This is a genomic window from Candidatus Sororendozoicomonas aggregata (assembly GCF_031528575.1).
Lineage (GTDB): Bacteria > Pseudomonadota > Gammaproteobacteria > Pseudomonadales > Endozoicomonadaceae > Endonucleibacter > Endonucleibacter aggregata.
This window is the reverse complement of the sequence record NZ_JAVLSP010000010.1, coordinates 1-57671: the sequence shown is the minus strand read 5'-3', so window position 1 is coordinate 57671 and position 57671 is coordinate 1. Positions and strand designations below refer to the sequence as shown.

Sequence of the window (57671 nt, the reverse complement as noted above, 5' to 3'; positions counted from 1 at the left end):
AGCTGTCCAATTATTTTCTTTGACTTTTCTGGTGATTCTATGATTACCATAAAAATCAATCATTAAACTATAGCCCCTGATACTGCCTGTTTGAAAGTATGGAATCCCCAAATCGTGACATAGGTCAGTTTCATTCTTCTCAGTAAAAGCTGGACAACTTCGAGTTTGATCCTTTAGATGCAGGTGGGCGATGCATAACCACAGATAGCGCACTGCATTCGATGTGGTAATAAGAAACCCCGGCTTTCCTTCACTGAACAGAGGACAGACTTCACTGATAGTGAAGTCTGTTGGAATAGTCGACGTGCCTGCCTCAATAGCATAAATACAATGACCAAGAATGGCTTTTTCCTCCAGATTAAACCGGCTATTGGTAAGGCGAATATAATCATTGGCAATAGCATCTGAGGCACTTCGCAAATCAGACAGGAAATTTTCCGGATTGGTCATTTTAGTAATGTTTATCTCAAGGCAATTGTTTTCATTGTTTTTTTCATTCTCACCATTTTTTTCGTTTTCTTCTTTTTCGGGGCTATAGCTAAAGCTGTTCCTTCCTTTGATATCGATATACCCGCCTACAGCAGGGCGTACACATAAAAAAATCAGCAGAAAAAAAGCCATTAATTGAATGTTTTTATGTCTGAACATAAATAATACCCAGATTAGTTCCAATTATCAGAGAAATAAAAAGTAGTCGCTGACGGGCACTGTGGCAAATTTTATTGATGGGGTCTGATATGTCTATTCATATTCAACGGCCACTGGGTTCATTCAATCAATAGAACCGCTTTCAATAGCGCCACTCCCAATAGCACCGCTTTCAGTAACACCAATTTACTCCCTGAACAAGCATTATTCATCGTCAAACCTGTAAGTAAATGCATCCCTTAAAGCGTTAGCCACAAAGCTGTGGCAACAGTAGTGTATGCCGTAGCTGTAGGGCATACTGACAAACCTCAGGACCTCGCGATAAGTAGAAGCAATTAGCTGTTCCGTGAATTTTTTGTGAACGAGATAAAAATACCCTTTCGTGGCTTTGTGCATGACTGCACTGCAAAAGTCCTTGTCATTATAATCAGCCTCTTCATCCTCGTCGGGTATTTTTATATGTGAGTAGACCCCTTTAGCGTTTCCGCAATCTACCAATGGATATTGGCTTCTCATATTAACCAAACAACCTAATGGATCGTTCGGAGCTAACTCACCAGCACTAACATCTATCTGCATCAGGTGCACTTGCAGCCCATTAATGAAAAGTGCCGAGTGACCCTTAAGGGGTTGTCCGATGATCCCTTTTGTGTAGACAACAACCTGACCTCCTTGCATGGCCTGCATCACCTTGGCGCCATTGGTTTCCTTTTCTCCCAACGCTTGGCAGGCAGCGAGAATATAAGCGTAATCATCTTTTCGATAAGCAATAAATTGTCGCCATTGCTTTTGAAGGATGAGTGCTGCTGATTCCTCATTCATTTCACCAACCTCTCGCACCCAACAAAAAAGTGGACTGATCACATTTTGGGGGCGTTATAGAATGGGGTAAAAACAGGGTTCCAAAACACTATAGTTCAAGTCAGTTGGCTTGCACAAAGATTATAAGCCTGCTCGTCAGTGGAACAAACCCTGCTTGAACTCTGGTTGCTATTAATGGTTAACGTGCTTCTTGAAAAACTGAACACACTCAGCTTTTCCCACGGGTTTCGCTTTTCACAAAACAATGAGCAGCCCCTTGAACAGTACGATGGGTATCAGTCCGACAGGCTCCAAGGTCACTGGGAAGCTGTTGTGACGTTTGTTTTTCGAATTATTTACGCAGGCTTTAAACAGTTTTACAAGACTGAGGCTAGTCTGGATGAAATACTTTCTTTTGGTACGAAATGATCATCTGCATCGGGGTTTGTCAGGTGGGTTTATACAAATACTACGGCAGTTAAATCGGTGTCAATACATTGAGATCGTTCATTGAGATCGTCTATCAATAGTGTTGAGCGGTATAAAAGTGGGTCTGTATCAAGATAACCTTGGGATCACTTTATGAAATAGTAGTTACTGTGTCGTCGGTGTAACTGCTTTTTTATTGGTTTGTCGTGGGCTTTTTATAGTCAGATTTTCCACGACTGTAACGACGGCATTAGAAGGGTTTATGGGTATTAAATTAAGCTTTAAGAAGGGTATAAAACATGTCAATTGAGTCAAATTTTTTTGTGTTTATGCCCTGAGATAAGCCACTGGCAATAAATCCAGTGTATCTGATTGAGGTTGATTAAATGAACACCTTGACTAAAGCCGTTGTGGGCGTCTCCATTGCGTTGTTGACTACCATGAGTTTCGCGGCAGATACAGGTAAAGAAACTTCGACTTATAAGGTTGATGCTGGTAAGAAGGGCAGTGGCGAAGGAAGTGGTGAAGGTCGCTGGGGGATCATTATACTCGGTGGCGTAGGTAAAACCGATCTTGAAATCTATGATACAAACACCCAGAAAACAAACCTTACCCATACCAAGTCATCAGTGGTAACGCATTTACATCATGATATGACCACAAAACTATGGAGTGGCACGACTTCTGTCGCTCATTGTAAAGACCTTCCCGGCGCTCCAATGAAAGGCTGTCAATTTGTTAAGTATGCCAAACCCATCCCATTATACGACATCAAAGTCAATCTGGATTCAGAAAACCTTGGCACTGTTTCATTCAAAGACAGGTACAATGTGCAAGGCACAGAGGTGATTACCACAGTGTCTTATACGTTGACTCAATAACTAACGCTACCGTCGATCATAACAGATAGTAACTGGTTCAATGGGACAGATGCTCAGTGGTAGTACTGCGAAACTTGAGTAAATAAAGTTTAATCAGGGTAAACATTTTACTGGTTGGTTTTTCCCTGTATCAAATACATAACGATCATTGAGTCGATGATGTTAAGCGGTATCACAGTAAATCGGGATCAAAATAGCCTTGGTACCCGTTTACACGGCAGACAGTTATCCTGTGGAAGTGTAACTGCTTTTCTGATGGTTTTTTACAAGCATTTTAAACGTAGGGTTTTTAATGCTTTGAGTAGGGTATAAAACACGGCAATTTAGTCAAAATCAGTAAAAATTGTTCGTGTTTATGCCCTGAGGCAAGCCGCTGGCAATAAATCCAGCGTATCTGATTGAGGTTAGTTAAATGAATACCTTCACTAAAGTTTTCGTGGGTGTGTCTGTTTCATTGTTGACTACCATGAGTTTCGCGGCAAATAAAGGTAATGAAACGTCCACCTATAAAATTCAAGCCGGTCAGAAGTGCAGTGGTGATGGGAGTGGTAAAGGTCATTGGACTTTCATGGCAAAAAGTGATGGAACCGGTAATAAAATCATGATCCATGATCAAAGCACCATGAAAACAACGGACTCCCATTTCAATTTAACAACCAAAACGAAATTATCCTATAACGCGTCAACAAAGGCATGGACTGGAACCACCACTGTATTGAAATGTAAAGATCTTGATGACGCTAAAACGAAGGCTTGTCAATATCTTAAACTAAAGCAACCCATGAAACTATCTAAAATCAACTCCACTCTGAACGCAGAACACCTTGGTAACGTTTCATACGAGGAAAAACTCACCGTCCAGGGTGTACAGGTTACTTCAGACGCGACTTTTACGTTTACTAAATAACTGAAACTAACGTTACGCACCTCGCTACCATCGACAACAACAGGCAGTAACATTCCCAATGGGACAGACACTGCGTGGTGGTAGTAGTGCGTAATTCGAGTCAATAAAGCGTTAAGAACAGGATTCAGGCACTTAGGGTACAACGCTTGTGAGTACCCAATCAGAAACCACAGCGTATATTCTCCAACATACCTGGAGTGACAGGCTTTCTGTGCTCAATGGTAAAAGTTTTTCTGGTTGTTTTTTTACTCCGCATCAAACGTAAAGACCACCCAACCTATCGCGTTAAGCGGTATCAAAGCACACGTGGGGCAAGACAAAGTTGTGACCTTTTTATCGGTAAACAATCACCCTGTCGTAGGGCAACACCTTTTCTAACAGCTTTTGGTAAGCTTTTAAACGCTAACGCTTTAAGAAGGGCATAAAACGTACCGGTTTGATCAAAATTATTTATGCTCTGAGACAAACCGCTGGCAATAAATCCAGTGTATCTGATTGAGGCTGATTCAATGAATACCTTAACTAAAGTTCTCGTGGGCGCGTCTGTTTCTTTGTTGACTTCCATGGGTTTCGCGGCCGATACAGGTAAAGAAACGTCCACCTTTGCGTTTAAGGCTGGCCAGACCAGTGGAGAAGGTTCTGGCGCGGGTCATTGGGGTATGACTTCACACAAAGATGGATCAGGCAAACATATCGTGATCTTTGACAGACACACTGAAAAAACAGAGAGTACCCAAGCCAAGTTATCAACCTCAACACATTTGAATTATGATGCGACAAAAAATCAATGGACGGGTACGACCGCTATATTGTGTTGTAAAGATCTTACTGGCGCTAAAACGAAAGTTTGCTCTCATCTTAAGTATCCCAGGCCCATCGAATTATCCGACATTCAGGTCAATCTGGATTCAGAAAATCAAGGCACCGTCTCATACATGGACGAATTCACCGTTGAAGGTATGAAGGTGACTACAGCGGCTTTCTATAAGTTTTCTAAGTAAAGCGTTAAGAAGCTGTTCATGATCTTTTGTGAAAAGTAAAACCGATGATAAAGACTGCCTGTTTTGAATTTTCTCAAACGCCTAGTGATGCTACGTAACGGAGAAAATGTAACGAAAAAACGACAACAGTCGGGTTTTATTGGTGTGCAACCCACAAAAGATGGTGAACAGCCGCTAAAGTTTGACAAATAGGTATGAGCTTTGATTAAAGCCAGCCTGTTCGGTTAATGGATCACAGGCGTTGTGCCCATAGCTTGACGGATTTCGTGTACCTGAGGCAAATTTTGCCCAGGAGCACGGCCTGTAAAGACTAATAGCAATGGCGAGACAATTAGCCGGACAGCCGTGATATTGACAGGCGAACACCGCGCTAGTTAATACCAATAAAGCCACTCTTTAGAAGCTTTTATTGCACACTGCGGTAAACAGCACGACGGTTAAGACAACTTCTCATTATTTTGCCCCTCTTGATAAACCAGCTTGAAGCTTTATCACCAAGACAACGCCAGACTCTGCTCAGAAGTACGACCAGCTTGTAGTAACAAGGTGTCGTTTAATGTGAACTCAAGACAATTACAGATATGGCTGACACTTATAGCTCAATAAAAATAATTATCTGGAAACAGCCACTGTTTGTTGGCAAGATGAGTAAAATTTCTGTGCGGACAGTAAACCCTCAGGGAAGGTTTCTGAGATAATCTTACCAGTAAAATACCACCAATCAGCTATGTGATACAGGGAGGGTGCAACAATGACAACCCAGGCATTAACAATTAACAATCTGCGAAAAACTTATGGGGATGGTATGGAAGCCCTGAAAGGGGTCAACTTGTCAGTGACTGAAGGTGACTTTTTTGCACTGCTTGGCCCAAATGGAGCAGGTAAGTCAACGACAATAGGTGTTATTTCATCATTGGTGACAAAAACATCCGGCGACGTTTGTATCTTCGGACACAACATTGATAAAGACCTGGTCAGTGCTAAGCGGGAACTCGGTGTAGTACCCCAGGAGTTTAACTTTAATCAGTTTGAAAAAGTAGAAGATATTCTCGTCACCCAGGCGGGTTATTACGGTATCACCGCAGCACGAGCCCGCCCTCAAGTTCATCATTATCTGAAAAAACTGGGCTTATGGGATAAGCGTGACGTCATTGCGCGGATGCTATCAGGCGGAATGAAACGCCGTTTGATGATTGCCCGGGCACTCATTCATGAACCGCGCCTGCTGATTCTGGATGAACCAACAGCCGGTGTTGATATCGAGCTTAGACGGAGTTTGTGGGAGTTTCTTGAAGAAATTAACGCTAAGGGCACCAGCATTATTCTGACGACGCATTACCTGGAAGAAGCCGAGCAACTGTGCCGTAATATCGCCATTATTGATAAGGGAAATATTGTGCAAAACTGCTCCATGAAGGAGCTGATCAGCAGCTTGAAAAAAGAAAGCTTTATTCTGGACTTAAAGCGACCCATGGAGACAACGCCGACATTTTCCGGGTACCGGGTTAAAAAAGTGGATACCCGCAGCCTGGAAGTGGAGGTGGATAAATCCGCTGGCGTCAATAATCTGTTCAGGCAGCTAAACGACTATGATATCGAAGTAGCCAGTATGCGAAATAAGGCTAATCGTCTGGAAGAATTGTTTGTCAAACTAACTCGGGGAGAGCAAAACTGATGGCATCGCAATGGGTGGCATTCCAGACGATTTTATTTCGTGAAATCCGGCGCTTTATGCGTATCTGGCCTCAGACACTGTTGCCACCGGTTATAACCATATCACTGTACTTTCTGATATTTGGCAGCGTCATTGGTTCGCGTATTGGCACTATGGGCGGCTTTGATTATATGACCTTTGTCGTGCCAGGGCTGGTGATGATGGCGGTCATTAACAGCAGCTTTACCAATGTCGCCTTTAGTTTTTTCAGCACAAAGTTTCAAAAAAGCATTGAAGAGCTGCTGGTTTCTCCGGTGGCGAGCTGGGTGATCCTGGCAGGTTATGTCATGGGCGGGACTGTCCGCGGCCTGATTACAGGGGCCATTGTGATGGCATTGAGCCTGTTTTTTGTCGAGTTCAAGATTCACAATGTCCTGATCATGATGATGGCCGTGTTCATGACAGCCCTCTTGTTTGCTCTGGCTGGCTTTATCAATGGCGTGTTTGCGAAAAAGTTTGATGATGTGTCGATTATCCCCACGTTTGTTTTGACGCCATTAACCTATTTAGGCGGTGTATTTTATTCAGTGGATATACTGCCAACACTGTGGCGGGAACTGTCGTTTTTAAACCCGATATTGTATCAGGTCAATGCGTTTCGCTACGGCATTATTGGCGAAGCCAGTGGCATTAACGTGACCATGGCCTTTTTGGTGATGGCATTCGCTATCGTGGCATTAGCGGCCTATAGTATACACCTTTTGAAAACGGGCAAAGGGCTGAGAACGTAACCTGGCTATTTCATAAGCGTGGGCCTGGTCTCCTTGATCTTTATACCCCTTGTGATCCTTGTGGTTCTGGGAAAGTTCTGCTCAGTCCACCTTCACACTGGCAATATGGCTATCTAGGAGCCTGACCGAGAATAGCGCCCGTAGCGAGGATTACGAGAAATTGAGGATAAAAATTTCTACTTCTGAGGATAATAGTGGGGCTATTTGATGAAGAAGCAGGAATTTTTAGACCCATTTATCGCAACCGCAGTAGGGCAGTCTATTCTCGGACGGGCTCTTGCCCTTAGTCTGAAAGGAGTGTTTGAATGACTGAACCCCTCGATCAATCCCCCCTGGGTAAAAAAAGCGCCTACGAAAGCCAGTATAACCCAAACCTTCTGTTTCCTGTGGCGCGTGCCGACAAGCGGGATGAGCTGGGAGTTGATGAAAATAATCTCCCCTTTTACGGGCGCGACCTGTGGTATGGCTATGAAGTGTCCTGGCTTAATCTCCAGGGTAGGCCGGTGGTGCGGGTTGCGGCGTTTACCCTGCCTTGTGAATCCCCCAACCTGATTGAGTCCAAATCTTTCAAGCTGTACCTGAACTCACTGAATCAGTCCCGTTTTGAGCACGATGATGCCGTTCATACCCTATTAACGCGAGATCTCAGCGAGCGCGCGGGCGCGCGGGTCATCGTTCACCTGATGACCATTGCTGATTTTGAGGCACAGGGTATCCAGCCTGCTCCGGGACTGTGCCTGGACGCGTTGCCTATTACCATTGACCAGTACCACTACAACCCGGCACTGCTTCAGTCAGATCATGACTACCGCCGTGAATTGCTATGCACACACTTGCTAAAGTCTAACTGCCTGGTGACCGGCCAACCTGATTGGGGAACGTTGGTGGTTGATTATGCTGGTGAGGGCATCAACCATGCTTCCTTACTGCGTTACGTCTGCTCGTTTCGTGAACACCATGAGTTTCATGAGCAGTGTGTCGAGCGAGTTTTTATGGATCTCAGTCGTTGTTTTGATCTTGAGCGTCTGACCGTGTACGCCCAGTACCTGCGCCGTGGCGGGCTGGATATTAATCCCTGGCGCAGCACGGAAGATCACCTGCCTGCTCCCCTGCGCTTTATCAGACAATAACAAGCATAAAGGGATTTGCCAGGAGCCTGTCGGACTTAAGACCATTTCGGCCTAAAATTCTGACTCGCCCTACTGAATTTTATGCTCGAAAGCATAAGTCCGACAGGCTCCTGGGTCTGACAAGCCGGTTAGCCCTTCTGACCAGGGAGGAACCATCATCAATACCAGGGACTCTTATAGGGTATATATGAACATACGATTCGACCCATAAATTCATCAGGGCGAGCTCATTTAGTGCCTGCGAATGCTTATGAGAAGCCTTCCTGAGGGTAATGACAGGGCAACAGAACACCCCCTGAAGCTCACTACCCAACGGGGTTCCCCTGATAACTAACCAAGAGGAATGAATGATGGAACCAGTAAGAGGCAGCAATGGAGCCCCCGTTAGCAAAACCCCGGAAAACAGCCCCCCTGCAGAAGGGAAAAAAAACGCGTTTTCTCACTCTGTAAAGTCTGCGCCTCCCGCTGCGCCAATGCTTTATCAAATCCCTCCTGCAGGGGCATCATGGCGCAAATTGGATACGATGACTGTTCACCAAATGCCAACGCTGCCAGAAGAAGGGCAACCAACCTCTTTGTCTGATGTGCCGTCACGGCCAAAGCCTTCCCAAATTGCCGGGCGCTTACCTGAGCGTGCCAGTACTGAGCAAATCATGGAGTATATAGCTAATCTGTCAAATAAGCTAAGAGATCCCAAGTGGCAAGACTTTTTCGTTAATAATGCAGTGAGAGCGGTAGCCTCTTATATTGGCTCCCATCAACAAGATCATTCAAAGATGGCAGAGGTATGCCGTGAGGCCAAACAAGCGGCAACCGTTTTTTTTAATGAACTGATTAAGAGAGGGTTAGAAAACCTTCCATTAATCTCTTTTCCAGAGTCATTTATGGAATCATTGGCCTGGACAAGCCAGGAAGATGCCGATGGTTTGGGCCCTTACGCGCTTGAGGAACTTGCGTCTAAGCTGGCGTCATCGGGTGAAGATAAGCAAAGCCTTGAACAGGTGAAAACGTTTATTTTTGAAGAAATAGAGGCAAATGCAAAGGAATATGCAGAGCAGGAGGCAAAATACAACGAAGAAGTTAGGCAACATCAAGAAAAATTAAAAAAGATGAGCGACCAGTTAAAAACGCTTCTGGATGAGAATCACGCTGTGTCTCAGGAGCTTTCATCGATGCGGGTGAAAACTGAACAATCCGAGGAAAAACTTAAATTCATGGACACAGCGATGGCATACCGTTCAGCAATGGGAGACGCTCACTCAACCGCTGGCTATGCAGCGCCAGTGTCTGGGAAAACGTCTGTCAGTGGATACGCTCCAGCATCATCAGCTACTCCCCGTGAGACTGCGAAACCGTTAACGCTCGATGTAAGATCGGTTCAAAGGCCGTCAAAGGCTGAAGTAAAAAAGGTTGAAGTGAAAAAGGCCGAAGTGAAAAAAGTCGATGACTATGGCACAGCAAGGCTAAATGCTTCAACCAAAGTGTTGGATGGGTTTTTGGCAGAAATAAAGACTAAAGATGACCTCTCAGCCTCTTTCCGTGCAGCAGAGTCATCAAAGAAGAAAAAGGACACCATCCTTTACCCCCCAACATTTGGGGAAGTGAAGTCGTTCTTTCAATTTGAAAGTAAGACCCCAACAGCTGACGTTAAAAAGCCAGAGTCTGTGACAACTGCGGGATACGGCGGCCCAGTACCCGCGCCCTTGCCATATCCAATGGCTTCCAGCAGCGCTGATCAAAGGCGATTGGGCGCCAGTGCTATTGATGGTTTGCCTGATCAAGCTACGGGCCGTCAAATCACCCTCTATCTGGAGCGACTATTGCGGAAACTGAAAGATAATCCAACGTGGCAAGGCGATGTTGTGGACCATCTCTCACACGAGCTAGCTTGGGGTAAAGCTATCTCAGGAGAGTTCGATGAACAACCACAGACCGTCTATTATCGATTATTAGGGCCTGCGAAGGAGGATTGCAGGGATGTACTTGTGACTCTGTTTCAGGCCAATAGCCTCGATGAAATCATCAACGACACAGGGGTCTCGATGATGGATATACAGTTGATAGAAAAGACAATGTCCCAGTTTGGCGCAAATCCATCAAGCATTGACCAGGTCAAAGCTTTTCTCGCTCAAAAGGTAGACCCTAACCCTGTCATAAACCCCCATGTTTCTCCAGCGGTGTTGGCAAATGGGTTTGTTCCAATACCTCCGGCACCTGTGCCACAGGCTCGTCCTGTTGCCGCACCGGCGGCTACGGCTGCACCGGTTGCGCCCAAGGCTGCTGCACCTGCTGCGGCTGCCGCGCCAAAGAAAGCGCCCACCAATCCAAATGGTGCTGCGAAAGGTAGAGCTCACAGAAGACCAGGACCAAAACGCTAATAGTGGAGAAAGTCGAGAAAGTGGAGAAAAGGCCATGGGTATAAACACCCTGTCGCCTGGTTGGCGGGCTTTTGCATACCGGTTATCCTGAATTCAGGATCGGGAGCAAAAGCCCTGATCGGGTTGGCCGAGCATGATCACGTTATTGGCCAGGAGACAGCACCCTTAAGACAGTGTTTGAACGCCGTCTTTCTTAAGGGTGCTTTTTTATGGGTGTACGGTTTTGGCCAACCGTTATTTACAAGACACGCATTCCCGGTTCAGCGCCATCATGGGGTTCCAGAATCCAGAGGTTATTATCACCCGGTCCTGCGGCCAATACCATGCCTTCACTGATGCCGAATGGCATTTTTCGGGGCTGGAGATTGGCCACCACAACCGTTAATTTGCCCATTAATGCTTCCGGGCTATAAGCGGCTTTAATCCCTGAGAAGACCTGACGGGTTTCTCCGCCAATGTCCAGTGTCAGTTTCAGCAGTTTTTTAGCGCCTTCTACGTGCTGGGCCTTCACTATTTTGGCAATGCGCAGATCCACTTTGGCAAAATCCTCAAAGGTAATGTCGTCGGCGATGGGGTCTTTCGTCAACCAGTTGTCCGCAGCAGGTGCTTTGGCCGGAGTCGCGGTCACTTGTTTTTCTTTACTGGCTTCTCCTTCTTTACTGGCTTCGATCATGGCGGTGACTTTATCGGCATCCACACGGGTCATTAGTGGCTTGAACGGGTTAACCTTGTGACTTAACAGCAGGGTGTGATTGTCTTGCCAGGTCAGTGGCGGCACATTGAGAAATGCCTCAGCACGTCCGGCCATCTCGGGAAGCACTGGCTTGAGGTAAATCATCAGCAAGCGGAACAGGTTAATGCCAGCAGTACAAATGGCGTGCAGTTGTTCATCCTTACCGGCTTCTTTGGCAATCACCCACGGCTTGCTTTCATCAATCCAGGCATTGGCCTGATCAGCCAATGCCATCACCTCACGCATGGCCTTGCTGAACTCACGGTTTTCATACAACCCGGCAATGGTATGGCTGGCTTGTTGGAACCTTGTCGTCAGCTCAGGCGCGCCATCAGAAGCGGACAGTTGCCCGTTAAAACGCTTTTTAATAAAGCCAGCACAGCGACTGGCAATATTGACCAGTTTACCCACCAGATCGGAATTAACGCGCTGGGTAAAATCGTCAGTATTAAAGTCTATATCATCAACCCGGTTAGACAGCTTGGCGGCGTAGTAATAACGCAGATACTCCGGGTCGAGGTGGTCAAGATACGTTCGGGCCTTGATAAACGTGCCGCGGGACTTGGACATTTTTTCGCCGTTTACGCCCACGTAACCGTGTACATTAACCCGGGTGGGGGCGCGGTAGTTTGAACCACGGAGCATCGCCGGCCAGAACAGGCAGTGGAAGTTAATAATGTCTTTGCCGATAAAATGGTGGACTTCACAGTGACTGTCTTTTTTCCAGTACTCGTCAAAGTCCAGATCATCCCGACGCTCACACAGGTGCTTGAAGCTGGCCATGTAGCCAATAGGCGCGTCGAGCCAGACATAAAAATATTTGTCAGACTCTCCGGGAATTTCAAAACCAAAGTAAGGGGCGTCGCGGGAAATATCCCAGTCCCGCAAACCGGCGTCGAGCCACTCGGCCAGTTTGTTGGCAATTTCATCCTCAATGGTGCCCGAGCGGGTCCACTGTTTGAGAAACGCGTCAAAATCAGACAACTTGAAAAAGAGGTGTTCACTGTCTTTTTCAACAGGTGTCGCTCCTGAGAGGGTTGAGCGGGCATTTTTCAACTCAGCCGGAGAGTAGGTGGCGCCGCACTGTTCACAGTTGTCACCGTATTGGTCGTCAGCGCCACACTTTGGGCAGGTGCCTTTTATATAGCGGTCTGCCAGAAATATCTGCCTTACAGGGTCAAAGGCCTGAGCGATAGAACGACTGGCGATATGTTCTTTTTCTTTTAATAACAGATAAATACTTTCAGAAAGTGTCCGATTTTCTTCAGAATGAGTAGAATGGTAGTTATCGAAGTCAATGTGAAAGTCACCAAAATCCCTCAGGCGCTCCTGATGGATCTTTGCCACATAAGCCTCCGGGGTCATGCCCTCTTTTTCGGCGTACAGGCTGATGGCCGTGCCATGGGCATCGTCAGCGCAGATATAAGTACAGGTGTGACCGGACAGCTTCTGGAAGCGTGACCAGATATCGGTTTGTATGGATTCCAGCAGGTGGCCCAGATGCAGTGGCCCGTTGGCGTAGGGCAGGGCGCTGGTCACCAGTATCTTGCGTTGGCTCATGGGCTGTGTTTCGACTCCAGTGAAAAGTCCGTCATTATACTGAAAATAGTGGATTTACACAGGGGGGCTTTACCGTCGCCGATACCCTTTGCGGGCCTGTTCGCAAAAAGCGTGAGCGATTAGCGCTGGTATGTTGTAGTGATCAGTGCGTACAATGGTAGGTTCACAAGCGTGTCCTGTACGCATTGTATCGCGCGCGGCTGAGCCGCACACTTTCTTGCCCATTTTGACGCGCTTCGTCGGCGCGTCACAGTATATAGACCAGAACCGGGAAGGCAGGTATTGTTGACTCTATGACAGACAATGATCACAAAAGACACAAGTTTATCCGCCAGTTAAATGCAGGGATTCCTACCTGGCAGGCCGATCGCATGGACGACTTGCCTGAAGAGTCCCCTCTGTTTATCCAAGGCAAACCGGTTGATAAATTCGTTCAAAAAAATGATGGGGCGCGTGTACAGCCTCTACCAAAAGATTTTGCGCCAAAGCCTGAGTTTTTAGAGTACCTTCAAGAATATGAGGGCATTCCACCTGAGTTTACCCTGAGTCAAGTGCCAGAGTTCAAGCTGTACTGGATGGAAAGAGGGGAGGCCAGACCTGTGTGGCAAAATGTCTTTAAAAACCATGTGATCTATCGCTGGAAGCAGAAACAAAGTGAAAAAAGCCAACGATCTGAACGCTCAACTGTTGAACAACTTACAGACACCAGCTGGCAGAACGATGACTGGTTCGAGCAGTTTGAAGACTAATGCTGAAGAAAAGTCAACAGGTAGCCCGTTATCTGATCAGCAAAGGGAAGCCTTAGGGCATGCGATCAACGCGCTTTTCAGGATGCTGGAGGACGCTTATCCCCATAGATTTCGTAGTGCTTTTCCTAAAGATGAAGACTACGTCAGAGCGAAACGCGTTTGGGAAAATGTCCTGAAGGAATTTAGCCCTCGTCGTATAATGCTGGCGGGTAAAAAAGCCATTTCATCTTCGTCAAAGTACATGCCTGACCTGGCGGGAATCAGAGCTTTATGTCAGCCCAGCTTCGATGAAATGGGGCTGAAGGAGCCTTTACAGGCATACTATGAAGCCTGCCGGGCACCGGTGCGCACGCGGGAATATTCCTGGTCACATCTGGCGGTGTATCTGGCCGCCCGGGAAACGGGCTGGCTGACACTGTCCGCTCAGGAGCAGCGTATTGCTTATCCGGTCTTTGAGCGCAATTACAGCATTATCTGCAATCGCGTGCTTGATGGTGAAGACCTGGAAGCCACCATTGCCCTGGGGATTGAAGACAGCAGAACCAAAGCCCTGTTTCGTCAGGCTGATGAAGCAGCCGATCAGTCACAACGGCAGCTCATGGCCGAGCAGGGTATTGACCCTGATAATGGCAAGGCCGCGCGTGAGAAACTCAAACTCGCCTTGAAAACCTGATAGCCACCCGTACAATGCCCTCCCTGACACGTTGAATTGATGCGCCCCTCACCGGGCGCTGCTGCGCAGGAGTTCCATAAATGAATCAGCCTAACCGTCCGGCCATTGAAGCAGCTATTCGATCGTACCAGGACCCTTATCTGCGACAGGACTTACTGGCGGCTGAGTGTGTTCAGCGGCTCCGGGTAGAGGGCAGCAAGGTCAATTTGTCTGTCAGGTTGGGCTATCCGGCAGACGGACTCTGTTCAGGGATTGCTGAGCTACTGCGTTATAAGCTGGAAGCGGTAGAAGGCGTAGAGCACGCTAGCGTAGCGGTTGACTGGCAGGTGGCTTCAGGCCCCGTTCAGGGTAACCTCGAAGCCATGGCATCGGTGAAAAACGTGATTGCCGTGGCCTCTGGCAAAGGGGGCGTGGGTAAGTCCACCACAGCAGCAAACCTGGCACTGGCCCTGGCAGCAGAAGGGGCTAGAGTGGGTGTATTGGATGCGGATATTTATGGCCCGAGCATGGGACAAATGTTTGGCATTGCTGAAGGTAAACGACCAGCGGTCAACAATGAGACGTTTTTTGTCCCTCTGGCAGCCCATGGTATCGAGCTGATGTCCATGGCATTTCTTTTAACAAAAGACACGCCCGCTGTCTGGCGAGGCCCTATGGTCAGTGGTGCCTTATTGCAGCTACTGACGCGGACCCTTTGGGATGAGCTTGACTATCTGGTGATTGACTTACCACCGGGTACAGGGGATATCCAGTTAACATTGGCGCAAAAAGTACCGGTGACCGGCAGCGTCGTTGTCACCACACCACAGGACCTGGCGTTGATTGACGCGAAAAAAGGCATCGAGATGTTTCACAAGGTGGGCATTCCCGTTTTGGGAATCATTGAAAATATGGCTATGCATGTGTGTTCACAGTGCGGTCACAGGGAACCTGTTTTCGGTGAAGGCGGTGGCACAACGATGGCGCGGGAATATGGTGTTGAGCTGCTGGGGTCACTGCCGCTTTCGTTGATGATTCGTGAGCAGGCTGATGGGGGAAAACCGACGGTTGTCGCCGAGCCTGAATCACAAATCACCCTGATCTATCGTGATATGGCCCGTCACCTGTCGGCGGCTTTGTCCCTGCGCAATCAGCGCGCTCAGGCTGCACCGACCATTTCTGTCAGTGACGATTAACAATCGTCGCACCGCCATTTCATGGTCTTCAGGAGACGTTTGAAAGTTGTCCGGCAATAACGGTTTGGTCACGTAACTGATAACTGCCCTGTGTATTGTTCAAGCAGCAAAACGTGGGATAAGTCAGGACTACGGATTGTAGCCGCGAACCTTTCAATACTATAATGACGCGACTTTTCTCACTGGTGTTATACCATGACGCGACAGATTGATACGGATGTAATCATCATTGGTGGCGGTATTGCCGGCCTGTGGTTGCTTCGTACGTTAAGCCTGAAAGGCTATAAGGCTGTTCTGTTGGAAAATAATGTTCTCGGTGGCGAGCAAACCAGCAAGTCTCAGGGGATTATCCATGGCGGCACCAAATATACGCTATCAGGCACGTTGACCGGGGCGGCACAGTGCATAGCGGGTATGCCCGATCGCTGGCGTAAAGCCCTGGCCGGTGAAGGCGAGATTGACCTCACTCAAGCCACTGTATTATCTCCATACCATTATCTTTGGTCGCCCGGTGGACTGGGGTCAAGACTGACGTCTTTTTTTGCCAGCAAGGCACTGCGGGGTCGTGTTGTTCCTTTAAAGCCTGAGCAATTTCCAGCCATTTTCCGGCAGAAGGACTTCAACGGTAAAGTCTATCAACTGAATGAATTGGTTCTGAATATTCCATCCGTAGTAAAAACCCTGGTCAGCTCTCTGGAAAACCGGTGCATCAAGGTTGACTGGCAGAAAGACACCCGGCTGCTGGCAGAAAACGGGCAAATCCAGCATATTGCTGTTGAGCAGGGGGGATCGACCTTGCGACTGACAGCAAAACGCTTTGTTACCACTGCCGGTGAAGGAACAGCGGCACTGATGAAACTCTGGGGGATCAGCCACCCTGAAATGCAACTAAGGCCCCTGCATATGCCCATGGTGAAGCACCGTCATCCTGATCCGGTATTTGCCCACTGCATTGGCACAAAGCCTGAACCCCGGCTGACCATTACCAGTCATCCGGCAAATAACGGCGAAACGGTGTGGTACCTCGGTGGTAAAATAGCAGAAGAAGGCGTTAATCAGTCAGAAGCGGATTTAATTGCCAGCGCAAAAAAAGAACTCTCCGCGTTATTTCCCTGGGTGAGTTTTGAGCAGGCACAGTGGGGTACCCTCAAGGTTAACCGGGCTGAGCCAAAACAAGGTGGGCTGTCACGTCCTGATTCTGCCTTTTGTCAAGGGGTCGGTAATGGCATCGTCACCTGGCCCACCAAGCTGGCACTGGCACCAGATCTGTCTGATGAGGTGGTCAAGCTGTTGAACGACGGTGGTATTTCACCCTCCGGCAACGATGATTTTACCCTGCCTGCCACCGTGTCGCGGCCCTCCTTTGCCCCCCCTTTCTGGAGTGAGTGTTTTGACTGAATCTCTGGTACTTGAACAACGGGTTATTCCTGGCACGACTATCAGCGTGTCCCCTTTAGGTCTCGGTACGGTAAAGATAGGCCGGGATCAGCAGGTGAAATACCCCGAAGGCTTTACCATTCCTGATGACAATACTGTGCTCAGGCTACTGGATTTGTGCCAGTCACGGGGTATCAATCTACTCGATACCGCACCGGCCTACGGCAGCAGTGAGCAGCGGTTAGGCAAACTATTGGGGCATCGTCGAAAAGACTGGGTTATTTGCGCGAAGGTGGGTGAAGAATTTGAACGAGGACAATCCCGGTTTGATTTTTCTCCTAAGCATATCCGCCTCAGTGTTGAGCGAAGTCTGAAACGCTTGAAGACAGATTACCTCGATATAATGCTGGTACACTCATCCGGTGATGATGTGGCGATCATTCATCACTCCGGCTGCCTTGAGACACTGGCAGCATTAAAAAAAGAAGGGCTGGTTCGTGCCACTGGCATGTCCACTAAAACCGTTGAGGGAGGTATCCTGGCACTGCAATCATCAGACATTGGGATGGTCACTTATAACCTCAATGATCAAGGCGAAAAACCAGTGCTTGACTATGCCAGGCAACATCAAAAAGGGATACTGGTGAAAAAAGCCCTGGCCAGCGGCCATGTGTGTTTGACAGGACAAGATCCGGTGTTTGAAAGTATGAGGCTGGTTTTTTCGCACCCGGCGGTATCATCTGCTGTGATTGGGACAATTAACCCAATGCATCTTGAAAGTAACATTAATGCTTATTTGACGGCTTGTGCCTCGAACCCGTAGCGTTGTTTGCCCAGTCACTTCAGAGCTGTTGCCAATAAATACTGAGACCGTTACCCCGGCTGGCGAAGCCCATTAAATTCATGGGAACTGACATCAGTCGGCTTGATTGAGAGGGTTTCAAGCCACAGGTTCTGTCAACGTGATGCCTGGACAAAACCTGACCGTTTGCGGAAGGTGCCAGGGAGAAAGGCACCAACAGCATCACTTACCTGAACGTTAGCTGACTATTGCACACCCCTTCATCAAAAACTTGAGAGTCAAGTAATAACTTCTATCCTATAGACAGGTGATTTCGAGAAAATAACGAGTGTATTGCGATGGCTTGCTTTTGACGTTTTATGGGAGGGTTGATCATGGTATTCAATAAAAAAAGCGCTAAGCTATGGGCCCAATTCATTTCTGTTTCTTTGATAGCTTTTTCTGGTTTGCTGTATGCTGACCCGGCAACATGGGTCATCATCGGTGGAGATAATGATAAAACTATTAAAGCGAATACGCGGAAGGTTATTCGTGCTTTAGGCTTTAAACAGGCAGAATCAATAAAGCTACTGACAGACTCAGTGCCACGTTCAGAAAAAGAAAAACAACATGCGGCAATTAATCAGTTTATCGCCATGATTGACTTAGCCAAACCTGTTGTGCTAACCAGAAAGGGAGAAATAGGACAATTAACGTTTAATAAAAACAATGATGGTTCCATTTCCGCAGGTTTCGTTTTAGATAATGGGCAAAACACTGGCACAGTGGAAACAGAAAAAGCCATTGTACTGGCAGGAAGCGATATTTCAACATGGGATACAAATGCATTAGTTAAAAGTCTTGGTCTTTCCGGGGATGAAATACAGAAAAACCCCATAAAAAAAGAAATAACCGTGAAAACCTTTTTTGCCGCTTTCGCGGGATTTAATGAAAAACTGGCAGATTTTTTTGGTAGCGGCCTTGACAATCGAGGGGGTAGCGAATGGGAAAACACAGTGACTATAGCGATTGTACCAACGAGTAAAAAAATAAACTATTACGATAGTGGGCGTTATTTTTACAGAAAAAAAAGACCCGGAAAATTCTATAAAGCCTTAGGGATCAGCATTACTGAAAAAGCGGAAGATACGCCAGGGGTTATTGCTGGAATCTGGCTGTGTCCTCAAGGCCAGACGACATTTACCCATACCTCACAATTTGTGCTTATGCCAGGGGTTACGCGCAAAATAACGAAAGGTGGATGGGCTTATACCCATGTAAGTCTAGGTGGAAATAGCCAAGCGTTTAATGATTATTTTAACCTTAAAAAACCAACAGAATCCAAATTTGATATTGATAAGGTCTTTGCCCCAAAAGAGCGACCAGAGTTTTTTTTCTATGAGCTGATGAAAGCGCTTGGCTTGAAGTATGCCGCCCTGACCGGGGAAGTCGTCACATCCATTGATCAAAATCTCACGGGGTTTATCGGTGAAAACGTGGATTTGTCAGATCATGGTGACAGTATCTATATAACCGATAGCGAACAAGCCTCAGGTAATGTAACGATACTGTTTTTGCCTGAGGGGGTAACGGAAAAAATGCTGGACATTCCTGAAGGCGATAAGGCATCAGTAAAAGCTCAGCTGAAAAATGAAGAACGAACGCTCCCAGGCGACGATGCTATCTATGAAGACCCTACCCATAAATATCATGCTGGTAATGGCAAAGATTTTTTTCATTCCAAGAGGTATAGCGACGCGTTTTTAACATACAGTGGAGAATAATAAAGCAATAACAACCGTCGATACGAAAATCACACAGTTAAAGAAACCTGCAAACTGAAACGCACGCCCTGGCCTGCTTATGCCACTGATGCCACTGATGCCACTGAGGTTAATGGCCTCGCCATTTTCCCGGACGGGTCAACGCCGTATACAGCGCTTCATTCCCATATCACCATCAGAACCCTGGGTTCACAATGGGTCAAACTTGTCGCCGTTTCCACCGGGAAGTAAACGCCCTGACTGATGTGGTTCACCTCATCAGTTTTACAATTAACCTTTCTATAATACGTCATATGACGTATTATAGAAAAATCACCTGTTTAACCAACCACCCGTACTTTTGTATATTATTCTAGGAGCCTGACCGAGAATAGCGCCCGTAGCGAGGATTACGAGAAATTGAGGATAAAAATTTCTGCTTCTGAGGATAATAGTGGGGCTATTTGACGAAGAAGCAGGAATTTTTAGACCAATTTATCGCAACCGCAGTAGGGTAGTCTATTTTCGGACAGGCTCCCAGATACCATAAAACAAATAAGAAGGAAGAGGGAAAGGTTATGTCTATAAAATTTGACGGATCGACTGTTAGGCTTTCTGGTCTCGACGCTGCCAGGTTCCTTTATAAAGAAGGGCACGGATTAAAAAAAGCCTTTATGGGCCTATTTAATGGAATGAAAGTCACACGCGCCCACTACGACACTTTCTACCACAAACACAAGAACACCAGTATTACAAAAGAGCGCGATGCGGTAAAAATGATTCATGATCGAAACATAGAACGTTCAGGCGTTACTTTTGCTGAAGAGGATACTTACCACGGGGCTGGCAAAAAAGATCGGGATTACGACGAAAATAGCGAAAGAGCGCTGAATTTCTCACGATACAACCTACAATTTTCTGATAAAAAATTGGCTAAACGCTTTGCTCAGGATGAGTTATTTCTATTAATAAAAGACAGGTTCGAACGTGAAGGTTTACCCTTGTCTACGTTAGATGAAAAAAACGCTGAAGAGATAATGAAAATCCTTGTTGCGTCAACTATTTTTACGCCTGCTGAATTAGCCGATATTAGAGAGAACCTGGGTGATGAATTAGACACATCACCCTACTGGAAATAGAGTTCATTCACTGGATTTAGGCGGTGGTGGCGCATCTTCAGGCTTAGCGGGCGCGGCTGGCTCGTGGGCCACTTTGCTGTTGGAACTGCCCAGTAATCCGAAAGTCAGTGTACTGAGAATTGATGGATCTACATCAGAAAACACCTTGTATCCGATAAAGTTGCCGTCTTTATCCAGGGCTGGGCTATTGGGGTAGTTCAGGCGCAGGGTCTCCAGCGCTTCATTGGCAGGATCAACCAGTCCCAGATGCTGGTAGCCTTCAACCATAATCGCCAGTGCTTCCGGTACAGAAGGAGTTTCCTGCATATTCTCAACAACATATTTACCGCGGTTTACAGCAGCGACAAACCCTTTGCGTTTGAGATAATAATTAGCCACATGCACTTCATAAGCCGCCAGACGATTACGAAGCGCAACCATTCGTTGACGGGCATCAGGTACGTATTGGCTGTCAGGGTAACGGCGCAGTAATTCAGCGAATTCATTAAAGGACTGGGTTGCCTGACCAGGGTCTCGGCGGGTCATATCCAGGGGCAGGTATCGCTCTAAAATGCTCACTGACGCGGTATTGAGAGCCAGCCCTTTCAAGTAATACGCATAATCCGCATTAGGATTTTGTGGATGCAACCGGATAAAACGATCAGCGGCGGCCCGGGATGCCTCAGGCTCAGCATTCATGTAATAGGCATAGATAATATCGAGCTGCGCTTGCTCGGCAAAAGCACCAAAGGGATAGCGCGACTCCAGCGTGCGTAGCAATTTAATGGCTTGCGAATAGTGGCTTTTGCCAAGTGCCGTGTTAGCCATTTGATAGATGTCGGCCTCAGAGAGGTTTTCCGGCAGTTTGTCTTTATCCGGATTTGAGGCGCAGCCAACCATTACCATTGCCAGAAACAGCAATGGCAGGACACGGGAGAGGGGGTTTTTCAGTGTTGTCATGGCGTTGTAAAGTTTCCGTACTCCGGCACTGGTTAGTGGAAATAGGGCATAACGTTTGTCATTCGGGAATTTTCTGCTGCTATGGTAAACTGTCAGCCGCTTATTTCATAGGGCGTACTCAGCGTTTAAGAGTACAGACCTTAATTTAACCACAGTCAACCGCAAAACCAAAATGAGTTCCTTACCCAATGGGTGAAATGATTCAACAGACTGCCCTTGTGCCAGAGAGGCAAGGAGGTCGCCGCCTTGACCAGGTCGCCACAGGCTGCTTTCCAGACTACTCCCGCTCCAGAGTGCAAAGCTGGATCAAATCGGGGGCTTTACGGGTAGACGGCAAACAGGGCAGAGCCAAAGATAAAGTGCGCGCCAGACAAGTGCTGACACTGATAGCTGAACTCGAGAGTGACAAGCGCTGGGAACCTGAAGCCATTCCCCTGAACATTGTCTTTGAAGATGCCCACGTTCTGGTTATTAATAAACCGGCTGGATTGGTGGTTCACCCTGGTGCTGGCAATTATTCAGGGACATTGCTTAATGGGCTGTTACATCATGAGCCGGCGCTATCAAAGATCCCTCGCGCGGGTATTGTGCATCGGCTGGATAAAGACACCACAGGCTTGATGGTGGTGGCAAAAAACCTACAGGCCCAGGCGAATCTGGTGAACCAATTGCAGGCCCGCACGGTCAAGCGGGAGTATGAAGCTGTTGTGCAGGGTCTGATGACACGTGGCGGAAACGTCGAAAAGCCCATTGGTCGTCACCCCTCTAACCGGTTGAAAATGGGTGTTATCGCCAGCGGTAAATATGCCGCCACGCAATACCGCCTGATAGAGCGGTACCGGGCGCATACCCATATCAAGCTACAATTGGAAACAGGGCGAACCCATCAAATCCGCGTCCATATGGCACACCTGCGCTTCCCTTTGATTGGCGATCCACTGTATGGGCGGAGCTTGCGTTTACCGAAAAAATGCGGCGACACGTTAAAAGAGCAATTACAAGGGTTTCGTCGCCAGGCGCTGCATGCCAGGCAACTGGGTTTGATTCACCCCGATACCCAAAAACACATGCAATGGGAGGTACCACTGCCCGATGATATGGTAGCTCTACTGGTTGCGTTACAACAAGACAGGGAGACCATCCATGAACAGACACCTGGCGAATGAGCAGTACCTGATGGCAGACTGGCCCGCGCCAGCATCTGTGCAGGCATTTACCACGCTGCGCTCTGGCGGCGTCAGCAGCGGTGCTTACGCACGCTTTAACCTCGGGCTCCGCTCAGGGGATGCCTTGGCTTCCGTAACAACAAACCGGCAGCGGCTGATGGATGACTGGGGCTGGTCACACCCTCCTCAATGGCTTGAACAAGTCCATGGCGCTGAGGTGGTGACAGCTCAACCTGACGGGCAGGAACGCCAGGGTGATGCCGTAGTATCAACGGAAGTAGAACAACCTTGTGTGGTGTTAACGGCGGACTGTTTGCCGGTGTTGTTCTGTCATACGGCAGGAACAGTCGTAGCTGCTGCCCATGCTGGCTGGAAGGGGCTGGCAGCCGGTGTACTGGAGAACACGGTAAAGGCCATGCGGTGCTCACCCGCACAGATAATGGCCTGGTTAGGTCCAGCCATCAGCCAGCCATGTTTTGAGCTAGGGCCAGAGGTAAGGGAGGCGTTTGTACAAAAAAATCCAAAGATGGCCGACGCGTTTGTGGCGGGAAAGGCTGACCGCTGGCATGGCGATCTTTACCAGTTGGCACGGCTGGCACTGAACACGGCAGGCGTCACGCAGGTATACGGCGGTGGTTTTTGTACGGTGACTGACGACCAGCGATTTTTTTCCTATCGTCGCGATGGTCAGGCCAGTGGACGAATGGCGGCTGTTATCAGTCTTCGGAAGTCAACAGACCAGTGATCACAGAGGACAACCAGAAGATTCTTTGCCGTGTAGCTTGTTCATCACGCGTTGTTTATATCGTAAGAAGTTGTTGATGATCTTTTGTGAACAGTAAAACCAATAGAGATTATGAACAGCTTCCAAGGAGCCTGTCGGACTTATGCTTTCGAGCATAACATTCAGTAGGGCGAGTGAGAATTTTCGATCAATTTGTGCGAATAGTTGACCTGTTTAAGCAAATTGATCGGAAATTCTGGCCGCGCTTTCTCGCACTTTCTCGCACTTTCTCGCACTTCCTGGATTTCAGGCCGAAATTGTCTTAAGTCCGACAGGCTCCAAGGGGGGGGGTAAATGATGAAAAACGCTAAGCCATCGCTCAGCTTACTGGTTAGCCTGTTAATGTTTCCACAAATTATTGAAACCATATACAGTCCGGCATTGACAGACATTACGCGCCACTTTTCGGTGAGTGCCGCTGACGGCGGTCAGACATTATCCATCTACTTTATCGCGTTTGCCCTGGGGGTGGTTTTCTGGGGCCGTTTGTGTGATGTGCTGAGCCGACGCGCGGCTATGCTGGGCGGCCTGCTTTGTTATGCGGCAGGGGTTTTTCTGGCTGTTTATGCTGAAGACTTTGCCCTGTTTATGGTGGCAAGGGCATTGGCCGCTTTCGGGGCATCGGTGGGGTCTATTGTAACGCAGACGGTATTACGTGACAGTTTTACCGGATCAGCCCTGGGAAAAGTCTATGCCCACATGGGGATAGCCATTGCCATCAGTCCGGTCATTGGTTTTTTGGCCGGTGGTCTTCTAACGGCCTGGAGTGGCTACCAGGCGGTGCTTTGGCTTTTATGTATGTTAGCGCTAGCGCTGTTATGCTGGAGTGGCATTAGCCTGCCTGAAACCCGCCCTGCAACCCGTCATCGGGAATCCTTGTGGCAATCCCTTGCCAAACTGGCCACTGACGGCCAGCTTTGGGGGCATGCCGCGCTTGTTGCCCTGTTTAATATCATCCTCTTCAGCTACTACAGCCTGGCACCTTTTCTATTTCAACAACTGGGCCTGAGCACTCAAGTCTTTGGTTATTCCGGCTTGCTGCTAGGAGGAGCCGCATTTATCGGGGGCCTTATCAACAAGCGCATAGTGGCTAAAGGGACAGCCCATCGGAAAGTCGTTTGGCTGGGTATTTTATCTTCAGCGATGGGCGCGGTGGGGGTTATAGCGCTGCAGGGAACTCTGGCGTTTCTTATCCCTGTCGTTCTGGTGGTGGCCGGCTTTGGTCTGGTGATCCCTAACGTCTTAAGTGTCGCACTGAAAAACTATCAACCTATCGTTGGTACGGCCGGTGCCTGGTTAGGGCTGCAATACTACCTGATGATTGGTGTTGGCTTATGGCTGGCCAGTATCAGCCAGAACTATGGGCTGACACTGATTGTTTGTGTGGTGCTGGCTATTTTGGTGCAGTCACGTTTGAAAACAGACGATAACATCTAACCGTGTTTTTCCTTTCGCCCTGAACAGGGTTGCACAATAGCATTAACCTGTTTTGCTGCTCAAACTGGCAATAAAAACCCCCTGGCCAGGTCAGGTCAGGGGGTTTTTAAACACGCTCAAGGGTTAACCACCAAAGTCGTCCAGTAGAATGTTATCTTTCTCAACACCCAGATCCGTCAGCATGTTAATTACTGCCTGGTTCATCATCGGTGGGCCACACATATAGAACTCACAGTCTTCAGGCGCGGCATGATCTTTCAGGTAATTTTCCAGTAATACCTGGTGGATAAAGCCGGTCTTGCCTTCCCAGTTATCCTCTGGCTGCGGGTCAGACAGCGCCAGATGCCAGGAAAAGTTCGGGTTTTCTTCGGCCAGCTTGTTGAACTCATCCACGTAGAACGCTTCGCGCAAAGAGCGTGCTCCGTACCAAAAGGAGATCTTACGTTTGGAGGACAAACGCTTAAGCTGGTCAAAAATATGGGAACGCATCGGCGCCATACCAGCGCCTCCGCCCACAAAGACCATTTCGTTATCAGTCTCCTTGGCGAAGAACTCACCAAAAGGACCATAGACTGTCATCTTGTCGCCTGGCTTGAGGTTAAAGACGAAAGAAGACATCTGCCCTGGCGGGATTTCAGGGCCAGCACCCGGAGGCGGTGACGCCACACGAATGTTAAACTTCAAAAGGCCTTTTTCTTCAGGATAGTTAGCCATGGAGTAAGCGCGGATCACCGGCTCCGTCACCTTTGACTTGAACTGCCACAGGTTAAACTTGTCCCAGTCACCGCGATACTCTTCCTGAATATCGAAATCTTTGTAGTCTACTTCGTGAGCAGGGGCTTCCAGCTGCACGTAGCCACCCGCACGAAAATCAACGTTCTCACCTTCAGGCAACCTCAGCGTCAGCTCTTTAATGAAAGTCGCGACATTGTCGTTAGAGACAACGTCACATTCCCACTTCTTAACACCAAAGAGTTCTTCTTCCACCTCGATTTTCATGTCCTGCTTAACGGCCACCTGGCAGGACAAACGCCACCCTTCTTTTTCTTCGCGCTTGGTGAAGTGAGAGCGTTCTGTGGGCAGCATTTCGCCCCCGCCATCGAGCACTTTACACTTACACTGGGCACAGGTACCGCCACCACCGCAGGCAGAGGGCAGGAAAACACCACTGCCTGCCAGCGTCGTCAGCAACTTACCTCCGGCAGCTGTAGTGACACGTTTTTCAGGGTCATCATTAATGTTAATGGCCACGTCCCCCATACTCACCAGTCGTGAGCGCGCGGCAAGGATCACGGCTACCAGCGTCAGCACGATAACCGAGAACATGACCACACCCATGAGGATGATTTGCGAATCAGTCATAAATCTATCTCGTCCTATTGGGTATTCGGGCAACCATCAGGCTATACCCGACCCGGTTACTGGTTACAGCTGTACGCCGGAAAATGACATAAAGCCCAGAGACATCAGGCCAACCGTAATAAAGGTAATGCCCAACCCGCGCAGCCCCTGAGGTACATCACTGTATTTGAGTTTTTCACGAATCCCCGCCAGCGCGGCAATCGCCAGTGCCCAGCCAGTACCCGCACCTACGCCATAGACGACACTTTCACTAAAGTTATAGTCGCGCTGAACCATAAACAACGCCGCTCCCATGATGGCGCAGTTCACGGTAATCAGTGGCAGAAAGACGCCCAGGGCGTTGTACAGCGACGGCACATATTTATCCAGAAACATTTCCAGAATCTGTACCAGCGCGGCGATAACACCGATGTAAGTGATCAGACCAAGAAAGCTCAGATCAACACCTGGCATCAGGGTACCGTCTTTAAGGATGTGTTGATAAATCAGATTGTTAATAGGCGTCGTTACCGCCAATACAACGACAACGGCCACACCCAGACCCAGGGCCGTTTTAACCTGTTTGGACACCGCCAGGAAGGTGCACATACCCAGAAAGAAAGCCAGTGCCATGTTTTCCACGAACACGGCTTTCACGAACAGTGAGATTAAATGTTCCATGGATTAATGGGCCTCGCTAAACTGGGTATTGGGCGCAATGTTGAATTCTGGCGCTTCAACCTGCTCGGTCTTCCAGCTGCGCACGGCCCAAATCAGCAAGCCTATCAGGAAGAACGCACTCGGTGCCAGCAGCATCAGGCCATTAGGCTGATACCAGCCACCGTTGTTAACGGTGGGCAGAATTTCCACACCAAACAACTTACCGGCACCGAGCAACTCGCGGAAGAAAGCCACGGTCAACAAAACACAACCGTAGCCCAGGCCATTACCCAGCCCGTCCAGTGCCGATCGCAGGGGTGGGTTTTTCATGGCGAAGGCTTCAGCGCGCCCCATAACGATACAGTTGGTAATAATCAAACCCACAAACACCGACAGTTGTTTACTGATGTCGTAAGCATACGCTTTCAACAACTGGTCAACCACGATGACCAGCGAGGCAATAACCGTCATCTGACAGATAATACGAATACTGCCCGGAATCTGGTTACGGATCAGCGATACAGCAAAGTTAGAACAGGCCGTTACGCCCATTACCGCCAGTGCCATCACCAGCGATACCTGCATACTGGTCGTCACCGCCAGCGCTGAACAGATACCAAGAATCTGTAGCGTGATGGGGTTGTTGTTGACCACTGGCTGTAGCAGGATGTCTTTCGTTTTCTCGGACATTATGCGCTCCCCGCTTTCAGGTTATTAATGAACGAGGCAAATCCATTTTTACCCATCCAGAAGTGAATAAGGTTGGAAACACCGTTACTGGTCAGTGTGGCACCCGCCAGGCCATCTACCTGATACTTGGCAGAGGGGCTGCTGTTGTCTGCGATCCCTTTGATGACGCTGAGCTTGACATCACCATTAGCGTCGTACACTTCCTTGCCAGGCCACTTGGCCTTCCAGACAGGATTATCTACTTCGCCACCGAGTCCGGGTGTTTCAGCATGCTCATAGAAACCCAGGCCGGCAACCGTTTCCAGATCGCCGTCAAGCGCTAAAAAGCCATACAGCGTAGACCATAGTCCATAACCGTGTACCGGAAGAATCAGGGTTTGCAGCTGGTCCTGCTTCTCAATCAGATATACCTTGGCGATATTGGCCTGACGCTTGATTGATGCAATATCTTCAGCGCTGCTCAGGGCATGGGAGGCTTTCGGGTCTTTCGCGGCCAGACGCTGGTCGTACGCATCAACGGCAGCTGGCGTAGCATCAACAAACCTGCCGGTTTCAAGATCCACCAGTTTCGGCGTGATCTGGCTGAACAACCTGCTGACATCGTCCACACTCAAACTCTTGGCATCCGGTGCCAGACCAGAGATCGCCAGAATGCTACGCTGCAGGTTGACTGATTCATTCAGCTTCTGCTTGGGTTTCAGAAAAACCGCCGCAGAGGAAACCATGATGGAACATACCAGCGACAACAGAATAGTAACAAATAACGTTCTGCCAATCGTGTCATTCGACTTATTCGACTTAGCCATTAGAACGCGCCTCCCGACGTTTCACATTTGCTTCCACCACAAAGTGGTCAATCAGCGGGGCAAACAGGTTTGCAAACAAAATAGCCAGCATCATACCTTCCGGGAACGCGGGGTTAACCACACGAATCAATATGACCATGACACCAATCAAAATACCGTAGAACCAGCGACCTGTATTGGTCATGGCAGCGGATACCGGGTCTGTGGTCATAAAGATCAGGCCAAAGGCAAAACTACCCAGCACCAGATGCCAGTACCAGGGCATATTGAACATGGGATTAGTGTCAGAGCCAATCATATTAAAGAGGGTTGACAGGGCAATCATACCTAGCAAGGTGCCGGCAACAATGCGCCAGGATGCCACCCGACTGAGCAGCAGGACTGCCCCTCCGATAAAGATAGCCAGGGTAGAGGTTTCACCAATGGAGCCTTGCATGGTGCCGAGGAAGGCCTGCCACCAGGTAATGTTATGGTTGACCAGGCTATCAATACCCCCCTGCTGCGCCAGGCTCAGCGCGGTGGCACCGGAGAAACCATCGGCGGCTGTCCATACCAGGTCACCGGAGAGTTGAGCCGGGTAGGCAAAGAACAGGAAGGCCCGGCCAGCCAGGGCAGGGTTCAGGAAGTTCTTACCCGTACCACCGAACACTTCTTTACCAATCACCACCCCGAAGGAAATACCGAGAGCAACCTGCCATAATGGAATACTTGGCGGCAAAATCAGGGCAAAAAGCACCGACGTCACAAAGAAACCTTCGTTGACCTCGTGGCGACGGATCACCGCAAACAGCACTTCCCAGAAACCACCCACAATAAATGTGGTCGCATAGATGGGAATAAAATACACCGCGCCATAGATCAGGTTATCAATGACGCTCGACGGATCATTGCTTGTCAGCATGGCAATCAGGGCACCATGCCAGTCGTCTGCCACAGACATACCCGCGGCAATGGCGGTGTTTGCCTGATAACCCACATTCCACATACCAAAGAACATGGCCGGAAAAGTACAGAGCCACACCAGCCCCATCACCCGCTTCATGTCAATCGCGTCACGCACATGACTGGTGTTGTTGGTCACATTCGGTGGGCTATAGAATAATGTATCTACCGCCTCATACAAGGCATAATATTTGTCGTACTTGCCACCTTTGATAAAGTGGGGTTCCATTGAATCCAGTAATTTTCGCAGCGCCATGCCTTACCCCTCGACCTCAATGCGTGTCAGATTCTCGCGCAGGACAGGACCATATTCGTACTTACCTGCACAGACGTAACTGCACAGAGCAAGATCCTCCTCTTCCAGCTCCAGTACGCCCAGTCGCTGGGCTGTCTCCGTATCACCTACCAAGATGGCACGCAACAACTGGGTAGGCAGGATATCCAACGGCATCACGCGCTCGTAGTTCCCTACAGGAACCATGGCCCGTTCACTGCCGTTTGTGGTCGTGGTGAAATCAAACAAACGACGCGGGTTAAAACGGGAGAACAGCAAATTCAGTGTTGAATGGCGATCCATGGTCGGGTTCAGCCAGTGTATAAATGAACGCTCAGTGCCTTCTTTCAACACAGACACCTGTCCATGGTAACGACCAAGAAACGCAAAAGGCCCCTCCGCTTTGCGACCACCAAGAACAGATCCGCTAATAATACGGTTTTTACCGCTTTCCAGTTCACCTGCGGTCAACTCTTCAAGGTTGGCACCCACACGGGTTCGCACCAGCCGCGGTTTTTCAACCTGTGGGCCTGCCAACGAAACAACACGATCAGTAAACAACGTGCCAGTGGTAAACAACTTACCCACGGCAATCACATCCTGATAACCCATCTGCCACACGGTTTTAGTGGCAGAAACCGGATCAAGGTGATGAATATGAGTGCTTGGCAGCCCCGCCGGGTGAGGGCCGGCAAACTCTTCCGCATTGGCAATACCGGCAGGAATGCAGGCACCGGGCGCTTTACACAAAAATATTTTCCCGCCACACAGCTTGCCCAGTAAATTAACCCCCCGCTCAAACGCTTCAGTATGCTCAGCAATGATAACTTCAGGATTCGCCGCCAGCGGGTGAGTATCAATGGCGGTCACAAAGATGGAATTAGGTCGAGAGCCTAAAGCAGGCACCTTGCTGAAAGGCCGGGTCCGCAGGGCCGTCCACAACCCTGCGTTATTCAGGTTTTCCTCTACCTGTTCCGCCGTCAGGTCAGACAACGCTTCAGCCGGGAAGGAAGCAAAAGTTTCTTCCTCATGACCATCAACATCTATAACAATAGACTGCAGTACACGCTTTTCACCACGATGAATGGCTGAAACGACACCAGCAGCGGGCGCCGTGAAGCGAACTCCAGGTGTTTTTTTGTCCGTGAAAAGCAACTGCCCTTTTTTAACTCGATCACCCACAGCCACGGCCATTGTGGGTTTCATGCCCACATAGTCAGACCCGATTACAGCGACAGAACGCAAGGTTCTGCCGTCCGTAATGGTCTGATCCGGCGATCCTGAGATCGGGAGATCCAGACCCTGTTTGATTTTTATCATACCTTTCGCCTAATCAATCAATTGGAGGCCAAAAAAGAAAAGAGAATGTCGCCCGGCGATCTTCGCAGTTATAAGACAGTGATTGAGAGTCTTGCGGGAAGGCCATAAATACGCCAGACACAGAGATGGGCCGCCCTTGTTTGAATCGCGGCCTACAACCTTCTTTCAGACAACTATCAGACAACTATCAGACAACTATGTAACCGCTTCAATGCTTACCACATTATTCTAGACGATGCATCGCAGCGGCTGTCCTGTCATTGGAAAATCGCCGATGAAAAATTGTTGGGGCATTATATCGGTTGTGACGCGCAGTTGCTATAGTGTTGACCGGCACCAAAGTGAACGACTCTCCTTTAAAGGCGTGAGCTTCCAATACCAGTGCGAACAAGCGTTAATAGACATACAACCATCACTTTGGTCACTCCCGCGAAGGCGGGAGTCCATTTTCTGGTAGATGGGAATGACGACTGTGTGGGTATTAGCGCTTAACAGCACCAGGGACTGCCGCTTATCGGCAGGCGGCGCGACATTGGAAGTGGTAAAGCAGTCCATTGAGAATCAGAGAACACTAACATAGCCTTGAAGTGGCTAGGAGCCTGTCGGACTTAAGACAATTTCGGCCTGAAATCCAGAAAGCGCGGCCATATTTTCCGATGAATGTGCTTAAATAGGTTAACTATTCGCGCAAATCCATCGGAAAATCTGACTCGCTCTACTGAATTTCATGCTCGAAAGCTTAAGCCCGGCAGGCTCCTGGACTCGCCCCTGCAGGAGCGAGCTTGCACCACAATGTAGATCAAGAGGGCAGCACCCCACCTGTCAACATTGATAAATCTATCAGAAAGTGGCGCCTTCGCTTTCGCTTTCATCTCCCTCTAAAATAGTATCTTCTTTAGGGGCAGCACTGTCGGTTTGTCTTAATCTTTTTATATCTGCAATAAGAGATTCGGAAACCCCTCCTCCCTTATAAACATCTTCCTCAACCGTATTCAAAACTTGAGGATCTACCACTTTTGAAGGATCTGCCATTGTTGAATAATCTTCTGGGTTTTGTTTAGTAGGCTCCCTTAAAGGACGAAAAGAAGCACGATTACCTGTTGAAGAACCACGAACATTGCCGGTTACAGCACCGCCGGTTACAGCACCGCGAGAGAAAGAACCTGGATGTTGATAGGCGTAGGGATAATTAACGGGTCCTGCAGCATAGGCATCGAGTCCAGGGCCTTCCATATGGTAGTACCGCTCCATACGGTAGCGAAGCTGCTCTCCTGTATCGGCGGGTGGGTAGTAGTAGATACCTGTACGTCCGTCTATACCGGGAGGATGGCGAAACGGCTCTCGTCCCACGGGTATGAACTGACCTGACTTATGGTCTAGTACTGACGGGGTTCTGCGATGTTTAGACCCTCCAGGCGTCACGTTTTTGCTTTTTGGTGAGAAAGTCTTTGATTTTTTGTTGTTCGTTACAAAACCTTCAAGGAATGCATTGTATTCCTCATCGTCTATCTTTGTAAAAGTAAGAATCCCAGGTGCTCCCAATGGAATAGTCAGGGTTCTCTCCTTACCATCGTCATAATAGTTAAAACTATCACACCAGACTTCCGTCAAACCCTCAAAATCACATACCTTAACCTCAGCAAAGTGATCAACGCCGTCAACACTTTTACCGTCCTCTTTGTTACTGAGCCATTGATTGATTGTCAAAAACGGAGAAAATACTTTCAACGTTGTGTCGGCCACTTCAGCTTCACTTTGCGCAAGACTCAAGCCCTCAAGAAGATTCACGCTGACACTGATTGCTCCATCATCCCCCAAGATAGCGCTGCTTTTTTTACGGAAAACAGTTGCTTTTTCATGCAATAAGTAAAAAAAATCCTCCGAAAAAATAAGTGGGTTTTTAGCGTTAGAAATCTCACTGGAAAACAACTCTATTTTACCCTTATTTTCCGGATCTTTTAGTTTGACTGAATAATTTTTTTCTTTTAATTCAAATTCTGACTCTGATTTTGACCCAGATTCAGATATCAATTCGGAAACTCTCATGTTTGTATAGCCCCCGGCAGAATCCATACCACTGAGCTGTGCCAGAAAGCTTATGATACCCAGTTTATCGTTTATACCTTCTTCATTCAGCGACATTAATAATAAACTTGAAAACGTTTCATTCTTAGGCATGTAAAAACTAAGCCCGTTTTTCCTCCCGCCTTTATTTTTACCTTGAATGTCAATGTCATCAATTTTGAGAGCGGCATATACAGTAGTTTCAGGACTAATAGTCACTTTCCAAAACACTTGCGAATAACCAAGCTGACAAAGAAATAATAAAAAAAAGCAGGCATATTTTGTACGACTAGTCATAACAACTCCAAGGTAAAAAGAACGTTAATCCTGTAAAAAACTGGTAGAAAGCAGTTTTTGCATCAGGTATTGATCCATCCCTGACTCTCTTATTGAAACAATTTGAGCCATAAAGTCCAACTCCTTACTATTTACTTTCATATCTAAGGTACTACAGAGGTTTTCTATTCTATTTTGTATACCATCAAGCTCTAACGAAAACACACCATTATTACTTAGAATCCATTTCCCCAATAAAATCTGCTTAAGAAGCAAAAGAGTATTTTTATTTTTAGTATATGGGTGTAACTCCATTTTCCAATTCACAAAAAAACGATCTTCCCTTGCTTTCTTACAACTAATCTCAGACGGATACCTCCCGGTTCCAAGTTTAACTAAAAGACCCCAGAGCGCATGAGCATCATCTCGGTATGAAAAACCATTCACAATTTTTTTCTCCAGAATACTCATAAGATCCTTATTATAACACTCCTCAACAATATCAGGCTCAACTGGAAAAGCAGCAGGCGTTCCCCTGTAAAAACCATCCAGCTCCTTGTGATCATAAACATCACTTAATCGATGAGAGAAGCCAAAATCAGTAATAACGTACTGCCCATCATTAGACATCATAATATTTTCTTCTTTAATATCCCTGTGTATTATTTGGCGTTCATGCAAAAAATTCAGACCTTTACAGACGTCTCTAATAATGTTTTTCCGCACCTCGCATGAGAACTTACCTCCCTTCTCTTTCCTGTATTCGGCCAACCCCTTGTTATAAAAATCCATAACAATACACAGTTTTAAAGTAGAGGTATCCAGTTCAACATGATGAAACTTCACAACATTTTCATGACCACCACTTTCTATTAGCTTTTCTATAACCAAAGATTCTCGGCGCAGGAGTGTCAAATGGTCTCCCACCTTGCCCATGACATCCTCTGGATTCGCTGTGGTTTTTACTCTTATCGCGAATTGTTTGCTGTCGTCTCCCCGGAGACGAGCACTGTATATTTTTGCTTCTGACCCCTTACCAATTTCTTTCACCAACGTGTATTTTTCTTCGAGGCTTTTGGTGAGGACACCTTTAAATGGATCCTCTTTCAACACCTCTTTGTCTTTAACGTCTTCAACAAACGCAGGCGGTTCAGGGGTTATGTTAATGTCAATATTTTTTTTCACGGAAGCCTCCTGCGTTATCTCACCCTCTTCCTTGAAAACAAAATGTCTGCTTCGGAAGTCGGCGCTTCCTGAACCTTGCAAAAAATAACTTTCACCGGTTTTAACAATCCCTGAAAATTTACCACAGGTTAAAATACGTGTTGTTATCTCAGGATCGTACCCTGTTGTACCGGCCCCATTCCAGGTACCAAAACCGAATAGAGAAAACACAGACCCTTCATTAACGGCGACCTTGTCTGAATCATACAAAAAAACCGTACTGTCCTCGGGGCTCTGGTCTCCCAAGGGTAAAACCCAGTCGTATTTAAAATCACTGCCCAGGGAGTACTCAGGCTTGACATCGATAACAGGTTTAAACAGTTGATGGCTGTTTTCTGCCACTAATTTATCCAGACCCGGTATAGGAGCCAGTGAACCATCCACATTCCACCTTTGCCTGAAGTCCACCTGCCTCTCTTTATTGGCTGGTATCACATGAACGACATCAACGCGTTTCTGATCACCCCATTTTTTTTTAACTTTTCTAACATCAATAGCCCCTGTGACGATACACCGGTCAGTGAACATGACCATTCCGTACAGGCTTTTATTAAATAAAAGTCCAAAAACGTGATAGGGTGCTTTAGCCCCCTTCTCATTATGCCGATCATACCGCAAGAAGGATTGATTGCCTTCAGAGAACTTCGGGGGGAGCACAACACACTTCCCCCGCCACTCAAATGCATAATAATGTTTGTAACCACAACCTAAATCAGCAAGAAAAATTTTAATTACATTGATTTTTTCAAATTCCTCAATGTGAGTAATCGCTGAGTTTTCTACAAAAACTAATTGAAAGTCAATATCACTTTGAAACGAAGCCGCATCAACACAAGGATACCTGACGGAAAAAGGCATGGCTTGAATGGGCTTTTTTAAAGGGGTTTTCGCATTTTTTGATAAGGCTATAACATTGCTGCAATCCCCGTCCTTGCAATAAGCAAATCCATCATCCGTTATAAAACAAGTGACTTTTTTACCCGCCGCATAACTATTATAAGAAAAGAGACATGCACCGATTCCCCCAAACAATATCACTAAAGAAAAAAGTGATTTGTACCAACACCCACCATCAAGCCATTTCAAAATCAAAACATTACCTACAACAAAAAATCAATGTATTTATTTTCAACCATATTTTGGTATAGGAAACAGACTTGTCAAAGCCTGTTTTATAATAAGTGCGGCTAGCTATATCTCTATTTTGTTGATGTACGGTAAAGACTGTTTCAGTTTATCAACCAGCTTTTGGAAACAACCGAAAGAAATTATTTCCCGTCGCCTCAACCAATGTTTCAAAGCTCACCCCTTTAAGCTCTGCCACATAACGGGCAACTTCAGCCACGTAAGCTGGTTCATTAGGCTTACCCCGGTAGGGCACCGGCGCTAAATAAGGGGAGTCTGTTTCCACCAGCAGCCGGTCCAGTGGCACTTGCTTTGCCACATCACGCAATGCCTGGGCATTACGAAACGTCACAATCCCGGAAATGGAAATCATAAAGTTCATATCCATAGCTGCCCTGGCCATATCCCAGGATTCGGTAAAGCAGTGCATGACACCCGCACACTCTTTATCGGCATGCTCTCGCATCAGTGCCAGGGTGTCATCTCGGGCATCGCGAGTATGGATAATCACCGGGAGTCTGGCTTGTGCGCCAGCCTGCAAGTGCAGCACGAAATGCTCATGTTGTCTGATTTTGGTTTCTGGCGCGTAGTGGTAATCCAGCCCTGTTTCGCCAATAGCCACCACTTTGTCGTGCTGGCTAAAACGCAACAGCTCATCAATAGATGGCGTGGCGGCACCGTCTTCAAGGGGGTGAACGCCCACGGAGGCGTAAACATCGGTATAGGTTTCAGCCAGAGCGACCACCTGATCCATATGCTCAAGGTCAGTCCCCACACACAGCATTGTGCCCACGCCAGCAGCACGAGCGGCCGCTATGGCTTTATCGAGCTGACCGTCATACTTATCGAGTTTCAGGCGGTCAAGATGGCAATGAGAGTCAATCAGCATGGTGAGTGTTCTATCTGGCAATGAAAAAGGAAATATTACACACTTTCTGACTTAACGCCTATTTACATAGTGCTGGTTATCTTATCAGTGCTGACGGCACCGGCCAGGTAGGTTTCTATTTTCGCGCGCACGGTATCTTTCACATCGGTAAACTGCACGCCAATACCCGCCCTGCGACGCCCCTGAGCACCCTGGGGGGTAATCCACACCACCTTACCGGCCACCGGCAAGGTGTCAGGGTCATCCATCAAGGTCAGACGAATAAAGACCTCATCTCCTAAATGGTATTTTTTTGTCGTTGGAATAAACAAACCACCCCCTTGTACAAAAGGCATGTATGACTCATACAAAGACACAACATCCTTGATGGTTAAGGATAAAAAACCCGTCATTCCCATAGCATCCTCCTGATCATTTTTGAAACATCCCGTTATGCCCATTGACGTTGAAGATGCTGGTTTTCTCTTACTGGTAACAACCCTTAAAATAAAAGGCTGTCGCTGACCCGGCATCCTAGGATGCCTGTCGGACTTAAGACAATTTCGGCCTAAAATCCAGAAAGCGCGAGAAAGCGCGAGAAAGCGCGGCCAGAATTTCCGATCAATTGGCTTAAATAGGTCAACTATTCGCGCAAATTGATCGAAAATTCTGCCTCGCCCTACTGAATTTTATGCTCGAAAGCATAAGTCCGACAGGCTCCTAGCGTCGTTTGACTCTATCAGCTTAAACTGAGCGACCAGAGAATACTATCTAAAGCGCTAACGCTAACCAACGACAAAAAACGCCCTCCAGCAGGAGCTGAACATTTAAATTCCCCCCCGATGCCAGAGTGTGTCGCTGTTCAAGTAACTCGTCTCGCAAGGTCAGCACAAACCGGGCATTGGTTTTTTTCGCTAAATACCTGATTAACGTTAACACGTCCTGGTTTTTCACCCATGCTTCATCACCCGTTAACGACAACTTCACCACATCACTGAGCCAGTCAGCCAACCATAAAAGCAGCATAAGTACATGATCATTCTGCCAGGTTTTCGCCAGCTCAACAGGGGTAAGCTCGCCCCTGAACAGGGAGCCCAGGGCTTTCACCAAATCAGCACGCAGCTCAATAACATTACCTTCAGCCAAAGAGACGGCCTGCAACGGTGAACCTGACGCAACATTCAACAGTAACGCTGTTGTATCATCCGATGTTGAGAGCTTTGCTTGCAGCCAGGGCAACACCTGCTCATGAGCCGGAAGATTGAACATTACGCTCTGGCAACGGCTGCGAATCGTCGCGGGCATATTACCGGCCTGATGGCTTACCAGCAAAAACAGCGTGTTATCCCCCGGCTCTTCGAGGCACTTCAGCAATGCATTGGCAGCACTGGTGTTCATGGCTTCAGCCGGGTTTATCAGGATGATCCGCTGCCCTCCTTGCTGCGCCGTTTGACGCGCGAAATCATTCAATGCCCGTATCTGCGCAATTTTAATGGGTTTACCCGCCTCTTTTGGCGCCACGAGCAACACATCAGGATGACTGTCTGCCTGATAAAGAAGACAGTTTTTACACCGACCACACCCGGCATCTGTTCCCGGTGACTCACACAGCAACCAGTTGGCAAAGGTTTTGGCAAAATGCCACTTTCCCAACCCCTCGGCTCCCTTCAGTAAAAAAGCATGGGCCAGAGTACCCTGAACCACTCGGGCAGTCATTGACACCCAGGATGACTGTTGCCAGGGCAGAGGGGTCAGCGCCATCAGCATGCCCCCAGTCGTTGCGTCAACACTGCTTCAATATGCTGTTTTACCTGCGCGAGGGACCTGTCGGCATCAATCACAACATACTGCCGGGGGTAGCGTGCGGCACGGTCCAGGTATTCGGCACGCACGCGATTAAAAAAGGCAATATCTTCCTGCTCAATACGATCAAGGGCTTTGCCACGACCCCATGCCCGGGTCAGCCCTGCTTCAGGGTCAATATCAAGCAACAGTGTTAAGTCAGGACGACGCTCGCCCTGAACCAATGTTTCCAGTGTGGCAATATGCCCCCGATCAACCCCGCGCCCTCCCCCCTGATAGGCATAGGTAGCGTCAGTGAAGCGATCACAGACGACCACCTTGCCTTCAGCCATGGCCAGTTCAATGTTTTGATGAAGATTCTGAGAGCGAGCAGCAAACATTAACAATAACTCTGTCGTACTGTTGACGGTCTCATCATATGAAGCCAACAGTGTCTCACGCACTGCTTCTGCCATGGGTGTACCGCCGGGCTCCCGGGTTTGTATAAAAGCAATGTCCCTCGATGCCAGCCAGGCAGTGATAACACCCATTGCCGTGGTCTTACCCGCGCCTTCGCCACCTTCAATGGTCAGAAAAAAACCCATTTCGTTATCCCTTAGTTAACAACCCTTGATCGATAATCATCACGGCGCTCAGTAACCTGGTATTTCCGCACAGCCCTGTTATGCTCGATCAACGACTCGGAAAAAAAATGTGTGCCATCGCCTTTAGCGACAAAGTAAAGGGTTTCCCCCCCGGCTGGGTGCAACGCAGCATGAATGGCTTCCCGGCCCACTAATGCAATGGGTGTCGGAGGCAAACCGTTAATAACGTAAGTGTTATAAGGCGTTTTCTCCCGCAGCATTTTCCGACTTAAATTCCCCTCATAACGCTTGCCCATCCCGTAAATTACTGTGGGATCACTTTGCAGTCGCATATTACGTTGCAATCGTCGAACAAAAACACCAGCAATATCGGGACGCTCAAATGCCGCGCCGGTTTCCTTTTCAACCAGAGATGCCATCACCAACGCCTGATAAGCATTCTCAAAAGGCAGATTTTCAGCTTTACCCTGCCACTCCTCGTCAAGCACAGTTTGCAGGCGTTTATGAGCCCGTGTCAAAATGGCTGCCACTGGCGTGCCTGCTTCAAAGAAATAGGTGTCAGGATAAAACAACCCTTCCGGGCTTCCCTGAATACCCAGTGACTGATAAAACGCCGGCAGCGCATCAGGCCGCAAGGGGTCAGTTAACTTAGGGTGCTGATTCAACGATGTAATCGCCTCTGTCAGCGTATGCCCTTCAATCAGGGCAATATCGTAATAGCGCACACGCCCTTCAGTAAACAGGGTAAACACATCCAGCAGGGAACTGTTGGGCATGATTAAATAATCACCCGCACGCAAACTTCCCGCCTTACCCAACACCCGCCCCATCACCGAAAAAGCCTGCGGATACGCCAAAACCCCCACCTCAGCAAGACGACTGGCCACCCGCCCTAAAGAATCCCCTTTTTCAATGGTAAAAGGCTGCTCCATCGCGATTTTTACCGGCTGACCGGCATACCATTTCAGGCCCCAAAAACCCCCTCCAATGGCAAGCACCGTTACCATAAAACAAGCCAGAAGCCCCAAAAAGCATTTTTTAAGCATTCAGCACACCTGCTATTTTATCTCTCACCATGCGGGTCACTGTGCCCACTTCCCAACGCAAATGGCCGCAGGCTATTACTGGCCAGACACCATTGACACTGTTCACCAAAAACACCTCACACGCTTTCTCCAGCGTATTGATCATTACCGGTTTTTCAACCACTGAAACCCCCCAACGAACAGCTTCCTGTAAAATATACGCACGGGCAACCCCCGCAACGCCTGTATGGTTGAGTGCAGGCGTTACCAGCATGCCATCGTCCATCACCAGAAACACATTCGTCATGGTTCCTTCAATAATACGGTCGTCCAAATCCATCATCAGCCCTTCATAACACTCAGTATCGTGCCACTCAGCCCTGGCCAAGACCTGATCCAGCCGATTTAAATGTTTAATGCCTGCCAGAAGGCTATGACCTGAACGGTGCTGACACAACCTGATAGCCGTCCCCTGCACTGAGAGCGAAGAAGGATAAGACGGAAGGGGATGAAAGGACAAAATACGACGGGTTTGATCACACCCGAAAGGGTTATAGCCACGCCCACCACTTCCTCGGGTGACAATAATCTTGAGAATACCCTCGGTAAAACCATTGTCCCGCAAAAAATCAGCACACTCCCTTTGAAGCAGGCCACTATCGAGGGAAATTCGCAAACGCCCAGTGCCAGCACAGAGGCGCTGCCAGTGCAATACAGGCAGTGTCAGCTTTCCTGAAACGACTTTGATGGTTTCAAATACGCCATCGCCGTATGCCAGCCCCCGGTCATTAGCAGGAATATCACCCGCTGGCTGACCATTGATCCAGAAAATAGTCACAGCATCACACGCCTACCTGCGAAAACACTAATGATACATTAGTACCACCAAAACCAAAGGAGTTAGACATCACATGGGCCATATCACAGGTTCTTGCCCCTTCCGACACATAGTCTAAATCACAGTTTTCTCCGGGATTGTCTAAATTGATGGTCGGTGGAATCCGTGAAGACATCAGTGCTTTAATAGCAAATACTGCTTCCACTGCACCGGCAGCACCTAGCAGGTGTCCAGTCATGGACTTGGTGGAACTCACAGCCAGCTCCCTGGCATGATGACCAAATACCTGATGAATTGCCCGCGTTTCTGCCACATCACCCGCAACAGTGGATGTGCCATGGGCATTAATATAAGGCACCTGTCCGGGATCCAGGCGCGCGTCTTCCAGAGCCGCTTTCATGGCAAGGGCCGCACCACTGCCATCGGCCAGTGGCGACGTAATATGCCATGCATCGCTACTCATGCCGAAACCGCTTAGCTGCGCATAAATAGTCGCGCCCCGACGACGAGCGTGTTCATATTCTTCCAGCACCAACACACCTGCACCGTCGCCCAGTACAAAGCCATCACGGTCTTTATCCCAGGGACGGCTTGCCTGTTCGGGGGCATCATTACGTCTTGACAACGCACGAGCTACGGCAAAACCTGTCATCCCAAGGGCCGATGAACCTTTTTCAGCACCACCGGCAACCATCACATCGGCATCACCATAAGCAATGACTCTCGCCGCCAGACCAATGGCGTGACTGCCAGTGGCACAGGCTGTGGAAGTGGCAAAGTTAGGGCCACGCAGGTTGTGTGTCATGGACAACCAGCCCGATGCCATATTGATGGTAGCCGAAGGAATAAAAAACGGAGACAGACGCCGCGGCCCTTTTTTTTCAAGCGTACCTACCGCCTCCTCAATGGTAGTCAGCCCACCAACGCCTGAGCCAATGGCAACACCGTAGCGATGAGCGGCATCCTCTTCAACAACCAACCCTGAGTCAGCCAATGCCTCAGCCGCTGCCACCATGGCATACTGTATAAAGCCATCCATCTTACGAACATCCTTTTTATCGATTACCCCCGTCGGATCAAATGCTTTGACAGTTCCCGCGATGGTGACACTGAAACCTTCCGTATTTAAATGTTTAATGGGACGGATACCGCTTATACCCGCAACGACAGCATCCCAGCTGGTATTGACAGTATTCCCCACCGGGGTCAATGTCCCTAAACCCGTAATAACAACTTTTCTTTGTGTCAATGCCCTTTCTCCCGGCGATGCGCCTTTGACTGTTTATTTTTGTTATTACCCGGGAGCCTGACCGAGAATAGCGCCCTTAGCGACGATTGCGAGAAATTGAGGATAAAAATTTCTGTTTCTGAGGAGAATAGCGGGGCTATTTGATGAAGAAGCAGGAATTTTTAGACCAATTTATCGCAACCGCAGTAGCGCAGTAGCGCAGTAGCGCAGTCTATTCTCGGACAGGCCCCTAGATGGTAGTGTCTGCAAAACAGTGGCTGGTCATCGCCCACTATCGCAAATATTCATAACAATCAGGTGTTGGTTGATCTAATGTGAGGACTCGCGCCTGAAAGTGCGAGCATACAACACTGAGCAGCTACCAAGGTAGATACCGTTCTTTTCTGGCGCTTTGTTGCTGATGGCAGGAGAATCCTTGGCTTTTCCCAGCTTACGAACCGTCCCACACCCTCTCACCAACAAAGGAATACCCTTACCAACCCACTTTGTTCCAACGTCCATAATAAGATTCATTTAGCGCTTTTGATCACGAGGCTGGCATTGCCTTGTCAGCGTGTACATATTCATCGCAAACAAAAAGGTCTTGTCTGTTGCAACTTTTTGGGCGAGTGTGACTGCGATTCGCACATGCTTGAGCGTGTAGGGCGCAGCAATCCTTCCTGTTTGCGCAGCTTTGTACCGCGTCCTGATAAACCAGGCACGGCCCATCCATTGCCACAGAATCAGCTTTTGCTGATCTGATGGATTGGCTTTGAGTCAGATACCCTGAAGCATTTCTTTACCTTATGAAAAACGACATACGAATTATAACATTCCGCAATGTCACAGCAAGGCTAACCACATTTCGCTGTATAGCCCCGCTCACCCCTGAGACAGATTTGCCCCAGGGTTTCAATCAAAATTTCCTTGAGCGTTAAAACGTTTCCCGCTCAAAAACAAAAGCCGCACCCTAAGTGTGTGCGGCTTTTGTCAACAATCTACCGAGAGACTATCAGGAACGTGCTTCAACGTAGTCGATTGCTTCCTGGACAGTCGTAATTTTCTCAGCATCTTCGTCTGGAATCTCTGTTTCGAACTCTTCTTCCAGAGCCATCACCAGCTCAACAGTGTCCAGAGAGTCCGCGCCAAGATCTTCTACGAAGGACGCACTGTTGGTCACTTCTTCTGCTTTCACGCCAAGCTGTTCGCAAACGATCTTTTTGACGCGCTCTTCATTGGTACTCATAACCCAGTTATGCTCCTATTACTTTTTGGTGCAGCCTGTGCTGCGATTAGATAGTGTATAGGGTTGATTACGATAATTTCAAGCGGTTCAATGCCAATTAGCGCAATTCAACAACATCGACTAAAAAAACGACTAGAGTCGTATTAAAAACGGGCAGCTAACCCGATTAGCCCATGTACATGCCACCATTAACGTGAAGCGTATCGCCGGTAATATAACTACCAGCCTCGCTGGCTAAAAAGCCTACAACTGCCGCAATCTCTTCGGGACGCCCTATGCGCCCCAGAGGAATTTGCTGCTTAAGTATTTCGTGTTGCTCGTCAGACAGGGTTCGGGTCATATCCGTATCAATAAAACCGGGGGCTACTGTGTTGACAGTGATATTCCGAGAACCCACCTCTCGCGCCATGGCGCGGGAAAAACCTTCAACACCCGCTTTTGCTGCCGCATAGTTGGTTTGCCCCTGGTTACCCATAGACCCCACAACAGAGCTGATATGAATAATACGTCCCCAACGCGCTTTCGTCATACCCCTTAATACCGCTTTACTCATGCGGAAGACTGCACTGAGGTTCGTCGCAATAACCTGATCCCACTCACCCTCTTTCATTCGCATCAAAATATTATCACGGGTAATACCGGCATTATTCACCAAAATCTGAGGCGTACCATACTCAGTGGCCACCGTTTTTACAACATTAATGCACGCATCAGCATCGTTAACATTCAGGACAACCCCCTGGCCACGAATACCTGCGTCATCCATTGTTGCAGTGATACGCTCTACACCCGCTTCTGTCGTCGCCGTACCAATAACAGTAGCGCCAAGACGCCCCAATTCTATGGCAATGGCCTGGCCAATACCACGGCTCGCACCGGTAACCAGCGCAACTTTACTATCCAGACTGCTCATTCCTGATTATTTCCCTTTTCAAGCATTACCAGAAGTGAATCCATCGCAGACAATGACGCCACAGGTGTCACGGCAATACGACGTGCAATGCGTTTATTCAACCCTGCCAGCACTTTACCGGGCCCACACTCGACAAAGTGCGTCACCTGGCTTTCAACCAAGGTAGTAATCGTTTCAACCCAGCGCACAGGACTATAGAGCTGAGCCACGAGATGTTGTCGAATCCCTTCCTCATCCGCGCGCACATCCGCTGAAACATTGTGCAGTACCGGGATTGAAGGCACACTCACGGATAACGCAGTAAGTTCATCAGCCAGCTTCTGTGCTGCCGGTTTCATCAGCGCACAGTGGGATGGCACACTGACAGGCAACAAGATAGCCTTTCGAGCGCCCTCTGCTTTTGCCCGCTCCACCGCCAACTCCACGGCAGCAACATGCCCGGCAATCACTACCTGTCCCGGCGCATTAAAGTTTGCCGCTTCAACCACCTGACCTTCGGCCACCGCTTTACAAGCCTCGAGCACAACCTGATCATCAAGCCCTAAAACTGCCGCCATGGCCCCTTCGCCAGCGGCAACCGCTTCTTGCATATAAAGCCCACGCTTATTCACCAGTGATACGGCATCAGCAAAGGCAATAGAGCCGGCACATACCAGCGCAGAATACTCACCCAAACTATGCCCTGCCAGAAATTTGGGCCTTACCGATGTTCTTGATGCCCACAAGCGCCACAAGGCAACACTGGCTACCAACAAAGCGGGTTGTGTAATAGCCGTCTGATTCAGCTTGTCGGCAGGGCCGTTCTGAAATAATGATAACAGGTCAAGCCGCAGCACGTCGGACGCTTCTGCCAACGTATCAGCCACAACCGGTTCAGCCACATAATCAGCTAACATCCCAACCTGCTGAGAACCCTGACCGGGGAAAAGGAAAGCCAATGTATCTGTCATTGAAACGCGCATGCTCCAGAAAAAACTCAGGCAATTATAGGAAAAACCACGCCTAAGATGCGTAAAATTATGTTGCCAAAAAAACAGGTATTCTTTTATGCCAGCGCACTGGGAGCCTGTCGGACTTAAGACAATTTCTGTCTACAATCCAGAAAGCGCGAGAGAGCGCGGCCAGAATTTCCGAACAATTTGCTTAAATAGGTCAACTATTCGCACAAATTGATCGAACATTCTGACTCGCCCTACTGAATTTTATGCTCGAAAGCATAAGTCCGACAGGCTCCTGAGCAAAAACCTCGTAGGCCACCCCGTAGTTTAATGCAATTACCCGGGTATTAACATCTCCTTAACACCGACTTCCAGCGGCTGAATCTTTTCTCCTTCCAGCTCAATGACTGCCTGGCAGATGATCCGGCAAAAGCACCGTGACTTTTCACGACAACTCCCTGCAATCCGAGAAAGGTAGCACCATTATAATGATAACGCGTGTGAATACGGTATTTATATGAACAATGGAAAAGCGGACGTTATTCAAATCGGAAAATCGACAGGCAAGACTGAGTGAGAGCGCTGTTGCCAGGAGCCTGTCGGACTTAAGACAATTTCGGCCTGAAATCCAGAAAATGCGAGAAAGCGCGAGAAAGCGCGAGAAAGCGCGGCCAGAATTTCCGATCAATTTGCTTAAACAGGTCAACTATTCGCACAAATTGATCGAAAATTCTCACTCGCCCCACTGAATTTTATGCTCGAAAGCATAAGTCCGACACGCTCCCAGCCAGAAATTCGGGTCAGCGCGTTTCTTCAGCAACTTGAGCATAGTGCAGATGCGAAAACAGGGACTTTCGTCCCCGCTAATGACACTACTTATCGAATGCTAACGCCATCTGCTATAAAGCAGCATTACTCCCCGTCTTTACCGGTGGAGATCACCTGACGACCACGATAGAACCCGTCAGCAGTCATGTGGTGGCGGCGGTGGACTTCACCAGTTTGAGCATCCTGTGATAACTGGGAAGTGCCCAGCGCATCGTGGGAGCGACGCATATCACGCTTGGAGCGAGTTTTACGGTTTTGCTGAACAGCCATTTTTAACTCTCCTAAATCGTCGTTTTGGCACCAGTTTTCAGTTTGGCCAATACACTGAAAGGACTGCCGGTCTTTGCACCCTCTTCCAACTCATTAGCGGCCTCAGCGACCACACCACCTGCGCTAAAGCTCTGCGAAGCAGAACACGCCTCAGGCGCATGATAAGGAATAAGTGGCAGTGCCAGCAACAACTCATCTTCCAGCAATGGCACCAGCTCAATGGGTTCTTCCTGCAGAAAGAGGGGATCATAATCCGCAGGCAATGCCTTGGCCTGCTTTTCAGTCCAGACAGCCATTAACAAGATGTCCGCATAAACCGGAATATCAGCAGTATCAAGACACCGCTGACAGATCATTTTACAGTCTACGCAAAGACGCCCTTTCAGCACCGTTCTGCCGAATTCATCCTGGTAGAAATGTAATGAGACCCCGACTTCTCCCCTGCCATCAGCAAGCGCATCCACCAGCCGACTGAAACGATTCAGTGCCAGCGAACCCTCAAACTGCATACCTTGCCGCGCCAATTTACGCGGATCAACGGTTTTGGGTAATTGCCCGATTAACATAAGCGCGCCATAATAGGGCCAAGCCCCCGGTCTGTCAAAGGATTTCACCCCCTATTTCTACCTACTCAGCCCCCACCGACAGTAACAGAAAAGCGTGTAAAGCCTATTACGGGCCATGGGACAAGGTCATCAACCTGTTACAGCCATTGATTGCACAAGGAGCCTGTCGGGCTTAGGCTTTCGAGCATGAAATTCAGTAGAGCGAGTCAGATTAGTCCGACAGGCTCCAAGAGCATTGACACGATAATCATTTTTTTAACGATAAACACACCTATGCCACTACCGATTGTACTCGCCTCAAGCTCACCGTACCGAAAAAAACTCCTGGAAAAGCTGGGGATGCCGTTTATTTGCCACTCCCCCAATACCCGTGAACAACCTCTGCCTGACGAAACACCCAAAGCCCTGGCAACTCGCCTGGCCAGTGAAAAAGCATGGGCTGTGGCAAAACAGTACCCACGCCATTTGATCATAGGCTCTGACCAGGTAGCAATAGTTGACAACACTGTACTCAAAAAGCCCGGCAATGAAATAAGGGCAGTAAAGCAACTCTCCTTATGCAGTGGTAAAACTGCCACCTTCTTCACCGGCGTTACGCTGCTGAACAGCCAAACCGGCCAGCAACAAGACCACTGCGAACCGTTCCACGCTACCTTCAGAACGCTGACTCAGGCACAAATTCGTCAGTACGTACAAAAAGAACAACCCCTCGACTGTGTCGGCAGCTTTAAATGTGAAGGACTGGGAGTGGTGTTATTTGAAAAAATGACAGGGGATGATCCGAACACACTGGTAGGACTGCCTTTGATTGCGCTGACCTCCATGCTTTTGCAAGTCGGTATTCACCCACTTGACGTTACTGGCTAGGAGCCTGACCGAGAATAGCGCCCGTAGCGAGGATTACGAGAAATTGAGGATAAAAATTTCTGCTTCTGAGGATAATAGTGGGGCTATTTGACGAAGAAGCAGGAATTTTTAGACCCATTTATCGCAACCGCAGTAGGGCAGTCTATTCTCGGACAGGCTCCTAGGAGCCTGTCGGACTTATGCTTTCGAGCATAACATTCAGTAGGGCGAGCCACGCTGAGACAAAGCAAAAAGCGGCAAAAAAACGCGATTTACAGGGGTGAATCAGCATTTTTAGCCACTGTTCAACACGTAATACTTTTGCGACAGCTACTCAAAGCAAGGGATTATACGCCGTTACAACAAAGGAGAGTAGCCCCACCGAGTGACAAAACAGGGCTTGAAGGAAGTAACGTTGCCGTCATTTGATCCCTCAGTCTTTTAAGGGAGCAAAGGACGGCAGGTTTGTTTATTGCGCTCTTGTTATTATTGTTATCACCGCTGTATTTGTTTTTGTTATCAGCGCGTCGCCGAGTCTGCCTGACAGTTGTTTTTATTATTGTCTTGCCTCGACTTGCCGCAAAGAGTATTAGCAAATTACTTACAAGTCAACACTTTGTACGTATCCATGCCTATTTTTTTGGTAGACCGTGAATACGGCCTGGTTCCCTGATAACGTGTTAACCAGACCCAAAAAGTTCCTGAAAGTTCACCATGGGGCTGCGCCCCTATACTTGCAACATTACATGCCCCTGGCGACGCGTCAACCACTGAGGCTTGGGGTTTGGTAAAGGCTTAACCCCGCAACGCTTTGCTACAGGAGCAGCGCCAGGAGCCTCAACTTCACTTACCCCCTGCTCACTCAGGTCATCATCATCCTCATCGCTGAAATCTTCATCGATAACCTCATTCCACAGCTTGTCATCAAGACGACGGTCAAGTGTTGCGTAAAACTCACGGATAATTGTGTCTTCTGTCCGCGCGCTTTTCAACGCCGACTCTAAACAATCCATCAGTTCTTCAACAGTCCAGAAACCACCGCCTTCACCTGGTTTTAACATGGCAACCACTTTGCTCATAACCGCCCTGGATTGCTCAACGGTTAATTTATCAACCAACTTAACACTGAGCTTTTGCATTTGTTTAGTGCTTTCATTGGTTATTGATGAATTCAAGCCACTGAATGCCTGCATTTCATTTTGAACAAATCCTGCCAGCGCAATTTTATTCTTTGTTTTCATTCGACACGCCCGGGCTGCCTGAGACACAGGCTTTTTAAACGACTCAGGTTTGCGTGTTCTGGCAGCGTAATGTGTTGAAGGCTGCGTTTCAGTCTTATCCGATGGCATAACCGGTTTAAAAAGATCAAAGCCATTTTCAGTAATAACGACTTTCAGGTTTTTCTCCCTGGCTATTGCCATTAGCAGGGCTTTGCCTGAATGATACTTATATCTGACGACACACTGAGCATCGCTCATCTTCTGCAATGATTCTTGAAAAGTATTCTGTAAGCCGGTAAAAGCACTGCTGACCAACGTTTTTCGCGCCTCTGCCAGACTCTTGAAAGCACCACATTTAGACAGCGTGCTGTTCAATGTTGCTATATACCGTCTGAGTACAGCTTTTATTTGTGATACCTTCCATCCCTTTTTGAGAGCTCCCTCACATTGTCCTATAACACGCGCACTGAAACTGTCGTCAAAATAACGTTTGTTTTCAGAAGTGACAAGACTCAGTTGGGCTTTTATAAAGCCAGACATATCATCGAATAACGTCTTGATTTGGAAACGGGGTAAATTGATTGCTTCAGTTACTGCTCGCGTCGGCGGCAGGGGAGCAGGTCGACGTAACTTAGTTTGGCCGGCAGTCACGGCTCTGACACCGATAATACCCTCTTGCGCTTTATTGGTATGACTAATCAAACGTGGGCTACCGACAGTCTTTCTGGTAACTCTGGTAACAACAGGCGATTCAACAATGGCTCGCATCTTTTCAAATGTTGCCCATAAACCTTTGCAAGGGTTTCCTGCAGCCGCAAAGCCTCTTGAGGCTATATTTTGTAAGCCTTTGATTAGGTTTGACGATCTGAAATAAGAAAAATGAGCCATAACACTTCCTCCCTGAAGTACTAAACGTTATCGAATCACTTTAGCCTTTCAAGCCTGAGTAATATCGATTGTTCCCTGTGTTTGATAGCGCCCCATTAACCTTTGAGCCGTGTAGACTTCCATTCAATGGGTAATTACATAGACCCCGTGTTGGTTAAAAGAGTTCCTGTGATTTATCAAAATACAGTGTATTCAACCCCTTAATAATACTTTTGTCTAACAAAACCCATAAAATAAAGGGGCTGAGTCCTGGGAGCCTGTCGGACTTAAGATAATTTCGGCCTGAAACCCAGAAAATGCGAGAAAATGCGAGAAAGCACGAGAAAGCGTCGGCCAGAATTTCCGATCAATTTGCTTAAACAGGTCAACTATTCGCACAAATTGATCGAAAATTCTGACTCGCCCTACTGAATTTTATGCTCGAAAGCATAAGTCCGACAGGCTCCTGGGGAAAAACAAAACAGGTACTACTTTAGTTGTAAGCCGCTACCGCCCATGATTTGTAACATTACATGGGCTGCGCTTGCGCCAAAATTACGAGCAAAACGTTCCAGCGGGGTAATTTTAGGCGTGAAATCCACAATGTCAGCTTGACCGACAATGTCTCTGGCAACAAAGCCAGCACTACCGAGTCCATCGATCAATCCCAGATCCATAGCCTGTTCGCCACTCCAGATCATACCTGAAAACAAGTCTTTATTTTTTTTCAGCCTGTCACCACGACCAGCTTTGACACTGTCGATAAACTGCTGATGAATCGTCTCAAGGGAAGCCTGCCACAGTTTTGCCGCTTCTTTATCCCGAGGCAAGAACGGGTCCATAAACGCCTTATGCTCACCTGAGGTATAGGTGCGGCGGGTAATCCCCAGTTTTTTCATAGCATCCACGTAACCAAAGCCAGAGGAGACCACACCAATTGAACCCACAAGACTGGCTTTATCAGCGTAAATGGCATCAGCGGCAGCGGCAACATAATAGGCGCCTGAAGCCCCAATATCGGTGATGACCGCATAGAGCGGAATGTCGGGATACAGTTTGCGCAACCGGACAATCTCATCATAAATATACCCCGACTGCACAGGACTGCCCCCGGGACTATTAATACGCAGCATAACCGCTTTGGTTCCCTTGTCTTTAAAAGCAGCCCGCAACCCGATGACAATATTATCCGCACTGGCATCACCATCATCACTAATGGGACCACGCAGATTAACCAACGCCGTATGGGAGCCGGCAGGAGCGCTGACAGGCAACACATCTTTTGAGGACAGGTAAATCAAGCCAACTATGGCAAACATCAAAGTAAAAGTGAGTAGTTTGAAAAAAATTCCCCAGCGTCGGGCACGCTTTTGTTCTTTTAGCGAATGCAACGTCAGGCTTTCCAACAATTGCCAGGCTTTGCCTTCTTCACCAACACCTCCATTATAACTCTCTTCAGGCTTGCGCCATTTATCCATATTACTCTCTCCAGATACTTCAATGTTGTTGCTGCGATAATGACACTCACTGTAAGCCGTCTTGCCGCCTCAATCCCAGCCAGTGTGTAATATCATCAAAATGATCCGCTATGAGGACAGGCTTATAAGCTTTTAACCGTTCAGCGCTTTGCGCTCCATAGCTCACACCGATACAGTCAATACCCGCGCGCCCAGCCATAGCCATATCATACACAGAGTCCCCCACCATAAGGGTTTGACCTGCCGTCACTGACAACGTTGCCATCATCCGCAATACCATTCCCGGATCAGGCTTGGAGGGTGCCTCGTCAACAGTCATAGTGGCGTCAAAGTAATCGCTCAAGCCATTACCTTTAAAAGATCGCTCAAGCCCCGCACGGCTTTTACCCGTTGCCACCCCCAGCAAGGTACCGGTGCGTTTTATCCGCGCCAACCCTTCAAGGGCACCTTTAAAAGGTACGGAAACATTACGCTCCAGTACCCCATGACAGGAACGATAAGCGATGATTAAACGCTCCAGCTGAGCGTGAGTGGCTTTAGGATAAAGTGTTAACAATGCTTTATCCAGACCAAGACCTATCACCTCCTGGCATGCAGATGGCAAAGGCTCCGGCAGACTTTCCTGGCGTCCCGCATATTGCAGCGCTGCCACGATATTCGGCAAAGAATCCACCACAGTGCCATCCCAGTCAAAGATAATCAGAGAATAACGGTTAATCATTGTTCAAGTTTTTTAATACCTTTTGCAAGTCATCGGGCAAAGGGGCTTCAATGTTCAATGTCTTTCCATCCGCCAAGGTCAATCCAAGACTGCTGGCATGGAGGAATAACCTTCTGAGCCCTGCCTGTTGCAGCACGGTATTATTGGCATCACTGCCGTATTTAGTGTCCCCAAGTATTGCATGCCCGGCATCCTGGCAATGCACACGAATCTGGTGTGTTCGCCCCGTCAGAGGACTCGCTTCCACCAGCGTTGCGTTGCGCAGGCGTTCAAGAACACGGTACCGGGTGCGCGATGTTTTTCCTTCGGGATGCACCCGAACCATCCTCTCACCGGAGCGTAACGTATTTTTTTGCAGAGGCGACTTCACCATCAGTCTACGGGCCGGCCAACGCCCCGCCACCAGAGCATGATAAAGCTTCTGCACACCCTCTCGCTGCTGTAACTGACCATGAAGGTGGCACAACATACTTCGGCGTTTAGCAATCATCAAGCAGCCTGAGGTATCTCTGTCGAGGCGGTGCACCAGCTCCAGATGTTTCTCATGGGGGCGCATTTGCCGCAATGCTTCAATTACCCCGCAGTTAATACCACTTCCACCGTGGACAGCCAGCCCCGCAGGCTTGTTAATAATAAGCAGACGCGCATCTTCATACAGCACAGTATCAGCCAGTTTATCCATCACTGACACGGGTGCGCGAGTGGCTTCTTTTTCTGTCACCCGCACGGGAGGAATCCGCAATGTATCGGCTGCTTGCAAACGATAGTCCGCCGTCACCCGTTTTTTATTGACCCGCACTTCACCCTTGCGAATAATCCGATACACACGGGTTTTCGGGACACCTTTCAAAAGTCTACTCAGGTAATTATCAAGCCGTTGCCCCGCCTCTTCCCCATCAATGGTTATCCATCGAACAGAGGGCGTCGGCCCCTGGCTTACTGAACATTCTGGTATTGGCTTGCGACTTCCCGCACCTTGGGGAACAGAATTTATCATAAACTGTCTATTCATAATGCCATGGTATCAGCTTTCACTCATTTGAAGCACCCACTGATTACTGATATAGTTGAAAGACTGCCTTACGCCAATACGATAAGGCAGTTCGATTTTTTGAAAGCTGTGCACCTGAGTCCTGGCTATTGTCGCACTTATGGTAAAGAAGATACCGAGAAAGCATCATAAAATACCGTGATGCGTGACAAGGAGCAGCACGTTATTCCATCAGGACTCAGACAGGATGTGCAAAGCGCGGCGCGCCGCCCAGAAGAAGCAGGGGCGCGCTGTCATTACTAATCTGCGCTGACCTCTCCCGTGCAGGATCCGATTTTCAGAACCTGTCTGGAAAAATGTTCGTAGCTAATGCCATGGGTCGCCGAGTCACTTTCAGGCTCCGCCTCTCATCAAAGCCACGGTTTTTCTGACAGATTTTTTTGGAAGAGACCGTGGCCAGTATTGCCAGAATGCATAATGGTCACAGGGTATGATAACACTCCTCCTGTCAGGCCGACTGCTGGTACAGGTCTCTTCTACGCTGTGGGCAACTATGCAGGTATGTCACACAGGGCAATGCTGTTCCATTAATAGCGAGCTGACGATCATCGCCAGCGGCTAAGGCAACAACTGCCGACTTCTATCAGCAAAAAGCAGTTTTATCGGGTCATAGCACGTCAGATGAGGGGTTGGTCTCAAGCGAACCGGACCTCTATGAAGAGAATGTTGATCAACGCAACCCAGCAGGAAGAACTGCGTGTTGCACTGGTAGACGGACAACGTCTGTACGATCTGGACATTGAATCTAGCACACGTGAACAGAAAAAAGCGAATATTTACAAGGGTAAAATTACTCGCATTGAACCCAGCCTTGAGGCTGCTTTTGTAGACTTTGGTGCCGAGCGTCATGGTTTTCTGCCTTTGAAGGAAGTCTCGCGCGAGTATTTCTGCAAAACCTCTTCCGGCCGTCCCAACATCCGTGAAGTACTAAAAGAAGGCCAGGAACTGATTGTCCAGGTTGACAAGGAAGAGCGAGGCAACAAAGGTGCCGCTCTGACAACACTCGTGAGTATGGCAGGCCGCTACCTGGTACTGATGCCAAATAATCCCCGTGCCGGCGGCATTTCCCGCCGTATCGAAGGAGAGGAAAGAACCGAACTGCGCGAGATCCTCAGCAACCTGAACATCCCCGAAGAAATGGGTGTCATTGCCAGAACAGCCGGACTTGGCCGCTCTCTTAAAGAGTTACAGTGGGATCTGGACTACCTGCTGAATAACTGGAAGGCCATTAAAGACGCAGCGGCTAACCAACCTGCGCCTTTTCTGATCTACCAGGAAAGTAACGTTATCATTCGCGCCATTCGCGACTATCTGCGTCAGGATATTGGTGAAGTGCTGATTGACAAACCCAGTGTTCACCAAAAAGCCCTGGATTTTGTTCAGCGGGTAATGCCTCAGTACCAGCAAAAACTCAAGCTGTATCAAGACAGCGTGCCGCTGTTCAATCGCTTCCAGATTGAATCCCAGATTGAAACCGCCTTCCAGCGTGAAGTGAAGCTGCCTTCCGGCGGCTCTATTGTGATTGATCCTACAGAAGCGCTGGTATCTATTGATATCAACTCCGCCAGGGCAACCCGCGGTAGTGATATTGAAGAAACAGCCCTGAACACCAACCTCGAAGCCGCCGATGAAATTGCCCGTCAGTTGCGTCTGCGTGATATCGGTGGTCTGGTTGTTATCGACTTTATTGATATGGGTCATAACCGCAACCAACGCGAGGTAGAAAACCGTATCCGCCAGGCACTGGGTATGGATCGCGCGCGTGTGCAGACCAGCCGTATTTCCCGCTTCGGCCTGCTTGAAATGTCACGTCAGCGCCTGCGTCCATCCTTAGGAGAAACAAGTGGTGTTGTCTGCCCTCGCTGCTCCGGTCAGGGCAGCATTCGCGATGTTGAGTCCCTGGCTCTGTCCATCATGCGACTGATGGAAGAAGAGGCCATGAAGGATAAAACCTCAGAGATTCGTGCTCAGGTACCCGTCTCTGTGGCCGCTTTTTTGCTGAATGAAAAACGATCCGGCATAGCTTCCATCGAAAAGCGCAACCAGGCACGAATTATTATTGTTCCTAACCCAAACCTTGATACGCCTCACTACGATGTTCAGCGCCTGCGCGATGATCATTTGGCAGAGCTGTCCGCCTCCAGCAGCTACGAGCTGACGCACAATGACAGAAGTGCTGAAGAGCCAGTCACAACCGGCAAACCCCTGCAAAAGACAGAAGCCGCCGTTAAACCTGTTACCCTCAGACAACCAGCACCGAGCGAACAGAAAAAACCGGGGATTATCCGCTCTTTCGTAAAAGCACTGGGTGATATTTTTACCACCGAAGAAGAGCGGCCAGCACCGGCTTCCAAGCCACGTTCCCAACCTCAAAAGCCTGCTGCTCACCAGATCCCCCCTCGCGATAACAATCGCCACCAGCAACGCCAGTCCCAAGGTCAGCAGCGCCGGTCTCCCCGCCAGGAAAACAACCAAGAACAGGAGACACCTTATAAGGATCGCCGTCGCGGCAATCGCCAGCAGGAAACACAAAACCGCCGTCATTTTGATACCGAGCAACGCGAGGATAGAAGAAAACCCCAACAACGCTCTCCATCAACACGACCCACTGAACAAGGCCGGGATCAACGTGATCAAAACGATGGTCAGCAGCGTAAGCGCCGCCCCAACACCCCTAATCGCCGCAAAAGCAACCGACCTTCCCAGCGGGAACCGCAACCTGTACAAGAACAACAACTACCGGTCATGGTTTCTCCTACGCAGGCACCAGCGACTGTCTCTGAAAACGCGCCAGAGCCTCAAAAGCCAAAAGTGACACCTGCTCCGGTGGCACTCACTGCCAGGGATGAGCCTCCCAAACCGTTGATCACAGAACCGGCTGAAGCTAAAGCGGAACAGCCCGTTTCTCAGACTCATCAGGAAAGACGGCAGAATAAATCGCCACGCTTTAGCAACCCTTTGCCAAAAATGGCAACTGAGGACAAGCTTGCGCCAGAAGAGTCCAGTTATGCGCAACCGGTTATAAAACCAGGTACTGTTGCGCCTGTGGCAACTCAACCTGCGGCGCTCGATACTGAAAAACACGCGACTGCTGCTCCTGCATCCACAACCTCTGATAGCACAACCTCTGATAGAGGCGTTCAACAAGAAACAGCCATGCCCGCTGTCCCTGTGGAAACACAACAGCCTGTCAGCGCATCTATAGAAACACAACAGCCTGTCAGCGCACCTGTGGAAACACAACAGCCTGTCAGCGCATCTGTGGAAACACAACAGCCTGTCAGCGCGCCTGTGGAAACACAACAGCCTGCTAAAGCAGCAGGGCCAGGCCAAGAGCAAAGGACAGAAAAACAAACGTCTGTTAACAGCCCAGTGATCACGCCTACGCAAACAGCACCTCAGACCTCCCCTGCTGCTAAATCAGAAAGTCCAGCACCAGCAGTGTCTCCCCGCCGTCGCCGATCTCGTGCACACAACGACCCTCGGCTAAAGCGTAAAAAAGCGGCTGAGCAACAAGCCACTGTAATCAGTGAGCCATCAACGACTCAGGCACAAGAAGAAGTATCCGAGTAAACGCCAAAAGACACACGGGCGACCTCAACAAGGTCGTCTGTTTTTTTATCCTCTTCTTATCCTCAAAGCTAGAATGAACCGCTTTCAGCGTTGAGCAAAAATCTACACGAATGCTCTTCGGTCATTATTTTATCAGCTCCAGTTCTTTAATCCTGAATTCAGGATTAAAAATTTCTCTCCAGTGAGATGGCTGCTTTTATCGCCGGTTGCAGCGCATAAAAAATTGTAAACAGTTTCTATGGAGGGTATGATGGCCGCATCTAAACGTGCTAAAGAACTTATGGGTAAAACCCGACTTGGTAGACACGCGCTGGTACTAAGTGATCTACAGCTACGGTAGTCTACAGCTACGGAATACGAGCGCTGGGCTTTGAAGAAAGCTATTGATCAGGTAGCAGAGGAGTTGGATGGAGGATTCATTTCGTTCTAAATACCGACGAAACATAAGGATATGGTAGACCCTCTATTAAATGCTTCCCAATAATGTTTTTATATTTAATAGGTGATTATTATGCCTTTTGGTAAATTCTTTACAGCAATTAGTATTACTGCAGGTGCAGTTGCTTTAACTGTTAGCTCTGTATCAGCGCAGGCTGATGGACTTCCGCTTCAATTCAAACAGGAGAAGCGTGAGGTCAAGCAGAATGTACGCCAGGCTAAAAGGGAGGTCAAGCAGGATGTACGCCAGGCTAAAAGGGAGGTCAAGCAGGATGTACGCCAAGCTAAAAGGAATGTCAAGCAGACTAAAAGGAATGTCAAGCAGGATGTAAGACAAGCAAAACGTAATGTTAACGTGATAGGACTTACGCATTGATGGCGGCGGAAAATCGAGGCAAAGCTTCCCAATGCCCGCGGTTGTTTCCTCCGCCAAGCTAAGGCTCTGGTGGAGGCTTTGACCCTGCGCTATTTGATAAAAAAATCCACTCTTCTAGGAGCCTGACCGAGAATAGACTACCCTACTGCGGTTGCGATAAATTGGTCTAAAAATTCCTGCTTCTTCGTCAAATAGACCCGCTATTCTCCTCAGAAGCAGAAATTTTTATCCTCAATTTCTCGCGATCCTCGCTAAGGGCGCTATTCTCGGTCAGGCTCCTAGTGGTGCCAAGCTCTAATATCCATCCCCTCTATGCTACCAATGGCCGAGCTTTGTAAGTCCACTTAAATGGCTTGGCCAATCTGGTATTAAAAAA

At 48.5% G+C, this 57671-nt stretch carries 52 protein-coding genes (1 of these 52 running past the window's edge); 22 read left to right on the top strand and 30 right to left on the bottom strand.

The window, feature by feature from the left end; translation table 11 throughout:
* Positions 1-648, bottom strand: the 5' portion of a protein-coding gene (locus tag V4C51_RS03595) for a hypothetical protein (RefSeq protein WP_330924759.1). The gene continues 138 nt to the left of window position 1, outside the view; only the first 648 of its 786 coding nucleotides appear in the window; its start codon is at positions 646-648; the stop codon falls past the left edge of the window.
* Between the two features lie 204 nt (positions 649-852).
* The gene (locus tag V4C51_RS03590; RefSeq protein WP_330924758.1) at positions 853-1470 is read right to left on the bottom strand and encodes a hypothetical protein; all 618 of its coding nucleotides are present in this window, start codon (positions 1468-1470) and stop codon (positions 853-855) included.
* Between the two features lie 138 nt (positions 1471-1608).
* Here V4C51_RS03590 and V4C51_RS03585 point away from each other — a divergent pair, with 138 nt between their 5' ends.
* From V4C51_RS03585 to V4C51_RS03550, 8 genes are all read left to right on the top strand, one after another.
* Positions 1609-1878: a hypothetical protein gene (locus V4C51_RS03585; protein ID WP_330924757.1), complete on the top strand. Its 270-nt coding sequence runs from the start codon at positions 1609-1611 to the stop codon at positions 1876-1878.
* A gap of 386 nt (positions 1879-2264) precedes the next feature.
* The gene (locus V4C51_RS03580; RefSeq protein ID WP_330924756.1) at positions 2265-2759 is read left to right on the top strand and encodes a hypothetical protein; all 495 of its coding nucleotides are present in this window, start codon (positions 2265-2267) and stop codon (positions 2757-2759) included.
* 412 nt (positions 2760-3171) lie between these two features.
* Positions 3172-3666, top strand: a complete 495-nt coding sequence (locus V4C51_RS03575; protein ID WP_330924755.1) for a hypothetical protein — start codon at positions 3172-3174, stop codon at positions 3664-3666.
* Positions 3667-4175: 509 nt separating this feature from the next.
* Positions 4176-4667 (top strand): hypothetical protein, encoded by a 492-nt coding sequence (locus tag V4C51_RS03570; RefSeq protein WP_330924754.1) that lies wholly within the window; start codon positions 4176-4178, stop codon positions 4665-4667.
* Between the two features lie 751 nt (positions 4668-5418).
* Complete coding sequence (locus V4C51_RS03565) at positions 5419-6342, top strand: ABC transporter ATP-binding protein (RefSeq protein ID WP_330924753.1); 924 nt, start codon at positions 5419-5421, stop codon at positions 6340-6342.
* Positions 6342-7112, top strand: a complete 771-nt coding sequence (locus V4C51_RS03560; RefSeq protein WP_330924752.1) for an ABC transporter permease — start codon at positions 6342-6344, stop codon at positions 7110-7112. The genes V4C51_RS03565 and V4C51_RS03560 overlap by 1 nt, the downstream gene beginning before the upstream one ends.
* A gap of 305 nt (positions 7113-7417) precedes the next feature.
* On the top strand, positions 7418-8242 hold the full coding sequence (queF, locus tag V4C51_RS03555; protein WP_330924751.1) for an NADPH-dependent 7-cyano-7-deazaguanine reductase QueF: 825 nt from the start codon (positions 7418-7420) through the stop codon (positions 8240-8242).
* Positions 8243-8589: 347 nt separating this feature from the next.
* Positions 8590-10620, top strand: a complete 2031-nt coding sequence (locus V4C51_RS03550; RefSeq protein WP_330924750.1) for a hypothetical protein — start codon at positions 8590-8592, stop codon at positions 10618-10620.
* Between the two features lie 238 nt (positions 10621-10858).
* On the opposite strand, the gene metG is transcribed toward V4C51_RS03550, so the two are convergent.
* On the bottom strand, positions 10859-12967 hold the full coding sequence (metG, locus tag V4C51_RS03545; RefSeq protein WP_330924773.1) for a methionine--tRNA ligase: 2109 nt from the start codon (positions 12965-12967) through the stop codon (positions 10859-10861).
* A gap of 239 nt (positions 12968-13206) precedes the next feature.
* Here metG and V4C51_RS03540 point away from each other — a divergent pair, with 239 nt between their 5' ends.
* The 7 genes from V4C51_RS03540 (at position 13207) to V4C51_RS03510 (ending at position 20570) form a co-directional block, all read left to right on the top strand.
* Positions 13207-13662 (top strand): DnaT-like ssDNA-binding domain-containing protein, encoded by a 456-nt coding sequence (locus V4C51_RS03540; RefSeq protein ID WP_330924749.1) that lies wholly within the window; start codon positions 13207-13209, stop codon positions 13660-13662.
* Positions 13634-14335 (top strand): replication protein P, encoded by a 702-nt coding sequence (locus V4C51_RS03535; protein WP_330924748.1) that lies wholly within the window; start codon positions 13634-13636, stop codon positions 14333-14335. Before V4C51_RS03540 ends, V4C51_RS03535 begins: the two co-directional genes overlap by 29 nt.
* Positions 14336-14415: 80 nt before the next feature.
* Positions 14416-15510 (top strand): iron-sulfur cluster carrier protein ApbC, encoded by a 1095-nt coding sequence (gene apbC / locus V4C51_RS03530; RefSeq protein WP_330924747.1) that lies wholly within the window; start codon positions 14416-14418, stop codon positions 15508-15510.
* A 195-nt stretch (positions 15511-15705) separates the two neighbouring features.
* Positions 15706-16908 (top strand): FAD-dependent oxidoreductase, encoded by a 1203-nt coding sequence (locus V4C51_RS03525; RefSeq protein WP_330924746.1) that lies wholly within the window; start codon positions 15706-15708, stop codon positions 16906-16908.
* Positions 16901-17710, top strand: coding sequence for an aldo/keto reductase (locus V4C51_RS03520; RefSeq protein WP_330924745.1), 810 nt, complete (start codon positions 16901-16903; stop codon positions 17708-17710). Before V4C51_RS03525 ends, V4C51_RS03520 begins: the two co-directional genes overlap by 8 nt.
* Positions 17711-18063: 353 nt before the next feature.
* Positions 18064-19452, top strand: a complete 1389-nt coding sequence (locus V4C51_RS03515; RefSeq protein WP_330924744.1) for a hypothetical protein — start codon at positions 18064-18066, stop codon at positions 19450-19452.
* Positions 19453-20009: 557 nt separating this feature from the next.
* Positions 20010-20570: a hypothetical protein gene (locus V4C51_RS03510; protein ID WP_330924743.1), complete on the top strand. Its 561-nt coding sequence runs from the start codon at positions 20010-20012 to the stop codon at positions 20568-20570.
* A gap of 3 nt (positions 20571-20573) precedes the next feature.
* On the opposite strand, the gene V4C51_RS03505 is transcribed toward V4C51_RS03510, so the two are convergent.
* The gene (locus V4C51_RS03505; RefSeq protein WP_330924742.1) at positions 20574-21509 is read right to left on the bottom strand and encodes an outer membrane protein assembly factor BamD; all 936 of its coding nucleotides are present in this window, start codon (positions 21507-21509) and stop codon (positions 20574-20576) included.
* Positions 21510-21697: 188 nt separating this feature from the next.
* Between V4C51_RS03505 and rluD the strand changes: the two genes are divergently transcribed.
* The 3 genes from rluD to V4C51_RS03490 all read left to right on the top strand — a co-directional run bounded on the left by rluD (position 21698) and on the right by V4C51_RS03490 (position 24896).
* Positions 21698-22675, top strand: coding sequence for a 23S rRNA pseudouridine(1911/1915/1917) synthase RluD (rluD, locus tag V4C51_RS03500; RefSeq protein ID WP_330924741.1), 978 nt, complete (start codon positions 21698-21700; stop codon positions 22673-22675).
* Entirely contained in the window at positions 22653-23420 is a 768-nt protein-coding gene (gene pgeF, locus V4C51_RS03495) for a peptidoglycan editing factor PgeF (protein WP_330924740.1), read from the top strand. The genes rluD and pgeF overlap by 23 nt, the downstream gene beginning before the upstream one ends.
* A gap of 333 nt (positions 23421-23753) precedes the next feature.
* Positions 23754-24896 (top strand): MFS transporter, encoded by a 1143-nt coding sequence (locus V4C51_RS03490; RefSeq protein ID WP_330924739.1) that lies wholly within the window; start codon positions 23754-23756, stop codon positions 24894-24896.
* 123 nt (positions 24897-25019) lie between these two features.
* Here V4C51_RS03490 and nqrF read toward each other — a convergent pair whose 3' ends face one another.
* The 22 genes from nqrF to V4C51_RS03380 form a co-directional block, all read right to left on the bottom strand.
* A complete protein-coding gene (gene nqrF / locus V4C51_RS03485; protein ID WP_330924738.1) occupies positions 25020-26258 on the bottom strand; it encodes an NADH:ubiquinone reductase (Na(+)-transporting) subunit F in 1239 nt (412 codons plus the stop codon).
* A gap of 63 nt (positions 26259-26321) precedes the next feature.
* Positions 26322-26918 carry an NADH:ubiquinone reductase (Na(+)-transporting) subunit E gene (gene nqrE / locus V4C51_RS03480; RefSeq protein ID WP_330924737.1) on the bottom strand — a complete coding sequence of 199 codons (597 nt, stop codon included), beginning with the start codon at positions 26916-26918 and terminating at the stop codon, positions 26322-26324.
* Positions 26919-26921: 3 nt separating this feature from the next.
* Positions 26922-27587 carry an NADH:ubiquinone reductase (Na(+)-transporting) subunit D gene (locus V4C51_RS03475; RefSeq protein ID WP_330924736.1) on the bottom strand — a complete coding sequence of 222 codons (666 nt, stop codon included), beginning with the start codon at positions 27585-27587 and terminating at the stop codon, positions 26922-26924.
* Positions 27587-28393, bottom strand: coding sequence for a Na(+)-translocating NADH-quinone reductase subunit C (locus V4C51_RS03470; RefSeq protein WP_330924735.1), 807 nt, complete (start codon positions 28391-28393; stop codon positions 27587-27589). Before V4C51_RS03470 ends, V4C51_RS03475 begins: the two co-directional genes overlap by 1 nt.
* Positions 28386-29591, bottom strand: a complete 1206-nt coding sequence (locus V4C51_RS03465; protein WP_330924734.1) for an NADH:ubiquinone reductase (Na(+)-transporting) subunit B — start codon at positions 29589-29591, stop codon at positions 28386-28388. The genes V4C51_RS03470 and V4C51_RS03465 overlap by 8 nt, the downstream gene beginning before the upstream one ends.
* A gap of 3 nt (positions 29592-29594) precedes the next feature.
* Positions 29595-30929, bottom strand: a complete 1335-nt coding sequence (locus V4C51_RS03460) for a Na(+)-translocating NADH-quinone reductase subunit A (protein ID WP_330924733.1) — start codon at positions 30927-30929, stop codon at positions 29595-29597.
* Between the two features lie 318 nt (positions 30930-31247).
* Positions 31248-31484, bottom strand: coding sequence for a hypothetical protein (locus V4C51_RS03455; protein WP_330924732.1), 237 nt, complete (start codon positions 31482-31484; stop codon positions 31248-31250).
* A gap of 285 nt (positions 31485-31769) precedes the next feature.
* Positions 31770-33290 carry a hypothetical protein gene (locus tag V4C51_RS03450; RefSeq protein ID WP_330924731.1) on the bottom strand — a complete coding sequence of 507 codons (1521 nt, stop codon included), beginning with the start codon at positions 33288-33290 and terminating at the stop codon, positions 31770-31772.
* 24 nt (positions 33291-33314) lie between these two features.
* Complete coding sequence (locus V4C51_RS03445; RefSeq protein ID WP_330924730.1) at positions 33315-35585, bottom strand: protein kinase family protein; 2271 nt, start codon at positions 35583-35585, stop codon at positions 33315-33317.
* Positions 35586-35730: 145 nt separating this feature from the next.
* On the bottom strand, positions 35731-36507 hold the full coding sequence (locus tag V4C51_RS03440) for a TatD family hydrolase (RefSeq protein WP_330924729.1): 777 nt from the start codon (positions 36505-36507) through the stop codon (positions 35731-35733).
* 62 nt (positions 36508-36569) lie between these two features.
* Positions 36570-36905: a PilZ domain-containing protein gene (locus tag V4C51_RS03435; RefSeq protein ID WP_330924728.1), complete on the bottom strand. Its 336-nt coding sequence runs from the start codon at positions 36903-36905 to the stop codon at positions 36570-36572.
* A gap of 352 nt (positions 36906-37257) precedes the next feature.
* The gene (locus V4C51_RS03430; protein ID WP_330924727.1) at positions 37258-38247 is read right to left on the bottom strand and encodes a DNA polymerase III subunit delta'; all 990 of its coding nucleotides are present in this window, start codon (positions 38245-38247) and stop codon (positions 37258-37260) included.
* A complete protein-coding gene (tmk, locus tag V4C51_RS03425) occupies positions 38247-38873 on the bottom strand; it encodes a dTMP kinase (protein WP_330924726.1) in 627 nt (208 codons plus the stop codon). The genes V4C51_RS03430 and tmk overlap by 1 nt, the downstream gene beginning before the upstream one ends.
* An 11-nt stretch (positions 38874-38884) precedes the next feature.
* Entirely contained in the window at positions 38885-39919 is a 1035-nt protein-coding gene (gene mltG, locus V4C51_RS03420; protein ID WP_330924725.1) for an endolytic transglycosylase MltG, read from the bottom strand.
* Positions 39912-40736 (bottom strand): aminodeoxychorismate lyase, encoded by an 825-nt coding sequence (pabC, locus tag V4C51_RS03415; RefSeq protein ID WP_330924724.1) that lies wholly within the window; start codon positions 40734-40736, stop codon positions 39912-39914. Before pabC ends, mltG begins: the two co-directional genes overlap by 8 nt.
* A 4-nt stretch (positions 40737-40740) precedes the next feature.
* A complete protein-coding gene (fabF, locus tag V4C51_RS03410; RefSeq protein ID WP_330924723.1) occupies positions 40741-41985 on the bottom strand; it encodes a beta-ketoacyl-ACP synthase II in 1245 nt (414 codons plus the stop codon).
* A 309-nt stretch (positions 41986-42294) separates the two neighbouring features.
* Positions 42295-42486: a hypothetical protein gene (locus V4C51_RS03405; protein WP_330924722.1), complete on the bottom strand. Its 192-nt coding sequence runs from the start codon at positions 42484-42486 to the stop codon at positions 42295-42297.
* A 490-nt stretch (positions 42487-42976) separates the two neighbouring features.
* On the bottom strand, positions 42977-43210 hold the full coding sequence (gene acpP, locus V4C51_RS03400) for an acyl carrier protein (RefSeq protein WP_330924721.1): 234 nt from the start codon (positions 43208-43210) through the stop codon (positions 42977-42979).
* A 166-nt stretch (positions 43211-43376) separates the two neighbouring features.
* On the bottom strand, positions 43377-44123 hold the full coding sequence (fabG, locus tag V4C51_RS03395) for a 3-oxoacyl-ACP reductase FabG (RefSeq protein WP_330924720.1): 747 nt from the start codon (positions 44121-44123) through the stop codon (positions 43377-43379).
* A complete protein-coding gene (gene fabD / locus V4C51_RS03390) occupies positions 44120-45073 on the bottom strand; it encodes an ACP S-malonyltransferase (RefSeq protein WP_330924719.1) in 954 nt (317 codons plus the stop codon). Before fabD ends, fabG begins: the two co-directional genes overlap by 4 nt.
* A gap of 900 nt (positions 45074-45973) precedes the next feature.
* Positions 45974-46159, bottom strand: a complete 186-nt coding sequence (gene rpmF / locus V4C51_RS03385) for a 50S ribosomal protein L32 (protein ID WP_330924718.1) — start codon at positions 46157-46159, stop codon at positions 45974-45976.
* 11 nt (positions 46160-46170) lie between these two features.
* Positions 46171-46725, bottom strand: a complete 555-nt coding sequence (locus tag V4C51_RS03380) for a YceD family protein (RefSeq protein ID WP_330924717.1) — start codon at positions 46723-46725, stop codon at positions 46171-46173.
* A gap of 273 nt (positions 46726-46998) precedes the next feature.
* Between V4C51_RS03380 and V4C51_RS03375 the strand changes: the two genes are divergently transcribed.
* Positions 46999-47592 (top strand): Maf family protein, encoded by a 594-nt coding sequence (locus V4C51_RS03375; protein ID WP_330924716.1) that lies wholly within the window; start codon positions 46999-47001, stop codon positions 47590-47592.
* 707 nt (positions 47593-48299) lie between these two features.
* On the opposite strand, the gene V4C51_RS03370 is transcribed toward V4C51_RS03375, so the two are convergent.
* The 4 genes from V4C51_RS03370 to rluC form a co-directional block, all read right to left on the bottom strand.
* Complete coding sequence (locus tag V4C51_RS03370; RefSeq protein WP_330924715.1) at positions 48300-49679, bottom strand: hypothetical protein; 1380 nt, start codon at positions 49677-49679, stop codon at positions 48300-48302.
* Positions 49680-50146: 467 nt separating this feature from the next.
* Positions 50147-51136: a S49 family peptidase gene (locus V4C51_RS03365; protein ID WP_330924714.1), complete on the bottom strand. Its 990-nt coding sequence runs from the start codon at positions 51134-51136 to the stop codon at positions 50147-50149.
* A 46-nt stretch (positions 51137-51182) separates the two neighbouring features.
* Positions 51183-51857 (bottom strand): HAD family hydrolase, encoded by a 675-nt coding sequence (locus V4C51_RS03360; RefSeq protein ID WP_330924713.1) that lies wholly within the window; start codon positions 51855-51857, stop codon positions 51183-51185.
* Complete coding sequence (rluC, locus tag V4C51_RS03355; protein ID WP_330924712.1) at positions 51850-52854, bottom strand: 23S rRNA pseudouridine(955/2504/2580) synthase RluC; 1005 nt, start codon at positions 52852-52854, stop codon at positions 51850-51852. Before rluC ends, V4C51_RS03360 begins: the two co-directional genes overlap by 8 nt.
* A gap of 484 nt (positions 52855-53338) precedes the next feature.
* On the opposite strand from rluC, the gene V4C51_RS03350 reads away from it, so the two are divergent.
* The 3 genes from V4C51_RS03350 to V4C51_RS03340 all read left to right on the top strand — a co-directional run bounded on the left by V4C51_RS03350 (position 53339) and on the right by V4C51_RS03340 (position 57295).
* Positions 53339-53470, top strand: a complete 132-nt coding sequence (locus V4C51_RS03350) for a hypothetical protein (RefSeq protein ID WP_330924711.1) — start codon at positions 53339-53341, stop codon at positions 53468-53470.
* A gap of 92 nt (positions 53471-53562) precedes the next feature.
* The gene (rne, locus tag V4C51_RS03345) at positions 53563-56481 is read left to right on the top strand and encodes a ribonuclease E (RefSeq protein ID WP_420797627.1); all 2919 of its coding nucleotides are present in this window, start codon (positions 53563-53565) and stop codon (positions 56479-56481) included.
* Between the two features lie 511 nt (positions 56482-56992).
* Positions 56993-57295 carry a hypothetical protein gene (locus tag V4C51_RS03340; RefSeq protein WP_330924709.1) on the top strand — a complete coding sequence of 101 codons (303 nt, stop codon included), beginning with the start codon at positions 56993-56995 and terminating at the stop codon, positions 57293-57295.
* Positions 57296-57671: the final 376 nt, after the last annotated feature.

What these genes read in the sequence shown, in the direction of transcription:
- V4C51_RS03340 (WP_330924709.1), top strand. Translation starts at nt 56,993, where the DNA reads ATGCCTTTTGGTAAATTCTTTACAGCAATTAGTATTACTGCAGGTGCA.
- fabD (WP_330924719.1), bottom strand. Translation starts at nt 45,073, where the DNA reads ATGACAGATACATTGGCTTTCCTTTTCCCCGGTCAGGGTTCTCAGCAG.
- V4C51_RS03475 (WP_330924736.1), bottom strand. Translation starts at nt 27,587, where the DNA reads ATGTCCGAGAAAACGAAAGACATCCTGCTACAGCCAGTGGTCAACAAC.
- V4C51_RS03560 (WP_330924752.1), top strand. Translation starts at nt 6,342, where the DNA reads ATGGCATCGCAATGGGTGGCATTCCAGACGATTTTATTTCGTGAAATC.
- V4C51_RS03360 (WP_330924713.1), bottom strand. Translation starts at nt 51,857, where the DNA reads ATGATTAACCGTTATTCTCTGATTATCTTTGACTGGGATGGCACTGTG.
- acpP (WP_330924721.1), bottom strand. Translation starts at nt 43,210, where the DNA reads ATGAGTACCAATGAAGAGCGCGTCAAAAAGATCGTTTGCGAACAGCTT.
- queF (WP_330924751.1), top strand. Translation starts at nt 7,418, where the DNA reads ATGACTGAACCCCTCGATCAATCCCCCCTGGGTAAAAAAAGCGCCTAC.
- V4C51_RS03505 (WP_330924742.1), bottom strand. Translation starts at nt 21,509, where the DNA reads ATGACAACACTGAAAAACCCCCTCTCCCGTGTCCTGCCATTGCTGTTT.
- apbC (WP_330924747.1), top strand. Translation starts at nt 14,416, where the DNA reads ATGAATCAGCCTAACCGTCCGGCCATTGAAGCAGCTATTCGATCGTAC.
- V4C51_RS03515 (WP_330924744.1), top strand. Translation starts at nt 18,064, where the DNA reads ATGGTATTCAATAAAAAAAGCGCTAAGCTATGGGCCCAATTCATTTCT.
- V4C51_RS03450 (WP_330924731.1), bottom strand. Translation starts at nt 33,290, where the DNA reads ATGACTAGTCGTACAAAATATGCCTGCTTTTTTTTATTATTTCTTTGT.
- V4C51_RS03525 (WP_330924746.1), top strand. Translation starts at nt 15,706, where the DNA reads ATGACGCGACAGATTGATACGGATGTAATCATCATTGGTGGCGGTATT.
- mltG (WP_330924725.1), bottom strand. Translation starts at nt 39,919, where the DNA reads ATGCTTAAAAAATGCTTTTTGGGGCTTCTGGCTTGTTTTATGGTAACG.
- V4C51_RS03365 (WP_330924714.1), bottom strand. Translation starts at nt 51,136, where the DNA reads ATGGATAAATGGCGCAAGCCTGAAGAGAGTTATAATGGAGGTGTTGGT.
- V4C51_RS03550 (WP_330924750.1), top strand. Translation starts at nt 8,590, where the DNA reads ATGATGGAACCAGTAAGAGGCAGCAATGGAGCCCCCGTTAGCAAAACC.
- V4C51_RS03535 (WP_330924748.1), top strand. Translation starts at nt 13,634, where the DNA reads ATGACTGGTTCGAGCAGTTTGAAGACTAATGCTGAAGAAAAGTCAACA.
- rluD (WP_330924741.1), top strand. Translation starts at nt 21,698, where the DNA reads ATGGGTGAAATGATTCAACAGACTGCCCTTGTGCCAGAGAGGCAAGGA.
- V4C51_RS03380 (WP_330924717.1), bottom strand. Translation starts at nt 46,725, where the DNA reads ATGTTAATCGGGCAATTACCCAAAACCGTTGATCCGCGTAAATTGGCG.
- fabG (WP_330924720.1), bottom strand. Translation starts at nt 44,123, where the DNA reads ATGAGCAGTCTGGATAGTAAAGTTGCGCTGGTTACCGGTGCGAGCCGT.
- rpmF (WP_330924718.1), bottom strand. Translation starts at nt 46,159, where the DNA reads ATGGCTGTTCAGCAAAACCGTAAAACTCGCTCCAAGCGTGATATGCGT.
- rne (WP_420797627.1), top strand. Translation starts at nt 53,563, where the DNA reads ATGAAGAGAATGTTGATCAACGCAACCCAGCAGGAAGAACTGCGTGTT.
- V4C51_RS03350 (WP_330924711.1), top strand. Translation starts at nt 53,339, where the DNA reads ATGATAACACTCCTCCTGTCAGGCCGACTGCTGGTACAGGTCTCTTCT.
- V4C51_RS03455 (WP_330924732.1), bottom strand. Translation starts at nt 31,484, where the DNA reads ATGGACTGCTTTACCACTTCCAATGTCGCGCCGCCTGCCGATAAGCGG.
- V4C51_RS03435 (WP_330924728.1), bottom strand. Translation starts at nt 36,905, where the DNA reads ATGGGAATGACGGGTTTTTTATCCTTAACCATCAAGGATGTTGTGTCT.
- V4C51_RS03580 (WP_330924756.1), top strand. Translation starts at nt 2,265, where the DNA reads ATGAACACCTTGACTAAAGCCGTTGTGGGCGTCTCCATTGCGTTGTTG.
- V4C51_RS03570 (WP_330924754.1), top strand. Translation starts at nt 4,176, where the DNA reads ATGAATACCTTAACTAAAGTTCTCGTGGGCGCGTCTGTTTCTTTGTTG.
- V4C51_RS03590 (WP_330924758.1), bottom strand. Translation starts at nt 1,470, where the DNA reads ATGAATGAGGAATCAGCAGCACTCATCCTTCAAAAGCAATGGCGACAA.
- nqrF (WP_330924738.1), bottom strand. Translation starts at nt 26,258, where the DNA reads ATGACTGATTCGCAAATCATCCTCATGGGTGTGGTCATGTTCTCGGTT.
- nqrE (WP_330924737.1), bottom strand. Translation starts at nt 26,918, where the DNA reads ATGGAACATTTAATCTCACTGTTCGTGAAAGCCGTGTTCGTGGAAAAC.
- V4C51_RS03540 (WP_330924749.1), top strand. Translation starts at nt 13,207, where the DNA reads ATGACAGACAATGATCACAAAAGACACAAGTTTATCCGCCAGTTAAAT.
- tmk (WP_330924726.1), bottom strand. Translation starts at nt 38,873, where the DNA reads ATGGGTTTTTTTCTGACCATTGAAGGTGGCGAAGGCGCGGGTAAGACC.
- V4C51_RS03375 (WP_330924716.1), top strand. Translation starts at nt 46,999, where the DNA reads ATGCCACTACCGATTGTACTCGCCTCAAGCTCACCGTACCGAAAAAAA.
- V4C51_RS03510 (WP_330924743.1), top strand. Translation starts at nt 20,010, where the DNA reads ATGTCTATAAAATTTGACGGATCGACTGTTAGGCTTTCTGGTCTCGAC.
- V4C51_RS03490 (WP_330924739.1), top strand. Translation starts at nt 23,754, where the DNA reads ATGATGAAAAACGCTAAGCCATCGCTCAGCTTACTGGTTAGCCTGTTA.
- rluC (WP_330924712.1), bottom strand. Translation starts at nt 52,854, where the DNA reads ATGATAAATTCTGTTCCCCAAGGTGCGGGAAGTCGCAAGCCAATACCA.
- V4C51_RS03460 (WP_330924733.1), bottom strand. Translation starts at nt 30,929, where the DNA reads ATGATAAAAATCAAACAGGGTCTGGATCTCCCGATCTCAGGATCGCCG.
- V4C51_RS03430 (WP_330924727.1), bottom strand. Translation starts at nt 38,247, where the DNA reads ATGGCGCTGACCCCTCTGCCCTGGCAACAGTCATCCTGGGTGTCAATG.
- V4C51_RS03370 (WP_330924715.1), bottom strand. Translation starts at nt 49,679, where the DNA reads ATGGCTCATTTTTCTTATTTCAGATCGTCAAACCTAATCAAAGGCTTA.
- V4C51_RS03565 (WP_330924753.1), top strand. Translation starts at nt 5,419, where the DNA reads ATGACAACCCAGGCATTAACAATTAACAATCTGCGAAAAACTTATGGG.
- V4C51_RS03465 (WP_330924734.1), bottom strand. Translation starts at nt 29,591, where the DNA reads ATGGCGCTGCGAAAATTACTGGATTCAATGGAACCCCACTTTATCAAA.
- V4C51_RS03405 (WP_330924722.1), bottom strand. Translation starts at nt 42,486, where the DNA reads ATGGACGTTGGAACAAAGTGGGTTGGTAAGGGTATTCCTTTGTTGGTG.
- V4C51_RS03440 (WP_330924729.1), bottom strand. Translation starts at nt 36,507, where the DNA reads ATGCTGATTGACTCTCATTGCCATCTTGACCGCCTGAAACTCGATAAG.
- pgeF (WP_330924740.1), top strand. Translation starts at nt 22,653, where the DNA reads ATGAACAGACACCTGGCGAATGAGCAGTACCTGATGGCAGACTGGCCC.
- V4C51_RS03575 (WP_330924755.1), top strand. Translation starts at nt 3,172, where the DNA reads ATGAATACCTTCACTAAAGTTTTCGTGGGTGTGTCTGTTTCATTGTTG.
- V4C51_RS03470 (WP_330924735.1), bottom strand. Translation starts at nt 28,393, where the DNA reads ATGGCTAAGTCGAATAAGTCGAATGACACGATTGGCAGAACGTTATTT.